Below are 54,745 nucleotides of genomic sequence, written 5' to 3'. Positions count from 1 at the left end.
CGTTGCGGACAATCCGGTCAACATCGCCATCCCGCAGAATATCGATGCGCGCCGCCGGGCGATGCTGGGCGCCCTCAACGGTTCGGGCGACCGGGAATTCGACAGCGTCTATGTCGGCCAACAGGCGGCGGCGCATCTGGAGGCCTTCAACCTGCAGAGCAGCTATGCCCGGCGGGGCGATTATCCCGTGCTGAAGAAGATGGCCGGGGAGATGGTCCCGGTGATCGCGGCGCATCGCAGGGAGGCGGAGGCGCTGGACGCCAGCTTCGGTCCGACCGCCAGGCCGGTTCCGGCCGGGCAATGACCTGCGGAAATGCCAGGATGGCACGGCCGGAATGCCGAGGGCCATCGCCTGTTTCTACCGGCGCGAACTGGATGCCGACCGGCGCCGCTGTACCCCCGGCGCCGGAAACGCAAAAGCATCATTGGCAGGCCGCCAGACCTGAATGTCGATTGGCTCTAGCGGTCGCCCTTTCCGCTGGCCGCTTTCCCGTCTTCCTTCTTCTTGCCGGAACTGGCGCTGCCGCTGCCGCGCGCGTTATTGCCGCCGCCGCGGCCCGTGCCGGTGCTTCCATGAGCGCCATCGCCGCCCTTCTTCGTGACCGCGCCCGGATTTCCGCCTGCACCTTTTTGCGCCATTCCTGCCTCCTGATATGATCGAAGGATCAACGGAGCGGCGCTTGCGGCGTTCCGGACGCCGGCCCCTTTCATGCGCTGGCGCTAACCCAGATGAACGACTTCGGGAAAGGACCGTCTGGGGTCTTTTCGCGCCCGCCTAGCCGGCCGTCCGCCGGAGGGGCATGGTCATGCAATGGATGCCGCCTCCACAGGCGGCGAATTGCGACACGTCCAGCGCGACGCCTTGAAATCCCGCCGCGCTGATCCGGGCGGCGACGTCGTCATGCCCAGCGCCCATCAGGATCGTCCGGCCGTCGATGGAGAGGATATTGCAGCCCAGGCCACGCGCCTCCTTGTAGGAAACGGGCAGCAGCGTGATGCCGCGCGCCTCGACGGCTGCGAGGAAGGCGTCGTCGAGAACGTCGACGCAGGCCAGTGCATGATGGGCGTCGAGCATGCAGAATTGCGTGTCGAGATGGAGGAAATGCGGATCGAAAGCGTAGCGGAGAATGTCCCAGCCATTGGCGGCAAAGGGCTCCGCAAAGGCATGGGCGCCCGCCTCGTCCGTCCGCTCGCCGGATATGCCCAGGATCAGCAGCCCGCGCCGCGCCAGGCAGATGTCGCCGCCCTCTATCCTGCCTTCGCAGATGCGACGGACGGGACGGGCGCCGAGGCGGGACAAGGCCTGCGCCACATGGTCCGCTTCCCGCGCGCGGTGCGGCATGGCGGGATTCAACGCGACAAGGCCCCAGGGCGTCGCCACGCCCGTATCGCGGGTGAAGCAGAGGTCCGGCAGATCGGCATGCGTCGGCAGAAGATGGCACCGCACCTGATGATCGGCCAATGCCCCGCGCAGGGCGCGATGTTGCCGTTCGGCCTTGTCGACCGAAACCGCCAGTCCCTTGCGCAGGCTTTCGCGCGTGACCGAACAGCAGGGAACCGGCTCCAGATGGGAAGGCGCGCAAAGCAGCACGTCGGTCAGCCTGTCGCTTTCCCCTTCCACGAAAAAATCGCGGATGATGGTGGCGCCCGCTCCGCCGTCTTCGCCGTGCCAGTCCAGTTTCATGCCTGCGCTCCGTGCCGCCTTGCTTCCTTCGCGTTCAACGCATCCGCCTTGCGACTGTATCCCGGCAATCTTCCCGCGACGGTCGAAGCATTGCGCCGCTCCTGCCCCGAAAACCGACGGCCCGCCGGCACTATCATAAGTTAATGTCCGCGGTTCGGTTCGCACCTATCCTTTCCGATGGGGGCCATATTGTCGCAGGCGCAAAATAATGGATCGAATTTTCACCAACATCGCCACCAGCAGTGCACGCCTCATGGGACAACCCCAGGCCTTCATCATATCCACCTTGCTGATCCTCCTCTGGGCTGTGTCGGGGCCCTTTCTCCATTTCTCCGATACCTGGCAGTTGATCGTGAACACCGCCACGACGGTGCTGACCTTCCTCGCCGTCTTCCTGATCCAGAACAGCCAGAACCGCGACGGCGCGGCCATGCAGGCGAAACTGGACGAGATCATCCGGGCCCTGGACAGGGCGCGCGTGGAATTTGTCGGCATCGAACATCTGACGGATGCGCAGATCGCGGCCATCCGCGACGCGTTGGAACGCGACATCAAGGACAAATCGGGCCGCGAAGGGTCGGCCGCCCCCACGGTCGAACGCTTGCTCAAGCGGTATTGAGCGCCGCTATTGGCTGAGACGGCTCAGCCTGAACCGGATCTCTATCGTCAGGCCGGCATCCTTCCACAACCGGACGAGGGTGCCGCCCGTTCCCCTGAGCGACGCCTGCTCCAGCGCCGTTCCGAAGCCTTCGCGATCCGGCGCCCGGTCCAGGGTGGGGCCGCCGCATTCCACCCACTGGATGAGCGCATCGTCATCCTGGATGCTGACGGTGACGTCCAGCCGGCCGTCCGGCGTCGAGAGCGCGCCATATTTGGCGGCATTGGTCGCCAGTTCGTGCAGCAGCAGCGCGACCGACGTCAACGCGCCGCCTCTGATGGCCAGGTCCGTGCCCTTCACGAATATGCGCTTGCGCTCATCCGCCAGTTCATGGGGCGCGACGATGGCCTCCAGCAGCGAGAACAGGGTCGTGGCGGTTCCCGCCGTCCCCTCATTGTCCACATCGGGCAAGGTAAGCTGGTGCGCGGCGGCGAGCGCCATCAGCCGCGCCGTCAGATCGCGCGTCAGTTCCCCGACATCCTTCGCTCCGCGCGCACTCAGCGCCACCAGCCCGGTGGCCAGCGCGAAGAGGTTCTTGACGCGGTGGCGCATCTCCTTGAGCAGCAGGGTCTGTTGCGCGGCTGCGCGCTTCTGCGCGGTGATGTCGCGCGCGATCTTGGATGCCCCCAATATCTGCCCAGCCGCATTGCGGACGGGGGAAACCGTCAGCGATATTGCGATGAGCGTCCCGTCCTTGCGCCGGCGAACCGTCTCGAAATGATCGATCCGCTCTCCCGCCCTCAGGCGCGCGAGGATATGATCCTCCTCATGCAGGCGGTCTTCGGGAATGACGATCGTCACCGGCCTGCCGATTGCTTCCTCGGCGGAATAGCCGAACAGGCGGCTGGCGCCCCCGTTCCATGTCGTGATGATGCCGTCCAGCGTCTTGCTCAGAATGGCGTCGTCGGAATTTTCAACGATGGCGGCCAGCCAGGCGCCGGCATCGATCTCTGATTTTCCGTCCGAACCGCCTGCCGCCCTGGCTGTAGCTGGTATATCCGACAATCCTGCTTCCTTGCGTGCCCCCATTCGGGGGCGATGGCGTTGACTGGCCGCTTATAGTGGCGCGAGGCCTCCATGCACTAAAGCAGGTTAAGCTCTCCGCCTGGAGGGCCTGTGATGCGGCTGGCCTTCAGCCTGTGAAATGGCCGTGCGGCTTTGCGTGGCCATGGGTTCGGAGGTAGCGATCGTCCAGTTCCGCGATCAGCGCATCCGCCTTCTCCCCGCCTTGCAGTTTCAGCAGCGCGTCGATCTTGGCCTCCATGCGGTCGTCATTCTCCTTCGACGCGGGGGAGCCGACATAGAGGAAATAGGCAAGGCCGACGACCTGCCAGATCAGTTGCAGAAATTCCGATTGCCAGTTCTCGAAAGTGTCGCGGCCCATTTCCACGGCATATTGCGTGAATTCGGCGGCCTGCCCATGTTGTCGCGCGTCGTCCACATAGGCGAGCCATCCGAACGCCCAGTGACCGACGATGGAAACCAGGAAGAATATCGCCGTGATCCATCCATAGGCATATCGTTTCATGAAGGCCGCTTCCCTGCATCATCTTCCACGTGGAAGATGAAACGCCCGGCAAGGGATTGGGATCACTAACATAAGTTGGCCCTTGCGCCTTTTGTCTCATGCGGTCGGGCCGGAAGGAATCGGGGGGGGGGGCGGGAGAGATGCTAACCCAGGTCATCGTCATGCGCGTTTCGGGGCGGCTTTCCGGAACAGCCCGCCACGCCAAAGCGATATGGGTCGTCTTCCCGAGCCGGAGAGCGCCGTCATGCCCCACCCCGCCGATCCGCCCGCCGCGCCGCCGGTCACGTCCACGCCCCGCTTCACCGGGCGATCCGCCCTGATCACCGGGGCGGGGCGCGGCATCGGGCGGGCCTTCGCCGTGGCGCTGGCGCGGGAAGGGTGCAGGCTGGTGATCTGCGACATTTGCGAGGGCTTGCCCGAAGGCACGCCCTATCCCCGGACGTCCCGCGCCGACCTGACGGAGACCCAGCGCATCTGCGAAGCGCTGGGTGCGGAGGTGGTCTGGAAGGTCGGCGATGCAGGCGATCCGGCCTTGGCGCGCGAACTGGTGGCGCTGGCCGAGCGGCACTTCGGTGGGCTGGATTTCCTGATCGCCAATGCCGCCCTGACGATCGAGGGCGAGATCGTCGACCTTTCCCCCGAGATATTCGAGACGGTGGTCCGCAACAATCTGTTGGGGGTGTTCAACATCCTCTCGCCCGCGCTGCGCAGCATGCGCCACGCCGGGCGCGGGCGCGTGATCGTCGTCGCTTCGGGCGATGCGCGCCATGCCGAGCCCAACGCCGCCCCCTATGTGGCGTCCAAATGGGGGCTGATCGGCCTTGCCAAGGTCGCCGCGCTGGAGGTGGCGAAGGCCGGCATCACCGTGAACGCGATCCTGCCGGGGCCTGTCGACACGCCGATGATGTCCAGCGAGCAACGCTTCCGTCAGGTGGTCCCCGACAAGGAGAATCCGACGCGCGACGATTATCTGGAGGCGCGCAGGGATGCGACGCCGATGGGCTATGCCTGGGTCAAGCCGGAGGACATTGCGGCCGGCGCGCTTTTCCTGCTCAGCGACGAGGCGCGCTTCGTCAGCGGCGGAACATTGAGCATCGACGCGGCCGACAGCGCCAACTGGACCTGATGCGCAGCGGCGAGCCCATCGTAGGATGGCCCGGCCCTGACGGCGTGCCGCCGCAGGTGGAGGCGGCGGCGGAAAGGCCCGCTTCGCCCTGGCGGCCGATCGGGATGATCCTGTGCGCGGTGTTCCTGTTTTCCATTTCGGACGTCTTTGCCAAGGGGCTGGGCAAGACGCTTCCCGGATTTCAGGTCGCCTGGCTGCGCTATCTGCTTTTCTTCATGCTTGCCGCCATGCTGGCCGTGCGGGCGGGCAGCGTGCCGTGGCGCAGCCGCCAACCGGGGTTGCAATCGCTGCGCGCCTTGTGCCTGTTGCTTTCCGCCAGCCTCTTCCTGCTGGGCCTGGGGCGGTTGCCGGTCGCGGAGGCGACGGCCATATCCTTCGCAACGCCCGCCTTCGTGACGATGCTGTCCGTCCCCCTGCTGGGCGAGGTCGTGCGGCGAAGGCGCTGGACCGCCATGTTGCTGGGTCTGGCCGGCGTGCTGATCGTCGTCCGGCCGGGGGCGGGCGCCTTCGCGCCCTCCGCCCTCCTGCCATTGGGTTCCGCGCTATGCGGCGCGCTGGGCATCATCGTGACACGCCGGATCGGGGACCGTGATCCGCTGTCGATCACATTGTTCTGGTCGTCGGGTCTGGGACTGCTGGTCCTGACTTCGGGCAGCCCCTTGTGGTTCACGGCCATGGACCGGTGGGAGGTGGCGGCCGCGGCGCTGATGGGCCTGCTCTATGCCGCCGCGCAATTGCTGCTGATCCTGGCCTACCGGCGGTGCGAGGCGTCGTTCCTGGCGCCCTTCTCCTATGCGCAGGTGCTGTTCGCCACGCTGGTCGGCTATCTGGCCTTCGGCGCCCTGCCGGACGGGGTTTCGCTGCTGGGCATTGCCCTGGTGGCGGCGGGCGGAGCCTATACGCTGCAGCGGGAAGGATTTCTCGGCCGGTTGCGGCTGCGCGGCGGGCGCCTGCTGCGGCGGCCGGGCTATGCCGGCAGGATCTGAGCGCGATCCTTGCCCTGTTCCGCGATCAGCCGCATCGGCCTTCCCCGCACCCAGAGGCGATCGACGGCGATGGAGGACCAGCCCGATGGCAGCGTCACGGGGCGGTGGGGCCATGCCTCCGGACTGTCGCCGCTGATGCGGAGGCCGGGCAGTCCCAACAGCATCGTCATCAGCATGCCGCCGATATTGGCGAGGAAGGGGCCGGCGGGCACGGCCGAGTCCGGATGGTCGACGCGATATTCCAGGCATTGGTGGAACCGTCCCGCATCATAGGCGGCATAGCCCTCCTCGAACAGGTCGAGCGCCAGCTTCCGGTCGCCCGCCATGGCCGCCCAGGCGGGATAGAAGGCGGCCAGCATGGGCGATCCCACATAATCGCGCCAGCGGGACAGGAAGAAGTCCAGCGTCGCCTGCCGCTCCCTTTCGCCTGCGGGATAGTCCATCGGGAACAGGCCCGCCAGCGGACTGGGCGTGGCGCCCTTGTCCTCGTCGATCCGGAAGTCTTCATGCGCGGGAATGACCCCGTCGCTCCGGCGCGGCAGATAGAGCGCGTCCAGCATGTCCTGCCAGGCCGCCGGGATGTCGGCGCCGATGCCGGCGCCGATCCGGATCGCGCGCTTCAGCAGGTCGGCGGCCGTCATCAGGGTGAAGCTGTCATTGTCCGGCGGATCCGGCACTTCGGCGGGGCCAGTGGCGCAGGGCAGCTCTGCGCCGCGCTGGGTGCGTTCCAGCCTCCCGGTCAGCCAGTCGGCAACGCCGGCGATGATCGGCCAACCCCGGTCCCGCAGGTAGCGCAGATCGCCCGTGCAATCGGCGTCCAGGGAAAAGGCGCGGGCGACGTGGAGGGACAGATGGGCGGCCAAGGCTGCCGCCGGGCCGTCGTCCGGAGCTGCCTCCTCCCCGCTCAGGGGCGCGGCCTGCCACGGGAAGCGCATGCCCGGCTTCCCATCCAGCCGGGCATGGCGCCGGGCAGCCTCGACATGGCGCGCCCGGAAGTCGATCAGGCTGCGGGCGGCGCCAGGTTGCAGGAGCAGAAGGGGAGGCACGCAAAAGGCGTCGATGTCCCACATCACATGGCCGTAATAATAATGATAGCCCGGCCAATGGGCGAGGCCGAACATGGATGTCGCGGCGGGTGAAGAGCGGTGGGCCGAGGCGTTGAGATAGTAGAAGCCGGCGTCGATCAGTTGCTGATGCCGGGGTTCCGCGCCTTGCGCAACGATGCGGCCCTTCCAGATTTCCGCCCAGCTTTCCCGATTGAGGGCGCGCAGACGCGCCAGCCCGCGCCGCGCGCCCAGGCTGGCGCGTCTGACCGCCTCCTCCCTTGGCCGGTGATGCACGATGGAGGGGATGAGGGCGGCGATCTGATGCAGCTCCACCGGCTGGCCGGCCCTCAGGTCGACGCGATATTCGGCGACCAGAGGGCCGGAGCCGAATTTCGGCGCGATCATGCTGTCATCCGTCAGCGAGCAGCGGCTGTGGAAGGCAATGCCGCAATGGCTGAGATCGCCCTCGGGCACCCAGAGCAGCGACCCTTCGCCCCCGCCGGCGGAGGGGCCGCCGGTGCGCCTTTCGGTCATGCGCCCCTGCGCCGGGCGGGAATCGACCAGCGTGCGCAGCCGGATCGAGCAGGCCTGCCCGGCGGTGATGCGGCTTTCCTGCAGGACGAGCGAGCAGTCGCTACGGCTGGCGAAGGTCGTGACCTCCACGGTCAGCGCCACGTCCCCGATGCGGAAGAGAAACTGGCTGAACAGTTCCCCTGTGCCGAAGTCATAGCTCTGCAGAAGGTCTTCGGCGGCCCAGGGCTGGTCCGACAGCCATGCCTCCCCAATCGCGATGTCGGCGGCGAGCGGGTAGGGGATGGGCACCGCCGCTTCGATCCCCTTGTCCGGATCGGGACCGACGACGCCGTTCAGGATCGCGGAACCCGCCAGCAGGGGGATTTCCCGCACCCGAAGGCCGATCGTGCCGTTGCCGACATAGGCCGGCAGGTCGCTGCCGCGGGCGCCACGACAGGGCGGCGGATTGAGGGGGGCGGAGGTCATCATCCCCGCCCCGGTCATCGCACCTGTCGCGCGGGCACCGGCGGCGCATGGTGAAACGCCATGTCGTCCGGCTCTATGGTGGTGGGGGACCCTTGGTTGTCGGCAGGCGGATCGGGGGGTGTGCGCGGCTTGCCGGGAGACAGCGGCAACATCTTCCCGGTCTTTCGGTCCAGTGCGCGCGCCACGATGATGTCCGCCACCGTGGCGCCCATGACGAAGGCCATCGGCCCCCAGAGCGGGCGGCGCCGGCTGGCCAGGGCGAGCGCCGCAAGATCGAGGGCATCGCCCGCCACGCGGTTCCAGACCCGCGTGGAATGCGCCGGCGCCGCGAGGATGCCTGCGCCGGCGAGCAGCTCGCGCGCTCCGAACAGCCTTATCGTCGCACGGGCGGCGGCATGGTCCTGCCCCAGCCGCCTCGCAATGGCGCGTGGCCGTGCGACTTCCGCCAGTCCCAGACCGATGGAGAAAAGACCGAGGCCAAGGCTCCAGTTCTTCGGTGTCATGTGCAGACAGCCTCCTCGGCGGAAGAACGGCGGCTCGCGCGGGCAGGTTCCCCGATGCCGGGGCAAGCCATATAATGCAGGTTAGAGCGGCCGCCTTATATTCCGGTGCAATCCTGTTCCCATCCGGAAGAGAAATATATCGGCATCGAAGATCAGGCGTTGACCTTGGCGGAGGATGCGACAGTCGGCATCCGCATCATCCAAGTGGAACACAGTCGCCATATGATTCGTTCTCGTGGCCTCAAGAAACGAATACAGGAGAGTATATGCGTGAGATCAGCTTTTCCATGCGTGCTTTCGCTGCTGCATCGGCCCTGTTCCTGGCAAGCACGCCCGCGCTGGCGGGCGATGAAGAACGCGCGCTTGCGGCGATTGCGCAGGCCCAGGGGAAAATCGATGCGGCGGGCAAGTTGAAGGCCGGCGACTTCGATCCGGCGGTGTTGGCGAAGGCCCAGGCGTCCCTGCGTCTGGCGCAGGAGCATCTCAAGAGCGGCAAGGAACAGGCCGCCATCCGGACGGCGGTGGAAGCGCAGCAATTCGCGGACACTGCCATCGGTGAAAGCCGGCTGCGCGCCGATGCCGACGCCCAGGTGCATGCATCGACGGCCGTGGCCGCGCAGCAGGATGCCGCGGCGGCCAATGCGCGCGCCGAAGCCGCCGAGCGCGCAGCGGCTTCCGCGGCCGCAGACGCCCGCGCCGCCCGCGCCGCCGCAGCGGTGCCCGCGCCCGCGACCACTACGGTGACCACGGAAACCGTGAAGACCACCCCTACTGCGACGCGCAAGGCCGCTCCGGTCAAGCGCAAGGTGGTGCAGCGCACGACGAGCCCGGCCCGCGCTTCCGTGGTGGAGAAGACGACCACGACCGTCACCCAGCGCTGACGGCCGACGCCGGACCCCGGACATGGCGGCTTCCTGAGCGGAGCCGCCATGTTTCATGCACGGGAATGGATCGCGTCGGAACAATCGCAGGCGGCGCGACTTATCCAGCCTGACTTAGCGACAGCGAGGCCGATCATGTTGTGGACCATCCTTATCATCCTCCTCATCCTCTGGGCATTGGGCGCATTCATCGTGCCGGTGGGCGGGGGACTGATCCACCTGCTGCTGGTATTGGCGTTGGTCGTCCTCGTCTATCAGCTTGTGGCGGGCCGACGGGTTCCCTGATCGTTTCACCAGGATGATTGTCGGCACCCGTCCGGCAGTCATCATGGTCGTTTCCTGCAGAGTTGATCCGGATCAGTAAGATTTTCAGGAACGCTCGCCTGTCCCGGGATTTTTAGCCATGATGAATGAGAGGTTTTATCGTGGCGACACAATGGGAATATCACGGGTCACAATTTCTGCAGCAGCCGTTTCAGGAGGAACTTACCTACTGGAATCGTGAACGGCTTTCGCCAGCATTTCCTTCGGACATGACGGCGGAGAGATTCGACCGCGATCGGCGGATGCTTCGTCTGGAGCATGGCTTTATCGAGGAGCTACGCGCGGAGGTTCGCGAGGAAGCGGCGCAGGCGCCGACCGACCCGGACGGGTTCATCGCCTGGTTCGAAGGACTGAAGGAAAGCGGACCCGGCCAGAAGGACGCGCTTTTCCCCTGGCTGGCGCAGGAGGCGAGCCGGGACGAGATTCGATGGTTCCTTTCGCAGGAAGCGGCGGGGGAAGCGGGTTTCGACGATCTGGTCGCCCTGACTCAGGTGAAGCTGCCGCCGCGCGCCAAGCTGGAACTGGCGCGCAACTATTGGGACGAGATGGGCCGCGGCAATGCCAAGGGCATGCACGGCCCGATGCTGGGCCAGCTGGTCGACATACTCCACCTCGACATCGGGGTCGAGAGCACGGTCTGGCAGAGCCTGGCCCTCGCCAATGCGATGACGGCGATGGCGACGTCGCGCTGTTATGCCTGGCACAGCGTCGGCGCGCTGGGCGTGATCGAACTGACCGCGCCCGGCCGTTCCGCCCATACCGCCCAGGGCCTGCGCCGCATCGGGCTCAGCGGCAGCGAAAGGCGCTATTTCGATCTGCATGCCGTGCTGGACGTCAAGCATAGCCGCGACTGGAACGACGAAGCCATAGTGCCGCTCGTCGCCGAAGACCCACGGCGGGCGACGGCGATGGCGGAAGGCGCGCTGATCCGCCTTCAATGCGGGGAGCGTTGTTTCGAGCGCTATCGCGCGCATTTCGGATTGGGATGAGGCGCCATGGCGGCAAATCCCAAAATCCTGCTGGTGGAGGACGATCCGGCGATAGCGGGCATCATCGCGGACCTGCTGGAAGACGCGGATTATGAGGTGGACGGTCCATATGCCAGCCTGGCGGACGGCATGGCGGCGGTCGCGGCGGACTTCCCGGCGGGCGCGGTGCTCGACGTGCGGGTGAGGGATGGGGATGTCGGTCTGCTCGCCGACGATCTGGACCGATATGACATCCCTTATCTGTTCTGCACCGGCGCCTTTGCGCATCCTGCCGTCAACGCTCATCCCGGCGCTCCGCTCGTGCCCAAATGGGCCTTGTCCCGCCAGTTGATCGATGCCCTGCGCCGGATCGTGCATTAGAATGAGGATGGCCCGCCATGAGCGCATCGGATGGGAAGGGCGATACGGCGGAAACCCTGTCGCCCATCATTCCCGAAGATATTGAGAATGCCGCCGCCGCGTTGCTGAAGGACTGTTGTTCCGCCGAACTGACACTGGCGACGGCGGAAAGCTGCACGGGCGGGCTGCTGGCGTCGCTGCTGACCGATGTGGAGGGCGCGAGCCATGCCTTCGAACGCGGCTTCGTCGTCTATAGCGAGGATGCCAAATGCGAATTGCTGGGCATCCGCAGCGAGCGGATCGCAGCCTGCGGTGCGGTCAGCCGGGAGGTCGCCATGGCGATGGCCGATGGCGCGATCGAACGGTCCCATGCGGACATCGCGCTTGCCATAACGGGCTATGCCGGCGCGGCCCCGCCCGGGGAAGAAGCGGGCCTGGTCCATTTCGCCTGCGCCGCACGAGGCGGGCCGACCGAGCATCGGGAAGAGCATTTCGGGGACATAGGGCGAGGACCCGTGCGGATCAGGTCCATCCGGGTCGCGCTCGAGATGATGAGGCATGCCCTTGAGCGAGGTTGAAAGGTTCGCGTCGATCCATAGCCACGGCCTTGTCCGTGTCGCGGCGGCGACGCCCAAGGGCAGCGTTGGCGATGTCGGAGCCAATGCACAGGCGATCCGGACGCTTGCGCGGCAGGCGGCGGGCGGCGCGGCCGACCTCCTGCTGTTTCCCGAGCTATGCCTGTCATCCTATGCGATCGACGACCTGCACCTGCAGGAAGCGCTGCTCGACCGGGTGGAACGGGAGGCGGCGGCGCTGATCGAGGCGAGCGCCGGCTGGCCGGTGTTGCTGATCGGTGCGCCGCTTCGGCGCGGCGGGCGGCTCTACAATTGCGCGCTGGTCATTGCGGACGGGCGGCTGCTGGGCGTGGTGCCGAAAAGCTATTTGCCCAATTACCGCGAATATTATGAAAAGCGCTGGTTCGCGTCCGGGGCCGGTCTTTCCGGGCTGGAAGTCGACGTCGGCGGCCATGTCGCGCCGTTCGGCACGGACCTGCTGTTCGCGGCGGACAGCTGTCCCGACTTCATCTTCCATGTCGAGATCTGCGAGGATTTCTGGGCGCCGCTGCCGCCCTCCACCATGGGGGCGATGGCGGGCGCGCTGATCCTGTGCAATCTTTCGGCCTCCAACATCACCATCGGCAAGGCGCGCGACCGGCATCTGCTATCCGCCTCCCAGTCGGTGCGCTGTCAGGCGGCCTATGCCTATTCGGCGGCGGGCACGGGCGAGAGCACCACGGACATGGCCTGGGATGGGCAGGCCATGGTGCATGAGCTGGGCGAACTGCTGGCGGAATCGGAGCGGTTCGGGGATGCGGCGGAACTGCTCTACGCCGATGTCGATGTGCAGAGGCTGCGGCTGGAGCGGATGCGCAACGGCACCTTCAACGACAATGCGGCCGCGGCCGGGCATCCGGAAACCCGCTTCCGTACCGTGCGTTTTCCGTTTTTGCGCGGCGGCAAGGATGTCGGCCTGCACCGGTCGCCCCGGCGCTTTCCCTTCGTCCCCGCCGATCCGGGGCAGCTTGCGGCGGATTGCTACGAAGCTTTCAATATCCAGGTCGAGGGGCTGGTCACGCGCTTTCGCGCGACCGCGGGCCGGCATTTCGTCATCGGCGTGTCGGGCGGCCTCGATTCCACCCATGCCCTGATCGTCGCCGCCAAGGCCTGCGACCGGCTGGGCCTGCCGCGCTCGGCCATATTGGGCTACACCATGCCGGGCTTCGCCACGGGCGAGTTGACCAAGGGCCATGCCTGGGCGCTGATGAACGCATTGGGGGTGAAGGGGGAGGAGATCGACATCCGCCCCGCCGCCCGCCAGATGCTGGGCGACATGGGGCATCCCTTCGCGCGGGGGGAGCCGGTCTATGACGTGACCTTCGAAAATGTGCAGGCGGGTTTGCGCACGGACTATCTGTTCCGGCTGGCCAACAGGCATGGCGGCTTCGTCGTGGGGACGGGCGACCTCAGCGAACTGGCGCTGGGCTGGTGCACCTATGGCGTGGGCGACCAGATGAGCCATTATGCGGTCAACAGCGCCATTCCCAAGACATTGATCCAGTTCCTGATCCGCTGGTGCATCGCGACCGGCCAGTTCGATGCGGCGACTGCGCGGATATTGGACGCGATATTGCATACCGAAATCTCGCCCGAACTGGTGCCGGCGGGGGAGGACGGCGCCTTGCAGAGCACGGAGGATCGGGTCGGCCCCTATGCGCTCAACGATTTCTTCCTGCATCATATCGTGCGCCTGGGCCTGCCGCCGTCGAAAGTCGCCTTTCTGGCATGGCACGCCTGGCGCGACGCCGGAAGCGGCGCATGGCCGACGGATTATCCGGAGAGCGCCAAACGCGCCTATGATCTGCCGACGATCCGGCACTGGCTGGAAAATTTCCTCTACCGCTTCTTCACGATCAGCCAGTTCAAGCGGTCCGCGCTGCCCAATGGCCCGAAAATCTCCTCCGGCGGCGCGCTGTCGCCCAGAGGCGACTGGCGGGCGCCGTCGGACGGGACCGCGACGGTGTGGCTCGACGAATTGGCGCGTGGCCTGGATGGCGACGACAACGGGGGCTGACCTCCGCCGAAGTCGTCGTGGGATCACGCGGCCTGACGCCGGAACAATGTTTCGAACACGGATTTTATCACCCATGCCGATATTCCACATTCACCTGTTCAACGACGACAATGTGATCGACGAAGCCGGTCAGCAATTTGCTGACGTGGCGGAGGCGCGGGCCGAAGCGATCCGCAGCGGGCGCGAAATCATCGCGGAACATGTCATCCACGGCCGGCCTGTCAATCTCGATCATCATCTGGTCTTGCAGGACGATCAGGGCCGCAAGCTGGAAACGATCTATTTTCGCGATGTCGTGACGTTCGGTGGCTGACCTGCGGCGATCCTGCAGGCCGCCCCCCTCGCGCATCATCGCCCTGCGGCCATTGCGCCCTCTTGTGGGGAGCGTCGGCTGATGCCGCATCCTGCCCTGCAATATTTCCTGAACCGGCTTCTGATCCGTTCCCCGCTGACGGAGGAGGAACGGCAGGCGATCCTGTCCATGCGCTTCCATTTGGCGCAGGTGTCGCCCAATGTCGACATCGTCCCTCCCGGTCATCTGGTGACCTATTCCTGCCTGGTGGCGGAAGGCCTTGCGGGGCGGTTCGGGCAGTTGCCCAACGGCATGCGGCAGATCACGGCGATGTATATTCCCGGCGACATGTGCGACCTGCATTCCGCCATGCTGCCGCGCGTGGAATGGGCGGTTCAGGCCCTTTCCGCGCCGCTGACCTACCTGAAGATCCCGCATGAGGAACTGCTGCGGGTCTCGCGCGCCCATCCGCGCGTGGCGGAGGCCTTCTGGCGCGACTGCGTGGTCGACGCTTCCATCATCGCCCAATGGGTGGTCAGCCTTGGCAGGCGGGATGCGGCGGCGCGCACCGCGCATCTGCTGTGCGAAATGGCGTTGCGGCTGGAATGCGCGGGCCAGGGTTCGCGCACGGCCTTCGAATTCAAGGCGACGCAGGCGCATATTGCCGACGCGCTCGGCATCACGCCGGTGCACATGAACCGCGTCGTTCGCTGGCTGAGGCAGCAGGGTGTCCTGTCCTGGACCGGGCGGACCATCCGCGTGCTGGACTGGGACGGCCTCGTCCGCATCGCGAGCTTCGACGGCGGCTATCTGGAAATGCGTCGGGAATAGGCTCATAGCAGCCAGCTCGCCGCCAGCGACAGGGCGCAGAGGAAGGTGACGCCGGTCGTCGTCCAGCCCAGCAGGTTAGTCCAGCGGCCATTGGTGCGCGCGCCGACCACGGCCGGGCGGTTGGTGAGCAGCATCATGAGCAGCAGCAGCGGCGGCACGGAAAAGCCCTGGACGATGCCCGACCAGACCAGCGCCTTCATGGGGTTGAAGCCCAGGAAGTTCATCGCCGCCGCCAGCGCCGTCACCGCCGCGATGATGGCATAGAACAGCCTGTTGTCCTGCGGCGCGTCATGCAGGCTGCCCGCGCGGCCCAGCCCCTGCACCACGTCATAGGCCGCGCCCGTGGTCATCACCGGCACCGCCAGGAAGCCCACCCCGACCACGCCGGCCGCGAACAGGAATTTCGCGGCCTGACCGGCGATGGGTTCCAGCGCGGCGGCGGCGTCGGCGGCGGTCTCGATCTCCGTCCGTCCGGCGGCGTGCAGGGTGATCCCGGTCGCGAGCAGGATGAAATAGAGGATGAGGTTGGAAAAGATCATGCCGGTCAGCACGTCGCGGCTCGTCCGCTTCATCTCCGACGCGGTCGCGCCCTTGCGCTGCCAGAGCCGGCGGCGGCCCAGGGCGATCTGCTCCTCCACCTCCTGATTGGATTGCCAGGTATAGATATAGGCGGAAAGCGAGGTGCCTATGCAGGCGACGATCAGCGACAGCGATTGCGCATCGATCCTGAGCGCGGGGATGAAGGTGGCGCGCAGCACCGCGATGGGATCGGGGCGGGCCATGACCGCCGCCGCCACATAGGCGAAGAGGATGAGCGCCAGCCAGCGGAACACGCGCCGGATGAGCATGTAGGAACCGAAATATTGCAGGGCGAAGATGATCGCAGCCGCGCCCACCACGATCAGCGGCACCGGGATCGGCACCAGCAGGTTGAGCGCCGCGCCGATGCCGCCCAGGTCCGCCGCCGCCTCTATGATGTTGCCGGCGAAGGCGAGCGTCACCAGCGGCAGCAGCAGCCAGCGCGGGAACTGATCGCGGATGCAGGCGAACAGGCCCTTGCCATAGACCTGCCCGATCTTCGCGGACAGATAGACGACGACATACATCATCGGCAGCAGGACCGGCGCGATCCACAGGAAGGCAAGGCCGTAGCGCGCGCCCGCGCTGGCATAGGTGCCGATCGCGGAAGGATCGTCGTCTGCGGCGCCCGTCACGATGCCGGCGGCGAGCATCTTCATGACGCCCCGGCGCGGCCTGTCCACCGGCCTGCGGGTTTTCAGCGGTTCACGGGATTGGGTAGTCAATTTCCACCTCGAACGGGCAAAGCCGTGGTTCAACACGGCAGGCATGGCGGGAGGTGCATGGCCGTTAACCCATGATAGCGGGCCGGTTTCCCGTACACGCCGATGCCGGAATTTCGATCACATAGGTTAGCGGATCGTCCGGGTCGCGCCGGCGGTCCGGAACGCGCTCCACCGGGCGGGAATTGGGGCAGGCATGGCGGATCACATGGCAGATTGGGCGGCTGCGATGCGCGCGGGGGACCATGCCGCCGCCTGGGCGATTTCGGATCGGGAACTCCAGCGGCGCGATCCCGCCCGCCGGGACGATCCGACGCTGCCCTATCATCAGCGCTGGGTATGGGACGGGCGGCCTTATGAAGGCAGGCATTGTCTGGTGCGCTGCTATCATGGCCTGGGCGACAGCATCCAGTTCGCGCGCTTCCTGCCGATGCTGGCGGCGCGCACGGCCTCGCTGACGGTGGAGATGCAGCCGCGGCTGATCGACCTCATCGCCGGACCGGGCGGAGGCATCCGCTTCGTCCCCTTTATCGACGCCCATCCGCTGCCGCAGTCGGAATGCGATCTGGAGATCACGGAACTGGACTTCGCTCTTCGGCTGACGCCCGCCGATGCGGCGATGCCCTATCTCGCGGCGGAAAGCGGCGTGCTGCCGCATGGTTGCGTCGGGCTTTGCCATGGCGCGGGACCGTGGGACCCCGCGCGGTCCATTCCGCCGCACCTGCTGGCGCCGATCTGCGCCATGGCGCCCTGCATCAGCCTGATGCCGGAGGCGACGACGCTGCCCGTGCTCAATCCGGACGGCTGCCCCTTCGACATGAAGGCGACGGCGGCCCTGATCGCCGCGACGGATCTGGTCATCACCGTCGACACGATGATCGCCCATCTGGCCGGCGCCATGGGCAAGCCGACCTGGCTGTTGCTGAAGTCCGATCCCGACTGGCGCTGGCCGGTCGGCGCGCGCGGCACGCCCTGGTATCCGTCGATGCGGATCTATGCCCAGCCCAGCGCCGGCGACTGGGAAACGCCATTGGCCGAACTGGCGCGCGACCTTGCCGCCTGTCCGGCGCTCGCAGCGGAAAGGTAGCTGAACATGGGATATATGCCGACCCCTTCCGTGCCGGTGTCCTGGGGGGAGCTGCTGGACAAGATGACGATCCTGCAGATCAAGCAGGAGCGGATCGCCACGCCCGCCGCGCGGGACAATGTGGGCAGGGAATATCGGTTGCTGAGCGCCATTGGCGAACAGGCCCTGCGCGACGGAGCCGTGGGCGGTTTGGTCGAAAGCCTGAAGCGGGTGAACGAGGCGCTGTGGGAAATCGAGGACGCGATCCGGGGGGAAGAGGCGGCAGCGCGGTTCGGCGCGTCCTTCATCGACCTTGCCCGGTCGGTCTACCGGATGAACGACCGGCGCGCCGCGATCAAGCGGGAGATCAACCGCCTGCTGGATTCCGAACTGGTGGAGGAAAAAAGCTATGCCGCCTGCGCAGCGGACTGAGATGCGGCGGCTGGGCGTCCTGACATTCCACCGTTGCATCAACTACGGTTCCTATTGGCAGGCGCGCTGTCTGGTCGAAGGGTTGCGGCGCATGGGTGTCGAGGCCGAATTGCTGGACCATGAGTCGCCGCGCGTCACCCGGGCGGAGCTTCGCTGCGCGCTCAGTCCCACCCTGCCGCAGCGGACGCCGCGCAGCGATTTTCCGGCCTATGCCCGCAAGACCCGGAAATTTCGCGAGGCGTTCGAGCGGTTGCCGCTGTCGCGCCGCTTTCCCATCGACCGGCCGGAAGAGATGGGCGATTATGACGCCGTCATCGTCGGCAGCGACGAGGTGTGGAACCTGCGCCACCCCTGGTATGGCGGATGTTCGGCCTTTTACGGAAAGGGGGTTCGCGGGACGCTGATCTCCTATGCAGCCAGTTTCGGCAATCAGAACGCGTCGGAAGGACTGTCCGACCATTGGGCAAGCCAGATCGGCAACTTCGCCTCCATTTCCGTGCGCGACCAGAACAGCCGCCGGATGATCAGAACCGCGCTGGGTCATGACCCCGACATCGTGCTGGACCCTTGCCTGCAATTTCCCGGACCGGCGGCGCGCAGGGGCGCGTCCGGCGAAGGCTATGTGGCGCTTTACGGTCATAATTTCCCGGAGTGGTTCTGTCTTTCCGTCCGCAACTGGGCAAGGGCGCGCGGGCTCCCGATCCGCAGCATAGGCTATCGCAACGACTGGGCGGACGAGCAATGGCTGGAGGCCGGACCGCTGGAATTCGCCGAGCTGATGGCGGGCGCCGACGCCGTGGTCACCAATTTCTTCCATGGCTGCGTCTTCGCCCTGCTGAATGGGCGTCCTTTCGTCACGGCGCCCTCCGCCTACCGCATGAACAAGGTGCGCGACCTCCTCTGGGAGCTGGGCGCGGAAGGGCATATGATCCTGCCGGAGGATGATGATCGGGTCGTCGCCCGGAGCCTCGACGAACCGCCGGCATCGGCCGTGCAGCAGCGCATCGATCAATTGCGGGCGCAGTCGGGCGATTTCCTGCGGCGGGCGCTGGCGATGCCGTCATGAGCGCGGCGGCGGTCAGCCCCCGCGACATGGTTTCGTCGGGCCTCTGCATCGGCTGCGGCGGCTGCGTCGCGCAGGCCCGGTCCGAGCAGGCCCGGCTGGAGTGGAACAGGGACGGCCAGCGAAACCCGGCCGGCGATCCGGATTGGTACCGGCGGCGGAGCGAGGGCTTTTCGGCATGCTGTCCTTTTTCCCCGCACGCCATGAATGAGGATGAGATCGCCGGACAGCGCTTTCCGGCAGCGGCGGCGCGGGACGATTATATCGGCCGGTTCGACGCCGCCTATGTCGGCCACGCCGCCGAAGCCGGCTATCGCGAAAGGGGCAGTTCGGGCGGCATGGTAAGCTGGGTCGCGGGTGAACTGTTGCGCCGGGGGATGGTGGATGGCGTGGCGCATGTGACGCGGGCCGATCCCGCGACCGAGGGGCGTCTGTTCCGCTATCGCATAGCGCGCGATCTTCCTGCTTTGTGGGAGGGCGCGCAGTCGCGCTATTATCCCGTCGACATGGCCGAGGTGCTGCGCGAGATCCGGGAGGTGCCGGGCCGTTATGCCGTCGTCGGCATTCCCTGTTTCATCAAGGCGGTGCATCTCGCCCGCGCCGCCGATCCGCTGCTGCGGGAACGTATTGTCTTCACGCTGGGCCTGGTGTGCGGGCATATGAAAAGCCGCCATATGGCGTCCAGCTTCGCTCGGCAGATGGGTTTCGATCCCGCCGCTGTCCGGGAGATCGACTATCGCGTCAAGGACCCGGAGCGGCCGGCCAACTGGTACAGGGCGCGGCTGACCGATCGTGCCGGCGAACAGCGTATGCGGGATTGGTGGCATCTGGTGGATGGTGACTGGGGGTCGGGATTCTTCCAGAACAGCGCCTGCGACTTTTGCGACGATGTGGTGGCGGAGACCGCCGACATCGCCTTTGGCGATGCCTGGGTGGAACCCTATTCCTCGGACGGGCGCGGCACCAATGTCGTGGTGGTGCGGTCGCCCGCGCTGCACGCGATGCTGCGCGAACGCATCGATGCGGGAAGGCTGGCCTTGCAACCCGTCGATGCCGGTTTCGTGCGGGAAACGCAGGCGGCGGGCTTTCGCCAGCGGCGGGAAGGACTGGCCTATCGGCTTTGCTGGCGCAAGGCGGGCGTCCGGCCGCGCAAGCGCGTGCGGCCGGGCAGCGCGGGCCTGCCGTGGCGGCGCAGGATGATCTATCGGCTGCGCCACGCGATCAGCAGGGGCAGCGGCAGGGTGTTCCGGCTGGCGGAGGCTCTGGGCAGGCCCGGCCTGTTCCTGCTCTGGGCGCGGGCCATGCTGAAGCTCTACCATGGCCTCGCTTATTCGCGCGGCTGGCTGGGGAAGCTGTTCGACCGTTTTGCGTGACCCTTGGCCGCAATGGTCAGGGGGCGCCTGCTGCGGGCTTACCCCTTGTCGCGTTCCACGAATTTGCTGAACCGGCTTTCCTTCCCGTCCTTCGTCTTGTCCTGATAGAGGAAGGCGAGATTGTTCTCATCGAAGATGCGGAAGAATTCATCCCACTCGATTTCGTCCAGCGCCTCATCCTTTTCGCGAAAGTCGATGCGCAGCAGGCCGCCGCCCTTGCCATTGTCTTCGGTCGCCTTGACGACTGCAGGGCGGCCGCCGCGATCCTCCACCCATTTGCGGATGGTGTCATGGTCGGTGGTCGTGTCCGATGTGCTCATGATGAAGTCCTTTCCTTATCCTGTCGCCGCGGCGTAGATGCCGTCCATGATGTCGGCCACATGCGCCAGTTCTTCGCATCCCGGATCGAAGCGAGGGGAGCGCGCCAGCTTTTCGGCCCATTCCGCCGCCATTCGGCCGCCCCATGGATCGCCGGGCTCCGACAGCGTCTCCCGCGCCGTGCCGCGGAACAGCTCTGCCCGGAAGTCGTAGAAGGAGCCGCCGATGTTGCGGAATGCGGCTCCCGCCCTGTCGCCGTAGAAATCGGCGGCGATCACCGCATCCTGCCCGGCGTGGAGGTTCCAGGAGCAGGCGATCCGGACCATGCGCCCGTCCGCCAGATGCAGCGTCGCCATGCCCAGATCCTCGACCTGCCGGCCGCGATCCTCCAGCGGGCGTCCTTTCGCGAAGAGGGCGGCATCTATCCGCTCCACCTCGGGGAAGTCGAGCACCCAGAGCGCCAGGTCGATCAGATGCACGCCAAGGTCCATCATGCAGCCGCCGCCCGACAGTGCGGGATCGTGGAACCATGGCTTGTCCGGGCCATAGGCATTGTGGAAGATGAGGTCGACGGCATGGACATGGCCCAGTTGGCCGGCGCGGACATGCTCCCGCAGGGCGCGCATTCCTGCGGTGCCGCGATAGGACAGGTCGACGCCCAGCAGCCGGTCGGCCGCGCGGGCGGCGTCGATCACGGCCCGGACCTCCGCCCCGGTGCGGCCCAGCGGCTTCTGGCAGAAGACCGGGACGCCCCGCTCCAGCGCGCGGATCGACTGTTCTGCGTGGAGTGCGCTGGGAGTGGCGATGACCATGCCGTCGAGCGGCTGTTCCAGCAGCGCGTCGAGCGAGTCCAGCCGCACCGCGTCGGGAGCGAGCAGCGCGGCCTCCGCGCCGTTGCCGGGCAGGGCGTCGGCAATGGCGACCGCCTCGATCCCGCCGGTCGCCAGCATGGCCTCCATCCGGTTGCGGCCGATCCAGCCCACGCCCAGAAAGCCGATGTGCGGGCGGGTGAGGAGGGTCGGTGCAGGGGCGATAGCGGCATTCATGGGACGATGATCGCCTTTACGAAACCGTCCGGCTTGTCGCGCGTGGCGTCCAGCGCCTCGCCCAGCCGGTCGAGCGGATAGCGGTGGGTGATGAGCGGCGCGGGATCGATGCGGCCGGAAGCGACCGCCGCCACCGCTTCCCTCATTCCCTCTGCATAGGCCGCGGGATCGCGCTCATGGGCGTTGACGACGTCGATGCCGCGCCAGTTCCACAGCCACATGTTCACCTGGCGCGGCCCGTCCTGATGATAGCCCGCGACGATCAGCTTGCCGCGCTCGGCGGTGAGTTCGCCCGCCAGGTCGAGCGGCCATTGCTTGCCCACCGCCTCTATCGTCCGTTCGCAGAAGCGTCCTTGGGTGAGCGCGCCGACCCGGTCGATGATCGCCTGATGATCGTCCATTGCGATCGTCTCCGCCGCGCCATGATCGCGGGCGAGGGCGAGCGAGGAGGGGCGCCGCGAAATGGCGACGACGCGGGCTCCCGCCTCCGTCGCGAGCCGGGTGAGCAGCGCCCCCAGAAAGCCGATGCCGATGATCGCGATGGTCTGGCCGGGATGGATGTCGGCGCGGCGGAAGATGTTGAACGCGCACCCCAGGGGCTCGCCGGGGAAGGGCAGCCCGTCCAGTTCGGACGGCAGCCGCACGATGGCGCTTTCGTCCGCGAGGTCATGGTCGGCATAGCTGGCATAGGAAAGCGCCGCCACGCGGTCCCCCACCGTTACGGAGGTCACGTCCTTCCCGATGGCATCGACAATGCCCCAGCCCTCATGGCCGAGCGCGCCCGGCTCCAGCGGGAAGCTTTGCCATTCCGGTCCCGCCCAGGGGGTGAGGTTGGAGGCGCAGACGCCGCATCCCTCCAGCCTGATGCGGACCTGACCGGGGCCGGGCCGCGGCATCGGAACCCGGTCGATCCGCACCGCGCCGGGGCCGGTGACAACCGCCGCGCGCATGGTCGCCGCCTTTTCGGCCGGTTCGCGCTCCGCCATCAGCAATGCGCTCATTCCGCCGCCAGCGCGATCGCGCCCTCCCCACGGATAAAGGCCTCCAGCGCTTCATGCGCCCGGTCATCCGTCATCTGCATCGGCGGATGCTTGCAGAAATAGGCGGCCGCCGGATGGATGGGGCCGCCCAGACCGCGATCCAGCGCGATCTTGGCGCAACGGATCATGTCGATGGCGACGCCCGCCGAATTGGGGCTGTCCTCCACCGACAGGCGCAGTTCCAGGTTCATCGGCACGCCGCCGAAGAGTTGGCCTTCCATGCGCAGGAAACAGACCTTGTTGTCATTCTGCCAGGCGACATAATCGGACGGGCCGATATGGATATTCTCATCCTCCAGCCGGGTTTCCGCGACCGACTGCACGGCTTCGGTCTTCGAAATCTTCTTCGACTTCAGCCGCGAACGGTTCGACATATTGAGGAAATCGGTATTGCCGCCGGTGTTGAGCTGGTAGGTGCGGTCCAGCTTCACGCCCCGCTTGGCGAACAGGTCGGTGAGAACCCGATGGACGATGGTCGCGCCCAGTTGCGCCTTGATGTCGTCCCCGATGATCGGCACGCCTGCCCGCTCGAACCGGTCCGCCCATGCGGGGTCGCTGGCGATGAAGACCGGAATGTTGTTGACGAAGGCAACGCCCGCCTCCAGCGCGCATTGCGCGTAGAATTCCGTCGCCTGCTGCGATCCCACGGGCAGATAGTTGAGCAGCACGTCCACCTTCGCCTCGCGCAGCCGTTCGATCACCTGCGCGCGGTCGGGTTCCGCGGCGTCGGCAGGCAGGAAGGTGCGCTCGTCGGGATGGTCCGCCATATGATCGGCGCAGCCGTCGAGCAGGCGGCCCATCTCCACCTTCACCCCGCTTGGGCGGACGTCGCCGCAGAAGGTCTGGGTGCAATTGGGCCGGGCGAAGATCGCTTCGGCAATGTCGCGGCCGACCTTCCGCCGGTCGATGTCCCAGGCCGCCGCCAGTCGGATGTCGCAGGGGCGATAGCCGCCTAGTTCCCAATGCATCAGGCCGCTATGGTCGTTGCTCTCGGCGCGATAGTGGGACAGGCCCTGCACCAGCGAACTGGCGCAATTGCCGACGCCGACGATGCCGATGTTGATAGGTTGCATGATGCGTCTCCGTCAGGCGGTGCGGGCGACCGGCAGGGCGGCCGATGCCGGCGCGTAGCGGTCGATCATCCAGGCGCAGAAATCCGCGAAGGCCTGCGGATCGTGGACCGCGCTGCTGTGATGGGGGGCGATGCCCAGATGTTCGGGCGTGAAGCAGAAGGTGACGGTGACGTCGAAATCGCTGAGCGCCTCCATCTGCCGGTCGAACCAGTCGACCGCATTGGGGCGGAAGCTGTCGGCCCAGCTCAGGCCGGTGCGCAACTGCCTGACGCCCAGCCGCTTCATCCAGTCGACGGCATCGTTCAGGCGCGGGTCCTCGAAATGAAACCATTGCATCAGCCCCATCTCGCCAGCGACCCTGGCATAGTCGTCCAGTGCGGGCTTGGGCGTGCCGTCGGCGCGGATCAGCCCCATGTAGAAATGGCGGTAATAGCTCGATCCTTCCGCTTCCCGATGGCGCGTGGTCGCGCCCCATTCCTGCGGCAGGTCGTAGAGGCTGTACCAATAGATGCGCGGCACCCGCCCGATCAGCAGTTCGGCGGTGCGGTTGAGGCCGAAGACCTGCACTTCCTCCGCGCCGAAGGAGCCGACGCCGACTTCCGTCACCCAGACCGGCTTGTCGGGCACCACCGCCTCGATCTCCGCGATCCGGGCGGGCCAGTCATTGAGCGGCCAGAGGTTCCAGTCGAGCGGGAAGCCGTGCACCGCCACGACATCCACCGCGTCCAGCGCGCCATGGTCGCGCATCCGGTTCACCCAATGCGGATCGATGGGCGACATGCCGCCCAGCACGCGGGTCACGGCGGGATTGGCGTCGGCGATGGCGGCGCCCGCGCGGATAACCATGTCGGCATAGAGCGACCAGTCGGGGTCGACCTCCGGGTCCCAATGCGACTTGTTATTGGGTTCGTTCCAGATCATCGCGGCTTCGATCATGCGTCGGTTCCCTCCTCTGGCCCTTGGGCTGGATAGACGGCCGGCCTGCCCATCAGCTCCCCGAAGGGGATCGGGGCGGCGCGGCAGAGATAGACTTCCTCCTCCGGCTCGGCCTCTATGGTGAAGCCGGCGGCGCGCAGCAGCGCCTGTGCGCCGGCCTTGTTCGGGGCCCACCAGTTGGTCCAGTCATGCGCGAATTTCCGTTCGATGAAGTGCAGGCGGGGATAGGCCGGATTGTCGAAGAAGCCGGGCGGGCGGCTGGTGCCGGGGACGTGGAAGGGATGATCCTCCGGCACCAGCAGCACGTCGGACGAACCCTGCTGCATCGTCTGGAACAGCATCATGTCGCCCGCCACATGCTCGCGGATCAGGTCGAGCGCGAGCAGGGGGTGCCGCAGATGGTAGAGCACGCCCATGAAGATCACGAGGTCGAAGCGGCGACCGAGCTTTCCGACGTCATAGACGGACAGGTTGCGGAACTCGATGCCGTCATGGCCCAGCGCTTCGGCGGCGAAACGGGCCTGGGCCAGATACCGGTCGTCGGAATCGATGCCCAGGACTTCGGCTGCGCCCCGGCGTTTCATCTCGAGCGAATAGAAACCGGCGTTGCAGCCGATGTCGAGTACGGATTTTCCGGAAAGGTCTTCGGGAACGGCATCCGCAAAGCGCGCGAATTTGAAAGCCGGATAATCGCCCAGGAAATGATCCGGCGCGGTTTCCACGCCGCCGATGCGAAGATTGTGGAACCATGGGCCCAATTCTTCGATCTGGCGGCGCAATGCGTCGGTCTTGCGGTCTGCGGCGAGATTCACTGTCTTCATGCGGGTACCTCGTTCAATCGGGTCACGCTACCGCCGCCTGGTCCCAGCAGGATCGTGCTGATCGAACCGGGATCGACTTCGAACCTCAGCAGATTGTCGAGGCTGAGGCCGAGATAATGCGCGATCGTCCCGCGGATGATGTCGCAATGGGTGACGCAGAGGATGGTCGCGCCCGCCTTTTCCCGCGCGACTGTTTCCAGATGCCGGACGGTTCGGGCGACTGCGCCGCCCATCGTCTCTCCGCCCGGCGTCGCGCTGGTGGAGCGGTTGCGGTTCCAATCGCGCCAGCGCGGATCTTCCTCCAGTTCCGGAAAGGACTGTCCGTTCCAGGAACCGAAATCGACCTCGTCCAGATCGGGGACGATGGCGACCTCCAGCTCCAGGGACCGGGCAATGATGGAGGCGGTTTCCACCGTGCGCCGGCGCGGGCTGGCGTGGACGGCGTCTATGTCGTGCAGGCCGCGCCATGCCGCGACCCCGGCTGCCTGCATGCGGCCCCGCGCAGTGAGGGGCGACGCGCCCGCCCGCCCGCTCAGCAGGCGGCCATATTCGCCATGCATCCCATGACGGATCAGGTGAAAGCAGGTGCGGGGCGGTTCGCGAGAGGAGGACAGCATCAACATAGATGCTGCTTAACAGGATTAAGAGAAGGAAAGTTCCATAGACGTAATTCTCAAACAGGTAAATGGAAATATCATGAATAACCTGTGTTTTTGCCGTATAACATGAGTTATTTTCATGAGTTTATATTGAGTAGAGATTCAACGGTTTTCTGAAATATTTCCGGAACCTGACGGTAGAAGAAGATGTTCATGATCCCGTTGCCACGGTTGCGGGGAATATCACATCCTCGCGGCCAATCCTTGGCAAATCATCATCAATGAAGGGGAGCGGCCGTGGAAAAGATTCTTGTCACGGGTGGCGCCGGTTTTATTGGCCGGACGGTTTGCCGGGAGTTGCTGGAGCGCGGCCATGCCGTTCGCGTGCTGGACAGCATGATCGAGCAGGTTCATGGAGACATCGAGCGGCCGGCCGATCTCGATCCGGAGGTTGAGCTGATCCGCGCCGATGTGCGCAACGGCCATGCGGTGGATCGCGCCTTGCAAGGCGTCGACGCCGTCATCCACCTCGCCGCGGAAGTCGGCGTGGGCCAGTCCATGTATGAAGTGGAGCGCTATACCTCCGTCAACGACGTCGGCACCGCCGTCCTCTTCGAACGGCTGATCGACCGTCCGGTGCGGCGTGTGGTGACGGCCTCCTCGATGAGCATCTATGGCGAGGGGCTGTACCGCGACGAGGACGGCCGGATCGTCCAGGACGCGGAGCGCGGGTCGATCCGCGACAATCAGAAGGTTTGGGACCCAGTCGACCGGCAGGGCCGCCCGCTCACCCCCATCGCCACGCCGGAATGGAAGCAGCCCAATCTCGCCTCTATCTACGCGCTCAACAAATATGTGCAGGAACGCACGACCCACATCATGACCGCGCCCTATGGCATGGAGGGCGTCTGCCTGCGCCTGTTCAACGTCTATGGGCCGGGGCAGGCGCTGTCCAATCCCTATACCGGCGTGCTGGCGATCTTCGCGTCGCGCCTGCTGAACGGGCAGAAGCCGATGATCTTCGAGGATGGTGGGCAGCGGCGCGACTTCGTCCATGTCGGCGACGTGGCGCGCGCCTTTGCCGATGCGCTGGAACTGCCGCAGGCGGCGGGCGGCACCTTCAACATCGGCTCCGGGCAGGACCGCTCCGTCACGGAGGTGGCGCAATCGCTTGCACTGGCGATGGGCCGGAACGACGGGGAACCGGAAATCGTCGGCAAAGCGCGCACCGGCGACATCCGCCATTGCTTCTGCGACACCGGCAAGGCGGAAGAGGTGCTGGGCTTCAGGGCCCGGCAGGACTTCCAGCAGGGCCTTGCCGTGCTGGCCGAATGGGTGGCGCGGCAGACCGCCGACGACCGCGTCAATCAGGCGCGGGCGGAGCTGGAAGCGCGGGGGCTGGTCGCGTGAAGCGCGCCGACGGAAGGCCCGTGCTGGTCACGGGCGGCGCCGGCTTCATCGGCTGCAACATCGCCGACCGGCTGGCGGGGGAGGGCGAGCAGGTCGTCGTCTATGACTCGCTGGCCCGGCCCGGCGTCGAGCGCAACCTTGCCTGGCTGGAGCAGCGCCATGGCGCCGCGATCACGCCGGTCATCGCCGATGTGCGGGACGATGCGGCGGTGGACCGGGCGGTCGCCGGCGCGAAGGCGGTCTTCCACATGGCCGCGCAGGTCGCCGTCACCACCAGCTTCACCGATCCGCGCGCCGATTTCGAGGTGAACGCGCTCGGCACGCTCAACGTGCTGGAGGCTGCGCGCCGCTGCGCCACGCCGCCCCCGGTGATCTTCGCCTCCACCAACAAGGTCTATGGCGGGCTGGAGGACCTGGACTTCCCGTTGATCGACGGCGCCTATCAGCCGGCCTCGGAGCATCTGCGCGCCAACGGCATAGACGAAAGCCGCCCGCTCGATTTCCATACGCCCTATGGCTGCTCCAAGGGGGCGGCGGACCAATATGTGCTGGACTATGCCCGCAGCTTCGATCTGCCCGCCGCAGTGCTGCGCATGAGCTGCATCTACGGCCAGCGGCAGATGGGGACGGAGGATCAGGGCTGGGTCGCGCATTTCCTGATCAGCGCCCTGGAAGGACAGCCGATCACCCTTTATGGCGACGGCCATCAGGTGCGCGACATATTGGACGTGCAGGATGCGGTGGACGCCTATCTGGCGGTCTGGCGGCAGATCGGACGGGTGGGCGGCCGCGCCTTCAACCTGGGCGGCGGGCCGGACAATGCCGTCAGCCTGCGGCAGATCCTGGCCTTCATCGGCGTCCATCTGGGCAAGTCCATCGTACCCGACTTCGCGCCCTGGCGGGCGGGCGACCAGCGCTATTTCGTCGCGGACACCGCCTCGGCGCGCACGGCGCTGAACCTGAAGGCGCGCAAGCCCTGGCGGCAGGGCGTCGCCGACCTGGCCCGCTGGCTGGCGGAGGAACGGGCGGAGCGCGCCGGGCCCAGGCTGATGACCGCGAGCGCGCTGTGAGGGGCGGCGGGCATCTGCTGCTGTCCGCCGACGCGGTGGGCGGCGTCTGGCAATATTCGACAGACCTGATCCGCGCGCTCCAGCCCCATGGCTATGAGGTGACGCTGGCCGTCATGGGCCCTGCGCTGAGCGAGGCGCAGCGGGCGGAGGCGGCGGCCATAGCCAATTGCCATCTGGTGGAAACCGGCCTCGAACTCGAATGGCTGGCGGCGGAAGCGGCGCCCATCGTGCAGGCCGAGGCGCGGCTGGCGGAAATGGCGGGCGACCTTCGCGCCGACGCGGTGCAACTGCATACGCCGGCGCTGGCCAGTGCCGGCCGTTATCCCTGCCCGGTGATCGCGCTGCTGCACAGTTGCGTCGCGACCTGGTGGGAAGCGGTGCGCGGCGGTCCCATGCCGGAGGATTTCAACTGGCGCACCGCGCTGGTCGCGGCCGGCCTTCGGCAGGCGAGCCGCATCGTCGCGCCCAGCATGGCCTTTGCGCAGGCGGCGCGCCGCCATTATGGCGTGCTCCCCATGGCGGTCCATAATGGCCGGTTCTTTCCGGTGAAGCCGCAGGCGATGCAGGACCATGTGTTCACCGCCGGCCGTCTCTGGGACGAGGGCAAGAATGTCCGGGTGCTGGACGAGGCGGCCGCCCGCATCGCCGTGCCGTTCAGGGCCGCGGGGCCGCTTGAGGGGCCGCAGGGAGGGGCGATCGGTCTGCGTTCGCTGCTGCCGCTCGGCCCGCTCGACAGCATGGCGCTGGCCCGGCATCTGGCCAGCCGACCGGTCTTCGCCTCGGCGGCGCTTTACGAACCCTTCGGCCTTGCGGTGCTGGAGGCGGCGCTGGCGGGTTGCGCGCTGGTGTTGTCCGACATTCCGACTTTCCGGGAGCTATGGGATGGCGCCGCCATCTTCGTCGATCCTCGCGACGCGCGGGGCTTCGCCTGGGCGATAGAGGAATTGCTGGGCGACGGCGCCGCTCGCGGGGAAATGGGCCAGCGCGCCCAAGCACGGGCGGGCGCCTATACCCCCGCCGCCACGGCCGCGCACATGGCCGCCCATTATCGCGCCGTCCAGCGGAAGGTCGCCGCATGAAGATCCTCTATTTCACCCATTCGCTGCTGTCCTGCTGGAACCATGGCAATGCTCATTTCCTGCGCGGCGTGCTGCGCGAACTCGCCGCCATGGGCCATGACGTGCTGGCGCTGGAGCCGGAGGGCAATTGGAGCCTCGCCAACCTCCTGTCCGACCATGGGGAGGAGGGGCTCGCCGCCTATCGTCAGGCCTATCCCGAACTCCGTGCCCAAGGCTATGGCATGAAGGACGATCTGGTCGCGCTGGTCGACGGCGCGGACCTCGTCATCGTCCATGAATGGAACGAGCCTTCGCTGGTCGGGGCGCTCGGCCTGATCCGGGCGGGGCGGAGCGATTTCACGCTGCTGTTCCATGACACCCATCATCGCGCCGTGTCCGATCCCGACGCGATCCGGGCGTTCGACCTGTCGGGCTATGACGGCGTGCTGGCGTTCGGCGAGGCCCTGTCGGAGGTCTATCGAAGCTGGGGCTGGGGCGAGCGCGTCTGGACCTGGCATGAAGCCGCCGACATAAGGCATTTCCGCCCCCTGCCCGGTGAGAAGAGCGGCCTCGTCTGGATCGGCAACTGGGGCGATGGGGAGCGTACCGCCGAACTGGAGGATTACCTCTTCCGCCCCGCGCGGCAGGCGAAGCTTCCGCTCGACATCTATGGCGTGCGCTATCCGCAGGAGGCGCTGGCGACGCTGGAACGCTATGGCGTCGCCTATCATGGCTGGGCGCCCAATGCCGCCGCGCCGGCTATCTTCGCCCGCCACCTTGCCACCGTCCATGTGCCGCGCCGCTATTATACGCAGCTTCTGCCCGGCATTCCGACGATCCGGGTGTTCGAGGCGCTGGCCTGCGGCATTCCGTTGCTGTCCGCCCCTTGGGACGACAGCGAAGGGTTGTTCCGGCCCGGCGAGGATTTCCTCTTCGCCCGGACCGGCGACGAAATGAAGGGCCATATGCGCGCCATCAGCGAGGATGCGGACCTTCGCGCCAGCCTCGTCCGCAACGGATTGGAGACGATCCGCAGCCGCCATAGCTGCGCCCATCGCGCGCAGCAGCTGATGGACATCACGGCGTCGCTCGACGCGCAGCCGATCAGGAGCGTTGCATGAAGATCGCCTTTTACGGCTCCAGCCTGCTCTCCTCCTACTGGAACGGCGCGGCCACCTATTATCGCGGGATATTGGAGCAGCTTGCCCGGCATGGCCATCACATCGCATTCTATGAACCGGATGCCTTCGACCGGCAGCAGCACCGTGACATCGACCCGCCCGACTGGGCGCGGGTGGTGGTCTATCCCGCCACGCCGGACGCGCTGAAGGGCGTGATGGACGAGGCCGCCGATGCCGACGTCGTCGTAAAGGCCAGCGGCGTGGGCGTGTTCGACGACGAGCTGCTGGACGGGGTCATGCGCCGCGCCGGGCCCCATGCGCTGCGCATCTTCTGGGATGTGGACGCCGCCGCGACGCTGGACGAGATGCGCGCCGATCCGGACCATGCCGTGCGCCGCGCCTTGCCCGGACTCGACATGGTGCTGACCTATGGCGGCGGCGATCCGGTGGTGAACGCCTATCGCGGCTTCGGCGCGGTGGAGTGCGTTCCCGTCTACAATGCGCTCGATCCGCAGAGCCACCATCCCGTGCCGCCCGATCCGCGCTTCACCGCCGATCTCGCCTTCCTTGGCAACCGCCTGCCCGACCGGGAGGCGCGGGTGGAGGAATTCTTCCTGAAACCCGCGGCCCTGTCGCCCGGCCGCCAGTTCCTGATCGGCGGCAATGGCTGGGACAGCAAGGCGATGCCCGGCAATGTCCGCCATCGCGGTCATGTCTACACCGCCGAGCACAACGCCTTCAATTGCAGCCCGCTGGCCGTGCTGAACGTCGCCCGCGACAGCATGGCGCATATCGGCTTTTCCCCCGCGACCCGCGTGTTCGAGGCAGCGGGGGCAGGGGCCTGCCTGATCACCGATGCGTGGGAGGGGATAGAGATGTTCCTGACCCCGGACGAGGAGGTGCTGGTCGCCCGCGACGGGCAGGATGTGGCGGATCATCTGGCGGCGCTGACGCCGGATCGGGCGCGGGCGATCGGACAGGCGGCGCTTGCCCGTGTCCGGGCCGAACACAGCTATGAACTACGCGGGCGCCAGGTCGACGAAATCCTGCGCGACCGGTCGGGGCGGCGCGCCGCCAGGCACCATCAGATGGAGGGAGCATGAAACTCGTCGTCCTCGGACTCAGCCTGTCTTCATCCTGGGGCAATGGTCATGCCACGACCTTCCGCGCCCTGCTCTCCGCCTTCGCCGGGCGCGGGCATGAGATACTCTTCCTGGAGCGGGACGTGCCCTGGTATGCCAGCCAGCGCGACCTCATCGATCCCGCTTTCTGCCGGCTGGAATTCTACGACAGCGTGGAAGCGCTGGAAGATTGGCGGCAGGAGATCGAGACGGCGGACGCGGTCATGGTCGGCTCCTATGTGCCCGACGGCATCGCGGTCGGCCATTATGTGCAGCGCACGGCGCGCGGGGTCACCGCCTTCTACGACATCGATACGCCCGTCACGCTGGCGGCGCTGCGCGAAGGGCGGTGCGACTATCTGTCGGCGGAACTGATCGCGGGCTATGACTGCTATTGCTCCTTCACCGGCGGCCCGACGCTCGACCTGCTGGAGCGGCATTATCGTTCCCCCATGGCGCGGGCGCTCTATTGCTCGGTGGATGCGTCGGCCTATCGGCCGATGGACGTGCCGAAGAAATGGGATCTCTCCTATCTCGGCACCTACAGCCCGGATCGCCAGCCCACCTTGGAGAAGTTGCTGATCGAACCGGCGCGGCTGCTGCCTGACAGGCGTTTCGTCGTCGCCGGGCCGCAATATCCGGACGACATGGACTGGCCCGCCAATGTCGAGCGGATCGAGCATCTCGCCCCGCGCGACCACGCCGCTTTCTATTCCGCCTCGCGCTACACGCTGAACGTCACGCGCGCCGACATGATCGAGGCGGGCTGGTCCCCCTCCGTCCGGCTGTTCGAGGCGGCGGCCTGCGGCACGCCTATCATCTCCGATGTCTGGCCGGGGCTCAATGAGCTGCTGGAGCCCAATCGCGAAATCATCTTCGCCTGGAATCCGGAGCAGGTGATCGTCGCCCTCCATGAGGATCGCGCCGATGTGGGCGAGGCCGCCCGCCGCCGCATCCTGGACCGGCATATATCGGGCAGCCGCGCCGCCGAGCTGGAAAACTGGCTGCAAGAGGCCGCCCGGATGCGCACGCGGGACATGGCGGCGGCCGAATGAAGAACGACAGGACAGAAAAGGACGGAGGGTCGATGAACGGAAAGCGTGAAACAGCCCTGGTGGCCGGAGGAGCCGGCTTCATCGGGTCGCATCTGTGCCGGGCGCTGCTGGACCGGGGGCATGAGGTGATCTGCCTCGACAACCTCCAGACCTCGCGGGAGGTCAACCTGCGGATGCTGGAGGGGCATCGCGCCTTCACCTTCGTGCGCGGCGACATCGTCGATCCCCTGCCCGATGCGGTCACGCGCCGGCGCGACATCAGCCGCATCTACAATCTCGCCTGCGCGGCTTCGCCGCCGCAATATCAGGCCGATCCCGAACATACGATGCTGACCAGCGTGGTCGGAACCGATCGCCTGCTGCGGCTGGCGGAGCAGGTCGGCGCGCGCTTCCTGCTCACCTCCACCAGCGAGGTCTATGGCGATCCGGAGGCGCATCCCCAGCGCGAGGACTATCGTGGCTGGGTGAACTGCACCGGCCCCCGCGCCTGCTATGACGAGGGGAAGCGCGCGGCGGAGGCCATGGCCTTCGACTTCGCCCGGCTGGGCCGCGCCGATGTGCGGGTGGCGCGGATCTTCAACACCTATGGCCCGAACATGCATCCCGACGATGGCCGGGTGATCTCCAACCTCGTCTGCCAGGCTTTGTCGGGCGATGCCATCACCATCTATGGCGACGGATCGCAGACGCGCAGCTTCTGCTTCGTGTCGGACATGGTGGACGGGCTGATCCGGTTGATGGAGGCGCCCTTGTCCGACATGGCGCCGGTCAACCTGGGGAATCCTGAGGAATATACCATCCTGCAACTGCTGGATCAGGTCGTGGCCGCCACCGGCACGCAGTCCCAGGTCGTGTTCCAGCCGCTGCCGGTCGACGATCCGCGCCGGCGCAGGCCGGACATCCGCAGGGCGCGCCAGTTGCTCGGCTGGGAACCGCACGTTCCCTTGAGCGAGGGGCTGGCGATCACCTGCGCCTTTTTCGAGAAGGAGCTTTACGATCGCATGCCGGGCTTTGCATGCAGTCCTGCGTTGAGCGGCGCCTCCTTCGTGGGGGGCGCGGGCATCGCGGCCGAATGAGTCCGGGCGTCAGGCGCTGCCCTGGCGGCGCCTGGCGAGCGAGGCGACGATCTCCCTGGGGGCGACCGGCTTTTGCAGCCGCAATGTATCGCCGAGATCGGGCGGTATGATTTCCTCGTCATAGCCGGTCAGGAACAGGAACGGCACGCCCCGTTCCTTCAGCAACCGCGCAAGGTCGAAGGAGGGACCGTTTCCCAGGTTGATGTCCAGCACGGCGGCGGTGGGGCGTTCCTGGCGGATCGCAGCCATCGCCTTCTCCTCGGTCGGGAAAGGCCCCATGATCCCGGCTCCCGCGCCTCGCAGCGCTTCCGCCGTATCGAAGGCGAGATAATAGTCGTCCTCGACGATCAACACCGTCTGTGCCGCAAGGTCGGTCTGGCCCATCATGCCGGGACTCAGCCTCCGTTCGCTTCGGCCGGGCTGGCCATGTGCGATCCGTCGGCGCCCGTTTCGGCAGTGCTGAAGAAGCCGCCCGCCAGAAGGATGGCGAAGGCGATCACGACCAGTAAGAGGCTGATGCCCAGAACATAGCGGGTGACATGGGTGGAAGCGCCGCTTCGCGCCTCCTGCCGTGAGACATGGGTGACGATGCGGCCGTCTTCCTCTTCCTTGTGCATCGAAAACTCTCCTTTCGTTGAGGAGAGAACAGGCGCGCCGACGGGCTGGTTCCCGGAAAGGCGCGGCCCTGGTCGATCTTTTATCCGGGTGCAACAAGGGTCTGGCCGTCACGCCCGCCGTCAGCCGCTGTGGTGGAGGAACTCCGCTATGGCGCTGACATTATGGCCGACCTGCTCGACCGCCTGCTCCAGCCGGGCACGCGATGTGCTGAAACGCTGCTGCCAGTAGCGCGCATCGCTTTCCCGATCCAGCGAGACATGCTTCAGGTCCGCCGGAGCGGCAGGGGCGGCGAGGCTATGGACGTCCGTCATCGGCCTGCGTTCAGAAGGTCGAGATGATGTTTCACCACAGGCACGATCTTCGCCGCCGCGTCCTTGAGCGACCGGTCAGAACCATGGGCGGCATAATCCTGATGCAGTTGCAGCGCCTGGCTGTGAGCCGCCTTCTGCTGCTGCCAGTAGAGGGTGTCGCGGGCAGCGCCCTTCGCCTGCTTCAGCGCCCTGACCTTCGCCTGCTGATCGGGCGTCAGACTGGGCGGCGGCGCCTTGACGCCCGATGCCGCAGCCGCGCTTTTCAGCATGGCGGTGCTCTTGCCGTGATCCCCCACCATCATGGTGGCGAAGCTCTTGACCCTGGCATCCCTGGTCGTTTCCAGCACGATCTTGCTGGATGTCTGTTCGTACAGGTCGCCCGCGCCCGCTTTCCCCAGATAGGCGGTGGGGGATTCCGCCGCGGCGGCGGGCATCGCCACGGCGATCAGCGGCATCAGCAAGAGCATTTTGGACATGGTCGTTCCTCCTGCAAAGCCAGCGGTTTTCGGGGTTAGGAGGTTCCACGGCCCCACGCCCGCGCGATAACCTGCATTAGGCTGTGTGGGGATTCAGCCCATGGCGGGCTGCAAATGGCGGCTTTCTGCGCTTCCAGTGCTCACGTACTTTGAGTACGCTGCGCGCTGGTTCTCGAAAGCCACCATTTTCGCTCCACCCTGAACTGAATCCCCACACACCCTAGACGAACGGCAATTTTCCGGAGGCCGCCGGAGGGCGTGCCGCGTTCATCGGCTCTTTTTCTCGCTCCATCCCAATTATTTGCTGCGAGGAAACATAGGTGAATCCAGCATGAACCAGAAACGCTATGGTGGGGGCAGGTTCAATCGATATTGGTCCAGGGGGGCTTAACAAGGAGTAGTCCATGTTAAGCCAGGTTGCCGAAGGCGAAAACCAGGTTCATTTCCGAATGCATCAGTTTCTGGCCCGGGAAAATGAAAAACCCGACGCCATGCTTTATGTTCAGGAAGGGTGGGCGTGCCGATACCGGCTGCTGTCGGATGGCCGCCGCCAGATTACGGCGCTCTATCTGCCGGGCGATTATTGCGATCCGCAATGGGCGCTGGGCGGGGTGGCGTCCCAGCCCGTGGTGGCGATCACCAACGTCAGGGCGCTCCGGCTGCCCTGTCGCATACCCTCGCACGCCGGTTTCGACGGGCATAACGGCTTCTGGCAGGCGCTGTCCGGCATGATCGAGCGGCAGGCCAACTGGCTTGTCACCCTGGGCCGCAAGACGGCGCTCGAACGGGTGGCGCATCTGCTGCTGGAATTGTTCGAACGCATGCGGCAGGCGGGTCTCGCCTATGGCCAGCAATGCGCCATGCCGCTGACGCAGATGGAGATCGCGGACATGACCGGGCTGACCCCGGTCCATGTGAATCGCACGCTGCAATCCATGCGGGCGCGCGGTCTGGTCGAACTGCAATCCAAATGGCTGCGCATACCGGAGCTTCAGGCCCTGCGCGAAGTGGCCGCCCTCACCGGCCAGGACATGGCGGCCTGATCGGGCGGGCGCGAACTTCTTGATGTCGCGCAACTTCTGCAACCGTCCAGCCCCGGAAAATGAGGCCCAACGGCAAAAATTACACCTGCATTAGCATATGTTAGCGAGCGTCGGCGGGCGGCTGGAGCAAGGTGAATCCTTCTTCGTTCGAACGCCGGCGCCGGCCGGTCGACCGAAGGAGAATGAGCAGCGCCACCAAGACGACGAGTCATGACACGATCCGGGATGAATTCCTCCACCCTTATAATGAGTCCCATGCCGCACTGCTCCGTCGTTCTTCCCGCCGGGGGGAGAGCGCCGCGTCGCGACGGCCCGGTCCTGCATGCGGCAGGCCGGCATTCCGCCATGGACAGCCGGACGGCCAGCGGCGAGCATCGCGGCCGCGGCGGAGATGAAGACGGCATCCCATCCCGCTCATGAAAATGCCATCATCGATCCTGTTGCCGCTGCTGGCGCGCCTTGGCGGGCGCACGGCTCTCTCGAAGGAAGACGGCGCCGCTCTGCTATCCCTGCCGCACAGCCTGCGTCATTGCGAACCGGGGGACTATATCATCCGGGAGGGCGACCGGCCGCAATCCTGCCTGATCCTGCTGTCGGGCTTTGCCCATCGCCACCGCATATCGTCCAATGGCGGCCGCCATATCGTGGGAATACATGGCCGGGGCGACATATTGACGCTGCCGCCGGTGCAGCTCTTTCCATCGGAGGATTTCGTCCAGGCGCTGACCGATCTGCGCGTCGCCGCCATCCCGCTGGAGGACGTGCTGGCGCTGATGCGCGAGCGGGCGAACATCGCCGATGCGCTGTGGGCGGAGATGACGGCCGAAACATCGGTCTTCCGCGCCTGGATCAGCAATATGGGCCGGCGGGACGCCAGGGGAAGGATAGCCTATCTGCTTTGCGAGCTGGTGATGCGCAGCTATCCGGAAGGGGGATCGGACGGGTGCCGGCTGATCCTGCCCCTGTCCCAGGTGGAGCTGGCCGACGCCACCGGCATGACCACCGTGCATGTCAACCGGACGCTGAAGGCGCTGGAAAAGGCGGGGGTGATCGAACGCGACCGGCGGCGGATCACCATCCCCAACTGGCGCCGCCTGACAGAACTGTCCGATTTCCGCCCCCAGGCCTGGCTCGGCCGGATGGACCGGCATGTCGAGTTGGAGGAAGAACAGGGCTAGAGCCAATCGACATTCAGCCCTGACGGCCTGCAAATGACGCTTTTCCGTGCTTCCGGTGCTCACCTACTTTGAGTAGGCTGCGCTCCGGGTCACGGAAAACCGACATTTTACCTTCGGTGGCCTTCGGCTCGGCTCGTCATCTTCTGAATGTCGATTGGCTCTGGAGCATCCACGCGCCGCATGGCGCCGCTTCAGCGCTTTTCGTTCGGCGTCAGGCCCTCATGGTCGTCGGCCCTGTTCTCGCCCGTCTGCTGGTCTTCCTTCAGCACGTCATGATGCCAGAAGTTGCGCCCGATGAAGACGACGGCGATCACCAGCAGGACGATTCCCACCGCCCAGATCGCCGCCAGCCCGAGACGCCGATCGCTGGGACGTTCCGGTTCGTGCATGTCGGCGGTTCCTCTGGTTTCATGGTCTTGAGGGGAAGCATATGGCCATGCCTCCCAGCACATAGAACGGCGGCGGACGTTCCCCCGTTCCTGGCCGGCCCATAACCTGGATCATGGCCGGCGCGCTTCTTCGCCCTTCCGCCGGCTAGAGCCAATCGACATTCAGAAGATGACGAGCCGAAAATGATGGTTTTCCGTGACCCGGAGCGCAGCCTACTCAAAGTAGGTGAGCACCGGAAGCACGGAAAACGTCATTTGCAGGCCGTCAGGGCTGAATGTCGATTGGCTCTAGTCGCTGGGGTGCAGCAGCCTCTTGGTCATGGGCAGGCTGATGTGCACCTTGAACGCGCCGGGCGTCCAGTCGATGGTGCCCGAACCGTCCAGTTCGAACGGGATCGTCTTGGTCAGCATCTCCGTGCCGAAGCCGGACCGGCGGGCGGCTGTCGGGCTGTCGCCGCCCTTTTCCTCCCAAAGGATGCGCAGCACCGGACCGGCCGGTTCGCGATCGCTCCACCATCGGACCCAGACACGGCCGCCGTCCGACCCGAGCGCGCCATATTTGATGGAATTATTGCCCAGTTCATGAAAGGCGAGGGCCAATGTCGTCGCGGCGGAGGTGCGCAGCCGGACATCCGGCCCCTCCAGAAAGGCCTGTTCCCCCGCACGGACGGCGAACGCCGCCAGCTCGTCCATGATCAGGTCGTGCAGTTCAAGTCCATGGCGTTCCGCCAGGGCCAGATTGGATTCGATCCGGGCGATGGCGTCCAGCCGCCCCAGGAAATGGCTGGTGAGATGGTCGACGGAATCGCTGGTCGCGGCAGTCCGCCGGAAGATGGAGCGGACGGAGGCGATCAGGTTGCGCAGCCGATGCTGCACGTCGCGCAGCAGATATTGCCGCGCCGCCGCCTCCAGGGCGTCGACATTGCCGAACTGCAAGACGCAGACGCGATAGTCGGGCGTCGTCACCAGCACGGCGGCGAACAGCCGCGCCTCGCATTTGCCGTCGTCCCAGCTCAGCCGTGCCGCCGACTCGCCCGATGCCGGCACGACCAGCCGCCCGCCGATCAGCCGGTCCGGCCGAATGCCCAGCAATTCCGTCAATGCCGCATTGGCGCGCAATATATTGTCGTTGGGCCCGACCTGGATCTGGGGCAGGGGAGAGGCATCGAAGAGGGCGAGGAAGTCGCGCCAGCCGTCGGTCGGGGATGGTGTCGTCACGATGCCTCTTGCGCCGCCGGATGCAGATAGGAAGGGTCGAAGGCGCAGACGCGCTCCAGCGCTGCGAGATCCGGCACGACAAGATGGCGCCGGTGCAATTCTATCAGCCTTTGGCGACGCATTTCCTGCAATATTCTGTTGGTGTGCACCATCGTCAATCCCGTTGCGTCCGCCAGTTCGAGCTGCGTGACGGGAAAGTGGAAGCCGTTGCCGCTGACCAAGCCCACTTTCAGCAGCCGGTGATAGAGTTCGCAGAAGAGATGGCTGAACCGTTCCAGCGCGGTGCGGCGGCCCAGATTGACGCACCACTCCCGCTGGATGGACGCGGTGATCAGGGCGTTGATCCACATCGCCTTGGTGATTTCGGGATGGGCCAGCGCGATCTCCTCGAACTGGCTGCGTCCGACTTCGGCGACCCTGACCGGCGTGAGCGCGGTGACGCCATGGTCGGCGCGATGCAGCAGGAAGCAGAAGGGATCGCACAAATCGCCCGGCAGCAGCAGGCTGACGATCTGGCGGCGGCCGTCCTCCAGCATCTTGTACCGGGCCGCCCATCCCTCCAGCAGGAAGAAGATGGAGGTCAGCCGGTCCCCCTGGGTGAACAGGTCCGTGCCGGTGCGCAGCGGTTGAAGCGCCCGACCGGCCAGGCCGTTGATCACATCCCGGTCGCGCCGGCCGAGCGGCCAGTGCGCCGCCAGTTTCTGGGCAGTGATGCTATCCTTCATCGCAACCTGCGGGATATCGAGCGATGACATGGCGCGTTTCCACCTATGTTATTTTCTGCCGCCCATTCCCGTGCGACGGCTGGCGGGAGAGGAGAGATGAATGATGGAAGGGGTGACCCCCGGCGCGGTTCGCGTGCTGGTGGTGGAGGATGATTATTTTCTCGCGAGCGACCTTGGCGCCTTGCTGGCCGAAGAGGGGTTTTCGGTGATGGGCCCGCATGGCAGCCTGTTCGGCGCGCTCAAGGCCATTGCAGAACACTTGCCTGACATCGTCATGCTCGACGTCAATCTTCAGGGGGAGATGAGCTATCCCCTGATCGACGAACTGGTCGCGCGTGCCGTGCCGGTGATCATCGTGACGGGCTATGACGAACAAAGCCTGCCGTCGGCCTATGAAAGCTGCAGGCGGGTGATCAAGCCCTATTCCCGCACGGACATATTGGGGGCGATCGGCATGGTTCTGGCCGGCACGGACCACAGGCTCTGACATCGGGCTCTCCCTTTCTTTCCGAACCGGTCGTGCGCTGGACGTTCCGCCCGACCGGGGCGTCTGTCATTCACACCGATGGTCTGCCCTTGCTCATATCGGTGGGGCGGGGAAGGGACAAGGCCATGCATCCTGCGTGACAATGGCAGTGGACCGGCCGCCGCCCGGACGATCGGCGAGGATAGGGCGAGTGGCATGGCAGAGCAACCAGCGGCAGGTCTTCCTGTTCCCCGGCGGATATTGATCTGAGTTAATAATCGCCTGCTTTCCGGCGGGATGGTATATCGGCGTCGCCGCGCCATGGCGGGACGAAAGCTCAACCCCGGCCGCGGATCGAAAATTCCGACATCATCTGAACCAGCGCTTCGAACCCTTCGTCGCCCTTTTCCAGCGCATCGTTCAAGGCGCGTTCGATGATGTCGGAAACGAAATGGGAAGGGCCGGCATAGGCGAGGGACCAGGTGACGAAATGGCGATGCGGCGCTTCGCCCGATGCGATCGTCTGAACCTCCCTGTGGCGCCGGTCGCGCAGGATGCTCGCCTTGAGGTTTTCGATGGCGGCCGGCGCGCCTTCCAGATATTGGGCGAAGCGGTTGCCCGTGAACAGCAGCGCGCCCGTCACTTCCAGCGAGCGGTTGCGCGGAATGGAGACCTGGACGATCTCTTCCATGTGTTTTTCGGCTTGGGTTGCATCCAACTGGCTGGTGCTAATATAGGACCATCGAGCAAGCATGCGACGATGATGCCATTTGTCTGAGGAAAGTAAAGGCGAGGCGCATGATGGGACTGAAAATGCGCCCCGCCGGTTCCAGGCCGGCCTCAGCGGAGGAAACGGCCCCCGGCTGTCTAGGAGATGAAGGTTAATGCAACCGCTCCGGGCGATACCGTAAAAATACCTATTTCCCCGCTAATCGGCGTGCAAGTCCAATCATTTATGGGATTCCGCGAATCTGTGGGAACCCGTATGACCGAGCCGCTAGAAAAGCCGTCCGACGACCGGAGCGCGATGATGGAGAAACGCCGGCACCCCCGGCAGACCGTCTTCAAGACGGCATTGCTCTATCCGGTCGTCGAGGAAGCGAACCTGTCTGTCGAAAATGTGTCCCATGCGGGACTGAGCGGACGGTGCGCCCTGTCGCTGAGCTTGCACCAGCAGGTGCATGTGAGCTTCGACGACGCCAGCTTCCGTACGGCGGAGGTCCGCTGGATCAACGGGCCCAAATGCGGTCTTCTGCTTGAAGAGACATTGCCCTGGATTCCGGGCGAGGAGCCTGATGCGAACCCCGCGCCCCAGACCTACGAGCCGCGCAGCCGCCGACTGGCGGTCGATTTCTCCGCAACGCTGGTGACTTCCACGCCCGTGTTGATCGGGACGATCCGCAACCTGTCGGCCGAAGGGATGATGATCGAAGTGGGCGGCCTTGGCGAAGGTACGCGGCTGCTTGTGAAAACCCGCGGCCTGGATGTACGGATGGGGCGGGTGCAGTGGTCGAGCGGCGGGATGATCGGGGTCTTCTTCGAACCCCGCCGGACGGCTGCGAACTGACGCGATAAAAAAGAAAGGATCGGAGCCGAAACCATTGGCGGCTTCGCGCGTTGGCGCGGGAATGATGGTCTAGGCAATTGGCTATGAACCCAGGATGTCCAGTCTATATCGTGGACCACGACAGCAGGATGCGCCAGGAACTGGTGCGAATCCTGCGCCGGGAAGGGTTCGGACCCGTCCCCTTTTCCTGCGGTTCCGACTTTATCGAGGCGCTTGATTTCCTAGCGCCCGGCATTGCGGTGATGGAACTGCATCTGGCCGACATGGCCGGGCCGGCGGTTCAGCAGGAACTGTCCGCGCGGCGGGTGGACATCCCCCTGATCGTCATGACGGCGTCGCGCGATATTCCGACGGCGGTCGACGTCATAAAGCGGGGCGCCATCGACTTTCTGGAAAAGCCCTTTGCCGACGGCCTGCTGCTCAAGGTGCTCGCCAATGCCTGGCCCATGCTGGAACGGAACATCGAGATCCAGCGCCGGCGGGAAGCCGCCGCAGCCTATTTCGGCAGCCTCACCAAAAGGGAGCTGGATGTCGTGCGCGCGCTGAGTTCCAGCGGCAGCAACAGGGATGTGGCTGACGCGCTGCAGATCAGCATCAGAACGGTGGAAATGCACCGCGCCAGCATCATGAAGAAGTTCGGCGTCAAGAAATTCTCCGAAATCATCCGGTTCTTGCCCGATTCAGGATTACCCTGACCTGTTGAATATGTGAAATCGTCGCCATCATTCCCAATATACAGGATTGGAAATGACAAAGATGGATGTTCCCGGCCCCATATTCGGGGGCGGGATTGTCAGAAAGAAATGGACCGATCTCAGGCAGGCATCTGATTGTGAAACATCGTCTGCGTTTACGCCATGGTTAATGGTGAAAAAACCGAAGCAGGACAGAATCCCCGGTGACGATGATTTCGGATATTTCAAGTCGCAGGAAGAATGCAGGCGAATAATAGGCAGATATAAGAAGGTGGCGGACGCCATGATTGCCGACGAAGAGGAATCGGGTGTCGACTGCCTTTGCTGAGCCTGTCGACTTTTCCATGAAGCGCTTTTGCGATTCGCCGGTTTCCTCAGCTTCGCGCCTGGCGGCAGCGCAGGGCGGCCATTGAGGCGAGCAGCATGACGCCCGCTGCAAAGGCCATGGTCCAGATCGGCTCCGTCGGGAAAAAATGCCGCATGATCGTGCCCATGACGGTGGCCACCAGCAATTGCGGGATGACCACGAAGGCGTTGAACAGCCCCATATAGATGCCGAGCTTCGCCTGCGGCACGCTGGAGGCGAGCATCGCATAGGGCATGGCGAGCGTGGATGCCCAGGCGATGCCGATGGCGACTTCCGACAGCAGCAGCATGCGGGCGTCGCGCAGGAACAGGAAGGAAAGGAAGCCCAACGCGCCCAGCATCAGCGCCAGGGCATGGGTCTGCGCCTGGCCGATCCGGCGGGCGAGCGGTTGCAGCAGGAAGGGTGCGGCCAGGGCGGCGACGCCATTATAGGTGGCGAAGAGGATGCCGACCCAGTTGCCGCCCGCATTATAGGCGGCGCTGGCGGGATCGGCGGACCCGAAGACATATTGGGCGACGACCGGGGTGGTGTAGATCCACATGATGAACAACGCGGACCAGGTGAAGAACTGGACGAGCGCAAGGCGCTTCATCATCGCGGGCATGGCCGCGAAATTGCCGACCACATGGGTGAGCAGATTGTCGGTGCGACCGCCCCAGTGCAGCCGGCGCGCCAGCATCCGCGCCGCGCCATAGCCGGCCAGCAGCGCGCCGAGCAGGTACAGTTCCTTCTCCAGCGACCGGATGCGGACGATCGCGACGACGGCCAGCCCGGCGACGATCCAGAGCGTGCCGCCGGGCGGGATGGCCGGGACAGCGTCCCTTTCAGCGACCGGCTTGCCCTCCGAAGGTTCGAAGCGCGTCATCTGCTCGGGCGAATATTCGCGGGTGGTGAGCACGGTCCACAACACCGCCAGGAACAGGGCCGCGCCGCCGATATAGAAGCTGATCCGCACCGTGTCGGGAATGCCGGACCCGCTGGCGACATTGGCGACCCCCAGCCGGTCCAGCAGCCACGGGGTGGACGACCCGATCACCGCGCCCGCGCCGATGAAGGCGGTCTGGAGCGCGTAGCCCGCCATATGCTGCTCCTTCGCCAGCATATCCCCGACAAAGGCCCGGAAGGGCTCCATGGAAACATTGAGCGAGGCGTCGAGCACCCACAGCATCATCGCCGCGGCGAGCAGGCCTGGCGCATTGGGCATGCCGACCAACGCCAGCGCCGCGAACAGCGCGCCCGCGAAGAAATAAGGCCGCCGCCGCCCGAAACGGCACCATGTCCGGTCGCTATAATGGCCGATGATCGGCTGGACCAGCAGGCCGGTGAGCGGCGCCGCGATCCACAGCAGCGCCAGATCGTCCAGGCTTTCGCCCAGCGACTGGAAGATGCGGCTCATATTGGCGTTCTGCAGCGCAAAGCCGATCTGGATGCCGAAAAAGCCGAAGCTGATGTTCCACAGGCCCCAAAAGCCCTGGCGAGGGCGGGACTGCGGTTCCAGATTATCTTGCGCCTGATCCATGCGTCCCCAACCTTTGCTTTATACTTATTCCTATCGCCGTTCAGGCTCAGGGCGAACGGTGCGGGGTATCTTATCGTATTGAGCGCTTGCCCTTGCCCCCGCCCGCCACGAAGCGGATCGCTTCCCCCCCACCCGGCGCGAGGTCAATGCTCAACACATCCCCCCTCTTCACCGCCTTCTTCTCGATCACGATCGCATGACGCGCCTCGGTGCGATAGTCCGCCCCCGGCCCATCCCGATAAATCTCCGCCACATAGGACCGCCCGGCCTCCAGAAAGTCGAGCTTCACCTGAGTGGAGCGCGCCTCTTCATCCCCGACCGCGCCCAGATACCAGTCATTGCTGCCCTTGGCCTTGCGCGCGATGGTCACATAGTCGCCCACCTCGCCATTCAGGACGCGGGTATCGGACCAGTCGGTCGGCACATCCTTGATGAACTGGAACGGCCCCGGATATTTCGCGTAATTTTCGGGCGTATCCGCGGCCATCACGAAGGGCGAGTACAGCACGACATAAAGCGCCAACTGCTTGGCGATGGTCGACTGGATCGCGCTCCCCTCCGACCCGGAAAGGCTGAGAACGCCCGGCGTGAAGTCCATCGGCCCACCCAGCAACTGGGTAAAGACGAGATTGGCCTCATGCTCAGGCGGATTCTTGCCGCCGACCCAGGCATTATATTCCATGCCGCGCCCGCCTTCGCGCGCCACCCAATTGGGATAAGTGCGGCGCAGGCCCGTATCCTTCACCGGCTCGTGACTATCGATGCTGACCTTATATTTCGCCGCTGCCTGCACCACGCGGAGATAGTGGTTCACCATCCACTGCCCCTCATGCCATTCGCGATGCTGCGAGCCGTCGGGATCGACCCGCTCGATCTGCCCGGCATCGGTGACATAGCCGGTCTTCACCACCCGCTCGCCATGGTCGGCGGCCCATTTGAACGCACTGTCGAGCTGCCCGTCATAATGGCTGGCCGAACCGCCCGTCTCATGATGGCCGATCAGCGTCACGCCCTTGGACCTGGCATAGGCGGCCAGCCCATCGGCGTCGAAATCCTCGGTGGACTGGGAGAAGTTCATGCCGTTGCCATTGCCGAACCAATTGCCGTCCCAGCCGACATTCCATCCCTCGACCAGCACGGCGGGGATGCCGTTGGCGGCGGCGAAGTCGATAGTGCGGCGGACATTGGCGGTGGTCGCGCCATGCTTCGGCCCGCGCGCCCACGTCCACTCGCCCTTGATCATGTTCCACCACACGCCGACGAACTTGCCCGGTTTGATCCAGCCCGACACGTCGCCCAGCTTGTTGGGTTCGTTCAGGTTCAGGATCATATGGTTCATGTACAGCCCCGCCGCATCGTCCGCGATGGCGATGGTGCGCCATGGCGTCGAGAAACCGGCGTCCCGCGAAACCTTGGGCGCCCCGGAACCCGGCGTCAGCGCGGCGCGGAATATATTGCCCTGCGCCCGCGCCAGGTTCATCCCCGCATAGTCCACCAAAGCCGCCTCATGCAGCGCGACATGGGTGCCGCTGGCGAGCTTCACCGTCATCACCGTCTGCGCGGTCCCGACCGCATCGAGCGGCGTCCTGTTATAGAGATATTCCTCCCGGTTCCATTCGAAGGCGGGCTTCCACCAGGCGGTGCCGCCCTCCGCAAAGGCGAACTGGGTCAGTTCCTCCGCGATATTGGCGTGGTGCAGATGGGCCTGATCGGGCAGCGTGTAGCGGAAGGCCACGCCGTCGTCGAACAGGCGGAAGGTCACGTCCATCTCGCGCTGAAGGTCGCTTTTCTCGCGAAAGGCGAGGCGGATCTCATTGTGATGGTCGCGGATGCTGGACCATTCGCCCCAGGGCTGGGTCCATGTCGTGTCGCTCTTGCCGGTCCTGCTGTCGGCCAGCGTCAGATTGCGCTCGATCTTCGGTGCGTCGGTGAACATGAAACCAAGGCGGCTGTCCGCGATCAGCGCCTTGCCGTCGCGCTGCACGGCGTAGCTGGGGCGGCCTTCATTATCGAGGCTGACGGTCAGCGTGATGCGGCCATCGGGGGAGGCGGCCTTGGCTACCACATCGGCGCGGGCAGCCACCGGGGCCAGCGAAAGCGCGAAAAGCGGCAGGGTGAGCGCGGTCGGTTTCTTCATGATAATTCCTTTTGAGTCTGCCCTGACGAGATCAAAGCGCGACGTGCTGCCGCGGAGGCAGGAGCCCAGTTCAGGTGGTGGGACTGGTTGCCTGCCTACGCAGGAACATTGTACGATGCCTTTAAACGCGCGCGACAAGACCGGAAGCTGCGGGGAAATGCCATCCTTCGACTCCGCCGGTCGACAGCAACGGCTGCCAATGACCCGCCGGCGTCCATGTCACAGGCTCGTCCCCAAGGTTGAAGACACAGAGCATCCTCTCGCCCTCATGCTCCCGCTCGAACGCCAGCAATTCCTCCGGCGCCTCCAGGAAATCGATCGCCCCCACGCGCAGCGCGGGCGACCCGTTGCGCAACGCCAGCACCCGCCGCGTCCAGTGCAGCAGCGAATCCGCATCCGCCTCCTGCACATCCACGGCGAGCGCGCGATGCGTTTCCCCGACCGGCAGCCAGGGCTTGGCCTCCGAAAATCCCAGATAGGGCGCATCCGCCCGCCACGGCATCGGCGTTCGCGCGCCGTCGCGGGAAAGCGTCAGCGGCCAGTTGGCGATGGCCTCGGGGTCCCGCAGATCCTCGAACGCGATGTCGACCTGCGGCAGCCCCAGTTCCTCGCCATAATAAAGGAAGATATTGCCGCGCAGGCAGGCGAGCAGCAGGATCTTCATCCGGCAATAGGCGTCCGGGTCCACCCCCTTGGCCCAGCGCGACACCGCACGGGGCGCGTCATGATTTTCGAACGCCCAGCTCGGCCAGCCCGTATGGGTTTCGCAGGGCCATTTGACGAGCGCCGTCTTGAGGAATTCGGCGGTCAGTTTCGGCGCATAGAGAAAGTCGAATCCATAGGCGGTATTCAGCCTGCCGTCGCCCTGCGTGAAGGCCTTCATCTCTATGTCGCTGTCCGCTCCGCCGACTTCGGCCACGGTGAAGCGATCCCGATATTCATCGAATACTTGCCGGACTTTTTCCAGGAACAGCGGAATGTCCGGATGGCTCTGGCTGTACTTCTTGATCTGGAAGTCGAACGGCCGCGTCCGCACCTTGCCATCCTCCGGCGCGGGCGGATTGTCGCGCAACTCCGGATCGTGCATCGAATGGTTGATGGCATCGATGCGGAACCCGTCCACCCCCCGGTCCAGCCAGAAACGGATGATGTCGAAGACGCTCTCCTGCACCTGCGGATGATGCAAATGCAGTTGCGGCTGCTGCGCCAGAAACTGGTGCATATAATATTGGCCGCGCCGCGCATCCCAGGTCCAGGCCGGCCCGCCGAACACCGACTGCCAGTTGTTGGGCGGGGAACCGTCCGGCTTGGGATCGGCCCAGACATACCAGTCCGCCTTGGGATTGTCGCGGCTGGAGCGGCTTTCGACGAACCAGTGATGCTCCTCCGACGTATGCGCCCAGACCTGATCGACGATGATGCGCAGCCCCAGTTCATGCGCCCGCGCCGCCAGCGCGTCGAAATCCTCCAGCGTGCCGAAGATCGGATCGACGTCGCAATAATCCGACACGTCATAGCCGAAATCGCGCATCGGGCTCTTGAAGAAGGGCGACAGCCAGATCGCATCCACCCCCAGCGACGCCACATAGGGCAGATGGGCGGTGATGCCTTTGAGGTCGCCGATGCCATCCCCATTGGAGTCGGCAAAGCTGCGCGGATAAATCTGGTAGATGGCGGCGCCGCGCCACCAGGGGAGGGTCGTGTCGGTCATTGGGGTACGGCACTCCGGACAGCGCAGACGCTGTAGCTGAGAGGGGGGAGGGAGACGGCGATGCTGCCGGGGGCGGAAGCGCTTGCGGCGCATTCGGCTCCGGCCAATGTGGTGAACTGGTCGGACCGCGCATCCACCTCGACCTGCGCCCTGATCGGCGCGGTGGACGTGTTGAAGGCGATCAATGTTTCCGCGCCGCTGTCGGGATCGAAGCGGGATAGGGCGAACAGGCCCGGCTGGTCGCCCCGCGCCCGGATGACCTCCCGGCCGCGCCGCAACGCCGGATGGGTAGTGCGCAGACGGGCCAGCGCGGCGATCTCCCGATAAAGCGGATGGCCGGTGTCGAAGCGCGGCGTCGCCGTGGTGGCGTTGGTCCCCAGCAGGCGATTGTCGTTATAGCTCGCCACCCGGCTGCCGAACATATCCTCCCGCGCATCCTGATCGCCGCCGTCCCCGACAAAGCCCTGTTCATCGCCATAATAGAGTGTCGGCACGCCGCGCATCGTCAGCAGCATGGCGTTGGCCAGCATCACCCGGCGCAACACTTCCTCATCGCTCGCCTGCGGGAAAGCCTTGCGCACGAAGGTGGCGAAGCGCCCCGCATCATGATTGCTGACGAAGGTCGGCAAGGTCCGCGCCGTCGCCTCGCCATCGCGATAGAGCGCATCTCCCGCCAGCATCCGCTCCCAGACCGCCGTCGCGCCGCTGCCCGCGACCGTCTCCAGCGCCGCCTGCCGGAAGGCGAAGTCCAGCACGGCTGGAAAGCCGCCTTCCTTCGTATGCCAGGCGAGCGGCCCGGCATCGACCGTCTCGACATAGACTTCCCCGAAAATATGGAAATTGGGGATGCCTTTCGCTTTGGCGCGGGCCTGCATGGCAGGAACGAACATCTGCCAGAAATGCGGATCGACATGCTTCGCCGTATCCACCCGGAAGCCATCCACGCCGAAACGGTCGATCCAGCCGCCGAAAATATCGATCATCCCCGCGATCACGCGCGGATTCTCGGTCATCAGGTCGTCCAGCCCCGCAAAGTCCCCCATGGTCGCGCTCTCGCCCGAATAGGTCGTTTCCCCGCGATTATGATAATAAAGCGGATCGTTGAGCCAAGCCGGAACTTTCGCCCGTTCCTCGCCCTTGGGCACATAAGGCGTGTAGGCGAAGGACGGATCGGTCAGTCTGGCGAAATTCGCCTCGCCATGGTCCTGATCGCCCGCGAAACCGGCGTTGATCGCCTTGCCGCCTATGCCGCCCCGCCGCTGATAGGGATAGTCGGCCCGCGAACGATAGGGGCATGTCGTGTCCGCATTTGTACTTGGGCATTCCCGGTAACGGATCACATCCGCCGTATGATTGGCGATGATGTCCATATAGACCTTCATCCCCCGGCGATGCGCGGCCTCCACCAAAGCGGCGAAATCGGCGTCGGTGCCGAAATGTGGATCGACATGGGTGAAGTCAGTGATCCAGTAACCGTGATAGCCCGCGCTTTCCTGCCCCTTCGGCCCCTGCACCGGCTTGTTGCGGAAGATCGGCCCGACCCAGATGGCGGTCGCGCCCAGCCCCTGAATATAGTCCAGCCGCCTGATCAGCCCTTTCAGGTCGCCGCCATGATAGAAACCCTTGGAGGCGGGGTCATGGCCGGTGACGAGCCGATCGCCCTTCAGCCCGCCCTTGTCATTGGCCGGGTCGCCATTGTCGAACCGGTCGGGCAGCAGGAAATAGATGACCTCATCCTCCGGCAGCCGCGCCCGGAAATCGCATGGCTCGGCTGCCAGCGACAGGGCAGGGCGGGCCAGGGCAGCCAGCGCGGCAAACAGCATCGCCTTCCTTCCACGCATGGCGTTCCTCCCTTGGCCTTCTGGCTTGATCGCAGCGGCTTTCATAGGGGTCTTAATCGGTTCGCACCCGCCGGGCCAAGCAGCCGACATACGTATTCAAAAGCTTATCTTTCCAATATCCGGGGCAGGGCGTAGGATCGCGCGATGGCCGTGAACGAAAAACCGACGTCCTTCGACATCGCGACGCTTGCGGGGGTTTCCCAGCCGACCGTGTCCCGGGCCCTGCGCGGCGACCGCACCGTCAGCGAAGCCACCCGCAAGCGGATCGAGGCCATCGCCCGCCAGCTCAACTATACGGTGGACAAGAACGCTTCCTCCCTCCGCCGGGGCAAGAGCAACACGCTGGCGCTGCTCTTCTTCGAAGATCTGCTGCCCGATGAAAGCTATATCAATCCCTTCTTCCTCTCGATGCTGGGGCCGATCCTGCAAACCTGCGCCAAGCGGGGCTACGACCTGCTGACCTCCTTCCAGCAGCTTTCGACCGACTGGCATGTCGATTATGAGGACAGCCGCAAGGCCGACGGCATCATCCTGCTGGGCTATGGCGATTATGAAAGCTATCGCGCCCGGCTGGAGCAACTGGTGGCGCAGGGCACCCATTTCGTGCGCTGGGGATCGGTCGACCCCAATGCGCTGGGCATGACCATCGGCTGCGACAACCGGCGGGGCGGACGCGAAGCGGGACAGCATCTGATCGAGCGGGGGCGCCGGACCATCGCCTTCCTGGGCGATGCGTCGAGCCGCTATCCCGAATTCCGCGACCGCTATGCCGGACTGACCGAGGCGATGCGGGAGGCCGGATTGCTGGTCGACATCGGCCTGCATGTCGACGCCCTCTCGACCGAACAGTCGGGGCATGAGGCGGCCAGCCGCCTGATCGCGCGCGGCCTGCCCTTCGACGCGATTTTCGCCGGGTCGGATCTGATCGCCATCGGTGCGATGCGGGCGCTGGACGAAGCGGGCATGCGCGTGCCGCAGGATGTGGCGCTGATCGGCTTCGACGACATCCCCGCCGCCAGCCTGACGCGCCCGCCGCTGACCACCGTCGCCCAGGACTATCTGCGCGCGGGCGAGGTGCTGGTGGACGCGCTGATCGGCCAGATCGACCGCAAGCCGGTGGAGCCCACGCTGCTCGCGCCAAGACTGGTCACAAGAATGACCGCCTGACTTCTCCCCTCCCGCAAGCGGGAGGGGCCGGGGGTGGGCAAGCCGCGCAGCGGCGTTCCTCCCTAACCGATAGTGAAGAAGCTCGCTCCGCTCGCACCCACCCCTAACCCCTCCCGTCTACGGGAGGGGAACATAAAAAGGGAGGACCGCCACCCCTGAAAGGGGCGGCGGTCCGGGGGAGAACTGCCTGCGTGCAGTCAGGCAGTCGGGGGACGTTAAAACTTGTAAGTCAGACCCAGATAATAATCCCGGCCATAGCGCTGATAGTCGATCACCTGCCGCGGATCGTCATTCTGATAGGTGACGAAGGGCTGATCGGTCAGGTTCTTGCCCTGCAACAGGATCGAAAGCCCCTGAAGCGGCCCGGACTGGAACTCATAGCCGATCTGCGCATCGAGAATGCCCTCGGCCTTCGCCGTGCGGAAGGTCGGCGCCGCCGAAAGCCCCGCCACCTCGCCCAGGAATGAGGAGCGGTAACGATAGCTCACCCGCGCCTGGAAACCCGCCTTCTCGAAATAGGCGGTGCCGCTGGCGACCCATTTCGACAGGCCGGGCAGGGTGACGCTTTCGGTCGGATTGCTGCCATATTCGACCTCGCTATGCGTATAGGACCCGCTGGCGAAGATGCCGAAGCCGTCGAGCGCCGGGCTGAACAGCTTGAACGGCAGCGACGCGGTCGCCTCTACGCCCATGATCGTGCCCTTGCCGGTATTGGCGGGCGACTTCACCAGCCCGATATAGCTTCCGTCGGCCAGAATGGCGTCGCGCTGATCGGCCGGCAATGTCGGCAGAACGGCGGAAAAGTCGTAAGCGATATTGTTGTTGGGATCGACGAAGTCGGTCAGGTTCTTGAAGAAGCCGGAGACCGATACATAACCGCCGCCCCGGAAATATTTCTCCAGCGACAGGTCGATATTGGTCGACTGATAAGGACGCAGGAAGATGTTGCCGCCCTCTGACTTGAACGGACTGAACTGCGGATCGGAAGATCCGATTCCGACATAGCTCAAATTATATTTGAACTCCTGGTTGATCCGCTCCTGGTCCAGACGCGGACGCACCATGGTCTGCGCCGCGCCCAGCTTCACGAAGAAGCTCGGCTCCAGTTCCACCGAAATCTGCGCGCTTGGCAGGACGTTGGTGTAGCTGTCCTTGCCCGACACCGGCAGTATCGTCACCACGCCGTTGGCGAAGTTGGAAATCGTGCCGGTCGATGCCTGCCGCGAATGGATCACCTGCACGCCGATCGCGCCCTTCAGCGGCTTTCCGCCCAGTTCCCCGTCCATGCTGAGCTTCGCATAGCCGGTGAACACGTCTTCCTTCACCACATTGTCGCGAACCAGCGAGCCGGGGCGGTTATCATACACCGCATCCAGCACATTGTCGTACAGATAGAGCGGGTTCAGCGTCAGCATCGCCGGCACGCCCAGATAATCGAGCGAGACGTTCGATCCCAGCAGCGCTTCGTTCGGCACCGCCACCGATCCCGGCGTCCCGCCGGCGATGGTGCAGTCCGTGCCGCCCGGCGGACAGAGGAAATAGGATGTATAGGCGCTGGTCTTCTTGCGCCGGCTATAATTGCCGCCGATTTCCCATTGGGAGAAGAGACTGCCTGAAATGTCCCCGACCAGGTTCGCGCGGAACGACTTCATGTCGTCGATGAATTTCGGCCGGTTGAGGAAACCCGCCTGCACCACCGCGGTCGTGCCGTTATAGCCCCAGCCATTGGGATCGGTCAGGCTGATGATGCCGGTATCGGTATAGTCGAGCGTCGGGGCGATGTGGAACAATCCGTTCGACTGGCGTTCCACCCGCACGGTGTCCGGCACGCCGGAACGCAGATAGCCGGTGCCCGAATAGGTCTCCAGCAGGAAGTCGGTGCGCTTGGCCCGCGACCAGCTCGCATCGACATTGAGTTTCAGCGCATCGTTCAGGCGGATGTCATTGTTCCACCCCAGCGAGATCATGTCGGCCTTGCGCTTGTTATAGTCGTTGCGCTGCACGCCATAGACATTGCTGAAGGTCGCAGCGGTGACGAAGCCGTTTTCGACCGTCACGTCGCTGACGCCGACATCGGTGCCCCAGACCAGCGGGAATTCGATGCCGCGCAGCCGCTGTTCTTCCTCGAAATGCGACGCCAGCACATCGAAGGTCGAATGGAAATCGTCGCTGGGCTGCCATTCCAGCGTGCCCACCGCGCCATAGCGCTTCAGCAGGTTCGATTGCACATAGGGCTTCGCGCCGCCGATGATGAGCGTGCCGTCGGGAGCGGAAGGATAGCCCCAGGAATTGAACCGTTCGTTCTGGGAGGGCGTTTGCGAGGCGGAAAAGCCCAGCGACAGGCCCAGCGTGTCGTCCGCGAACTGGTCGATATAGGTGGCCGAAGCGCGATAGCCGTAGCGCTTGCCGTCGGGATTGAGCTTGTCCATCCCGTTCATCTGCCCGCGCAGCGACACCGCCATCACGCGGTCCTTCTTGTCCAGCGGGCGCAGCATGCGCAGGTCGACCGTGCCGGAAATCCCCGCCGCGATCAGCGCCGCGTCGGCGCTCTTGTACACATTGACGTTCTGGAAGAATTCGGACGGATATTGGTCATATTCGACGCCGCGATTGTCGCCCACCGTCACCTGCTCGCGCCCGTTGAGCAGCGTGGTGGAGAAATCGGGACCAAGTCCACGGATCGACAGACGCTGGTCGCGCCCCTCCAGCCGCTGCGCCGTCACGCCGGGCAGGCGGGCGAGCGAATCCGCGATGGACACGTCGGGCAGCTTGCCGACATCCTCGGCGGAGATGGAATCCACGATCAGCACAGAATCCCGCTTCAGCTTCGCGGCGGAGGCGAGCGATGCGCGGATGCCGGTGACGACGATGGCCTCTCCCTGCGGCTCGGCGGGGGCGGTGGTCTCAGCCGCGGTCTGAGCGGAGGCTGCCGCCGCGACCGACAGCGAAGCGCCGGCCAGAAGGGCCGCGCGCAGGATGGAATGATGGGACATGTGCATTTGTGGACCCTCCCCAAGACGCATTGCTTGTGTTTCTTGCCGTCACCGATAGCCGCGCCGCCCATGGTCTGCACAGAATCCCACATACGTATTCAGTATGATCCGCTATCTATTTGAAAAACCATGACTATCGTGAAATTACATCCGTCCGGCGGCCAGTGGCGCGCCGCTTTCCTCTACGGTTTCGGGGAATTTCGCTGCATGGAAGACGCCTCTTGAAACTGCTGGCGCTGCTGGCATTTTCATCGTCGGCCGATGGATTTCCATGTCATATGGCCATGATGCGGATGGACGGGGGGGAGGGCCAATGCACCCGATGCAGTTGTTCGAACTGGTGATCGTCATGCTGCTGGCGATCATCGTCCTGCATTATGCCGCGAACAGGCTGGGCCTGCCGCCCGCCGTCGCGCTGCTGGCGGGGGGCGCGCTGTTCGCTTTCCTGCCCGGCCTGCCGGTGATCTCGCTCGATCCGCAACTGGTGCTGGTGATCTTCCTGCCGCCGCTGCTGATGGACGGCGCCTG

58 protein-coding genes (2 of these 58 running past the window's edge) are annotated in these 54,745 nt (G+C 65.3%); 31 read left to right on the top strand and 27 right to left on the bottom strand.

Annotated elements, in window-relative coordinates:
* Nucleotides 1-304, top strand: partial view of a DUF4142 domain-containing protein gene (locus TZ53_RS21710; RefSeq protein WP_044662685.1) — the end only. It extends 338 nt beyond the left edge of the window; the window shows 304 of its 642 coding nt (coding positions 339-642); the start codon falls outside the window, past its left edge; it ends in the stop codon at nt 302-304.
* Nucleotides 305-459: 155 nt separating this feature from the next.
* Here TZ53_RS21710 and TZ53_RS21705 read toward each other — a convergent pair whose 3' ends face one another.
* Both TZ53_RS21705 and TZ53_RS21700 read right to left on the bottom strand, forming a co-directional pair.
* Nucleotides 460-639: a hypothetical protein gene (locus TZ53_RS21705; RefSeq protein ID WP_044662684.1), complete on the bottom strand. Its 180-nt coding sequence runs from the start codon at nt 637-639 to the stop codon at nt 460-462.
* 136 nt (nt 640-775) lie between these two features.
* Nucleotides 776-1,684, bottom strand: coding sequence for a dimethylarginine dimethylaminohydrolase family protein (locus TZ53_RS21700; protein ID WP_044662683.1), 909 nt, complete (start codon nt 1,682-1,684; stop codon nt 776-778).
* 208 nt (nt 1,685-1,892) lie between these two features.
* Here TZ53_RS21700 and TZ53_RS21695 point away from each other — a divergent pair, with 208 nt between their 5' ends.
* Nucleotides 1,893-2,303: a low affinity iron permease family protein gene (locus TZ53_RS21695; RefSeq protein WP_025550123.1), complete on the top strand. Its 411-nt coding sequence runs from the start codon at nt 1,893-1,895 to the stop codon at nt 2,301-2,303.
* A 6-nt stretch (nt 2,304-2,309) separates the two neighbouring features.
* Here TZ53_RS21695 and TZ53_RS21690 read toward each other — a convergent pair whose 3' ends face one another.
* Both TZ53_RS21690 and TZ53_RS21685 read right to left on the bottom strand, forming a co-directional pair.
* Nucleotides 2,310-3,347, bottom strand: coding sequence for a PAS domain S-box protein (locus tag TZ53_RS21690; RefSeq protein ID WP_044662682.1), 1,038 nt, complete (start codon nt 3,345-3,347; stop codon nt 2,310-2,312).
* A gap of 127 nt (nt 3,348-3,474) precedes the next feature.
* Complete coding sequence (locus tag TZ53_RS21685) at nt 3,475-3,870, bottom strand: DUF6766 family protein (protein ID WP_044662681.1); 396 nt, start codon at nt 3,868-3,870, stop codon at nt 3,475-3,477.
* A 211-nt stretch (nt 3,871-4,081) separates the two neighbouring features.
* On the opposite strand from TZ53_RS21685, the gene TZ53_RS21680 reads away from it, so the two are divergent.
* Entirely contained in the window at nt 4,082-4,996 is a 915-nt protein-coding gene (locus TZ53_RS21680) for an SDR family oxidoreductase (RefSeq protein WP_052628239.1), read from the top strand.
* A complete protein-coding gene (locus tag TZ53_RS21675; protein ID WP_052628238.1) occupies nt 4,996-5,982 on the top strand; it encodes a DMT family transporter in 987 nt (328 codons plus the stop codon). Before TZ53_RS21680 ends, TZ53_RS21675 begins: the two co-directional genes overlap by 1 nt.
* Here the strand turns inward: TZ53_RS21675 and TZ53_RS21670 are convergent.
* Entirely contained in the window at nt 5,964-8,045 is a 2,082-nt protein-coding gene (locus tag TZ53_RS21670; RefSeq protein WP_044662680.1) for a glycoside hydrolase family 65 protein, read from the bottom strand. The genes TZ53_RS21675 and TZ53_RS21670 overlap by 19 nt on opposite strands.
* A complete protein-coding gene (locus TZ53_RS21665) occupies nt 8,042-8,530 on the bottom strand; it encodes a hypothetical protein (RefSeq protein WP_044662679.1) in 489 nt (162 codons plus the stop codon). The genes TZ53_RS21670 and TZ53_RS21665 overlap by 4 nt, the downstream gene beginning before the upstream one ends.
* Nucleotides 8,531-8,796: 266 nt before the next feature.
* On the opposite strand from TZ53_RS21665, the gene TZ53_RS21660 reads away from it, so the two are divergent.
* The 8 genes from TZ53_RS21660 to TZ53_RS21625 all read left to right on the top strand — a co-directional run bounded on the left by TZ53_RS21660 (nt 8,797) and on the right by TZ53_RS21625 (nt 14,817).
* Nucleotides 8,797-9,411 (top strand): hypothetical protein, encoded by a 615-nt coding sequence (locus TZ53_RS21660; protein WP_044662678.1) that lies wholly within the window; start codon nt 8,797-8,799, stop codon nt 9,409-9,411.
* A 135-nt stretch (nt 9,412-9,546) separates the two neighbouring features.
* Nucleotides 9,547-9,696: a lmo0937 family membrane protein gene (locus TZ53_RS26920; protein WP_130029753.1), complete on the top strand. Its 150-nt coding sequence runs from the start codon at nt 9,547-9,549 to the stop codon at nt 9,694-9,696.
* Between the two features lie 125 nt (nt 9,697-9,821).
* Nucleotides 9,822-10,724 carry an iron-containing redox enzyme family protein gene (locus tag TZ53_RS21650; protein ID WP_044662676.1) on the top strand — a complete coding sequence of 301 codons (903 nt, stop codon included), beginning with the start codon at nt 9,822-9,824 and terminating at the stop codon, nt 10,722-10,724.
* A 6-nt stretch (nt 10,725-10,730) separates the two neighbouring features.
* Nucleotides 10,731-11,084 carry a response regulator gene (locus tag TZ53_RS21645; protein WP_025550112.1) on the top strand — a complete coding sequence of 118 codons (354 nt, stop codon included), beginning with the start codon at nt 10,731-10,733 and terminating at the stop codon, nt 11,082-11,084.
* A 17-nt stretch (nt 11,085-11,101) separates the two neighbouring features.
* A complete protein-coding gene (locus tag TZ53_RS21640) occupies nt 11,102-11,641 on the top strand; it encodes a CinA family protein (RefSeq protein ID WP_044662675.1) in 540 nt (179 codons plus the stop codon).
* The gene (locus TZ53_RS21635; protein WP_044662674.1) at nt 11,622-13,694 is read left to right on the top strand and encodes an NAD(+) synthase; all 2,073 of its coding nucleotides are present in this window, start codon (nt 11,622-11,624) and stop codon (nt 13,692-13,694) included. The genes TZ53_RS21640 and TZ53_RS21635 overlap by 20 nt, the downstream gene beginning before the upstream one ends.
* 73 nt (nt 13,695-13,767) lie before the next feature.
* On the top strand, nt 13,768-14,007 hold the full coding sequence (locus TZ53_RS21630) for a DUF6894 family protein (RefSeq protein ID WP_025550110.1): 240 nt from the start codon (nt 13,768-13,770) through the stop codon (nt 14,005-14,007).
* Nucleotides 14,008-14,088: 81 nt separating this feature from the next.
* Nucleotides 14,089-14,817, top strand: coding sequence for a Crp/Fnr family transcriptional regulator (locus TZ53_RS21625; RefSeq protein ID WP_044662673.1), 729 nt, complete (start codon nt 14,089-14,091; stop codon nt 14,815-14,817).
* A gap of 2 nt (nt 14,818-14,819) precedes the next feature.
* On the opposite strand, the gene TZ53_RS21620 is transcribed toward TZ53_RS21625, so the two are convergent.
* Complete coding sequence (locus TZ53_RS21620) at nt 14,820-16,121, bottom strand: NRAMP family divalent metal transporter (RefSeq protein WP_238320082.1); 1,302 nt, start codon at nt 16,119-16,121, stop codon at nt 14,820-14,822.
* 205 nt (nt 16,122-16,326) lie between these two features.
* Between TZ53_RS21620 and TZ53_RS21615 the strand changes: the two genes are divergently transcribed.
* From TZ53_RS21615 to TZ53_RS21600, 4 genes are read left to right on the top strand one after another with little or no spacing between them, the layout of a single operon-like run.
* Nucleotides 16,327-17,205, top strand: a complete 879-nt coding sequence (locus TZ53_RS21615) for a glycosyltransferase family 9 protein (protein WP_229742416.1) — start codon at nt 16,327-16,329, stop codon at nt 17,203-17,205.
* A gap of 6 nt (nt 17,206-17,211) precedes the next feature.
* Nucleotides 17,212-17,616 (top strand): DUF6165 family protein, encoded by a 405-nt coding sequence (locus TZ53_RS21610; RefSeq protein ID WP_238320081.1) that lies wholly within the window; start codon nt 17,212-17,214, stop codon nt 17,614-17,616.
* Nucleotides 17,594-18,682: a polysaccharide pyruvyl transferase family protein gene (locus tag TZ53_RS21605; protein ID WP_044662670.1), complete on the top strand. Its 1,089-nt coding sequence runs from the start codon at nt 17,594-17,596 to the stop codon at nt 18,680-18,682. The genes TZ53_RS21610 and TZ53_RS21605 overlap by 23 nt, the downstream gene beginning before the upstream one ends.
* Nucleotides 18,679-20,052 carry a Coenzyme F420 hydrogenase/dehydrogenase, beta subunit C-terminal domain gene (locus TZ53_RS21600; RefSeq protein ID WP_044662669.1) on the top strand — a complete coding sequence of 458 codons (1,374 nt, stop codon included), beginning with the start codon at nt 18,679-18,681 and terminating at the stop codon, nt 20,050-20,052. The genes TZ53_RS21605 and TZ53_RS21600 overlap by 4 nt, the downstream gene beginning before the upstream one ends.
* A gap of 38 nt (nt 20,053-20,090) precedes the next feature.
* On the opposite strand, the gene TZ53_RS21595 is transcribed toward TZ53_RS21600, so the two are convergent.
* The 7 genes from TZ53_RS21595 to TZ53_RS21565 are packed head-to-tail and all read right to left on the bottom strand — an operon-like array spanning nt 20,091 to nt 25,909.
* Complete coding sequence (locus TZ53_RS21595) at nt 20,091-20,372, bottom strand: hypothetical protein (protein ID WP_025550104.1); 282 nt, start codon at nt 20,370-20,372, stop codon at nt 20,091-20,093.
* 15 nt (nt 20,373-20,387) lie between these two features.
* Nucleotides 20,388-21,416, bottom strand: coding sequence for a Gfo/Idh/MocA family protein (locus TZ53_RS21590; RefSeq protein WP_044662668.1), 1,029 nt, complete (start codon nt 21,414-21,416; stop codon nt 20,388-20,390).
* On the bottom strand, nt 21,413-22,417 hold the full coding sequence (locus tag TZ53_RS21585) for an MDR/zinc-dependent alcohol dehydrogenase-like family protein (protein ID WP_083199121.1): 1,005 nt from the start codon (nt 22,415-22,417) through the stop codon (nt 21,413-21,415). The genes TZ53_RS21590 and TZ53_RS21585 overlap by 4 nt, the downstream gene beginning before the upstream one ends.
* Nucleotides 22,414-23,529, bottom strand: a complete 1,116-nt coding sequence (locus TZ53_RS21580) for an inositol-3-phosphate synthase (RefSeq protein ID WP_044662667.1) — start codon at nt 23,527-23,529, stop codon at nt 22,414-22,416. Before TZ53_RS21580 ends, TZ53_RS21585 begins: the two co-directional genes overlap by 4 nt.
* Nucleotides 23,530-23,541: 12 nt before the next feature.
* On the bottom strand, nt 23,542-24,465 hold the full coding sequence (locus TZ53_RS21575) for a glycosyl hydrolase (RefSeq protein ID WP_044662666.1): 924 nt from the start codon (nt 24,463-24,465) through the stop codon (nt 23,542-23,544).
* Nucleotides 24,462-25,286 carry a TIGR04290 family methyltransferase gene (locus TZ53_RS21570; protein WP_044662665.1) on the bottom strand — a complete coding sequence of 275 codons (825 nt, stop codon included), beginning with the start codon at nt 25,284-25,286 and terminating at the stop codon, nt 24,462-24,464. The genes TZ53_RS21575 and TZ53_RS21570 overlap by 4 nt, the downstream gene beginning before the upstream one ends.
* Complete coding sequence (locus TZ53_RS21565) at nt 25,283-25,909, bottom strand: histidine phosphatase family protein (protein WP_044662664.1); 627 nt, start codon at nt 25,907-25,909, stop codon at nt 25,283-25,285. Before TZ53_RS21565 ends, TZ53_RS21570 begins: the two co-directional genes overlap by 4 nt.
* Before the next feature lie 273 nt (nt 25,910-26,182).
* Between TZ53_RS21565 and TZ53_RS21560 the strand changes: the two genes are divergently transcribed.
* From TZ53_RS21560 to TZ53_RS21530, 7 genes are read left to right on the top strand one after another with little or no spacing between them, the layout of a single operon-like run.
* A complete protein-coding gene (locus TZ53_RS21560) occupies nt 26,183-27,295 on the top strand; it encodes an NAD-dependent epimerase/dehydratase family protein (RefSeq protein WP_025551718.1) in 1,113 nt (370 codons plus the stop codon).
* Nucleotides 27,292-28,365, top strand: coding sequence for an SDR family NAD(P)-dependent oxidoreductase (locus tag TZ53_RS21555; RefSeq protein ID WP_044662663.1), 1,074 nt, complete (start codon nt 27,292-27,294; stop codon nt 28,363-28,365). The genes TZ53_RS21560 and TZ53_RS21555 overlap by 4 nt, the downstream gene beginning before the upstream one ends.
* Nucleotides 28,362-29,444: a glycosyltransferase family 4 protein gene (locus TZ53_RS21550; RefSeq protein ID WP_044662662.1), complete on the top strand. Its 1,083-nt coding sequence runs from the start codon at nt 28,362-28,364 to the stop codon at nt 29,442-29,444. The genes TZ53_RS21555 and TZ53_RS21550 overlap by 4 nt, the downstream gene beginning before the upstream one ends.
* The gene (locus TZ53_RS21545; RefSeq protein ID WP_044662661.1) at nt 29,441-30,544 is read left to right on the top strand and encodes a CgeB family protein; all 1,104 of its coding nucleotides are present in this window, start codon (nt 29,441-29,443) and stop codon (nt 30,542-30,544) included. The genes TZ53_RS21550 and TZ53_RS21545 overlap by 4 nt, the downstream gene beginning before the upstream one ends.
* Nucleotides 30,541-31,647, top strand: coding sequence for a CgeB family protein (locus TZ53_RS21540; protein ID WP_044662660.1), 1,107 nt, complete (start codon nt 30,541-30,543; stop codon nt 31,645-31,647). The genes TZ53_RS21545 and TZ53_RS21540 overlap by 4 nt, the downstream gene beginning before the upstream one ends.
* Complete coding sequence (locus TZ53_RS21535; RefSeq protein ID WP_044662659.1) at nt 31,644-32,720, top strand: CgeB family protein; 1,077 nt, start codon at nt 31,644-31,646, stop codon at nt 32,718-32,720. The genes TZ53_RS21540 and TZ53_RS21535 overlap by 4 nt, the downstream gene beginning before the upstream one ends.
* Nucleotides 32,721-32,752: 32 nt before the next feature.
* Entirely contained in the window at nt 32,753-33,796 is a 1,044-nt protein-coding gene (locus tag TZ53_RS21530; protein ID WP_226869859.1) for an NAD-dependent epimerase/dehydratase family protein, read from the top strand.
* A 9-nt stretch (nt 33,797-33,805) separates the two neighbouring features.
* Here the strand turns inward: TZ53_RS21530 and TZ53_RS21525 are convergent, their stop codons facing one another.
* From TZ53_RS21525 to TZ53_RS21510, 4 genes are all read right to left on the bottom strand, one after another.
* Nucleotides 33,806-34,183, bottom strand: a complete 378-nt coding sequence (locus TZ53_RS21525; protein WP_226869863.1) for a response regulator — start codon at nt 34,181-34,183, stop codon at nt 33,806-33,808.
* A gap of 8 nt (nt 34,184-34,191) precedes the next feature.
* On the bottom strand, nt 34,192-34,413 hold the full coding sequence (locus TZ53_RS21520; RefSeq protein ID WP_025551728.1) for a hypothetical protein: 222 nt from the start codon (nt 34,411-34,413) through the stop codon (nt 34,192-34,194).
* Nucleotides 34,414-34,533: 120 nt separating this feature from the next.
* The gene (locus TZ53_RS21515) at nt 34,534-34,725 is read right to left on the bottom strand and encodes a DUF3606 domain-containing protein (RefSeq protein ID WP_044662657.1); all 192 of its coding nucleotides are present in this window, start codon (nt 34,723-34,725) and stop codon (nt 34,534-34,536) included.
* Nucleotides 34,722-35,201: a DUF4142 domain-containing protein gene (locus TZ53_RS21510; protein ID WP_229742417.1), complete on the bottom strand. Its 480-nt coding sequence runs from the start codon at nt 35,199-35,201 to the stop codon at nt 34,722-34,724. Before TZ53_RS21510 ends, TZ53_RS21515 begins: the two co-directional genes overlap by 4 nt.
* A gap of 491 nt (nt 35,202-35,692) precedes the next feature.
* Between TZ53_RS21510 and TZ53_RS21505 the strand changes: the two genes are divergently transcribed.
* Together TZ53_RS21505 and TZ53_RS21500 are read left to right on the top strand one after the other, a co-directional pair.
* Nucleotides 35,693-36,244: a Crp/Fnr family transcriptional regulator gene (locus TZ53_RS21505; RefSeq protein ID WP_229742419.1), complete on the top strand. Its 552-nt coding sequence runs from the start codon at nt 35,693-35,695 to the stop codon at nt 36,242-36,244.
* A 416-nt stretch (nt 36,245-36,660) separates the two neighbouring features.
* Nucleotides 36,661-37,422 (top strand): Crp/Fnr family transcriptional regulator, encoded by a 762-nt coding sequence (locus tag TZ53_RS21500; protein WP_052628237.1) that lies wholly within the window; start codon nt 36,661-36,663, stop codon nt 37,420-37,422.
* 191 nt (nt 37,423-37,613) lie between these two features.
* Here the strand turns inward: TZ53_RS21500 and TZ53_RS21495 are convergent, their stop codons facing one another.
* The 3 genes from TZ53_RS21495 to TZ53_RS21485 form a co-directional block, all read right to left on the bottom strand.
* Nucleotides 37,614-37,811: a hypothetical protein gene (locus TZ53_RS21495; protein WP_044662656.1), complete on the bottom strand. Its 198-nt coding sequence runs from the start codon at nt 37,809-37,811 to the stop codon at nt 37,614-37,616.
* A gap of 288 nt (nt 37,812-38,099) precedes the next feature.
* Nucleotides 38,100-39,029 (bottom strand): HWE histidine kinase domain-containing protein, encoded by a 930-nt coding sequence (locus tag TZ53_RS21490; RefSeq protein ID WP_044662655.1) that lies wholly within the window; start codon nt 39,027-39,029, stop codon nt 38,100-38,102.
* On the bottom strand, nt 39,026-39,784 hold the full coding sequence (locus tag TZ53_RS21485) for a Crp/Fnr family transcriptional regulator (RefSeq protein ID WP_044662654.1): 759 nt from the start codon (nt 39,782-39,784) through the stop codon (nt 39,026-39,028). Before TZ53_RS21485 ends, TZ53_RS21490 begins: the two co-directional genes overlap by 4 nt.
* Nucleotides 39,785-39,854: 70 nt before the next feature.
* On the opposite strand from TZ53_RS21485, the gene TZ53_RS21480 reads away from it, so the two are divergent.
* Nucleotides 39,855-40,241, top strand: coding sequence for a response regulator (locus tag TZ53_RS21480; protein ID WP_044662653.1), 387 nt, complete (start codon nt 39,855-39,857; stop codon nt 40,239-40,241).
* A gap of 316 nt (nt 40,242-40,557) precedes the next feature.
* Here TZ53_RS21480 and TZ53_RS21475 read toward each other — a convergent pair whose 3' ends face one another.
* Nucleotides 40,558-40,911, bottom strand: a complete 354-nt coding sequence (locus TZ53_RS21475; RefSeq protein ID WP_229742421.1) for a BLUF domain-containing protein — start codon at nt 40,909-40,911, stop codon at nt 40,558-40,560.
* Nucleotides 40,912-41,205: 294 nt separating this feature from the next.
* Here TZ53_RS21475 and TZ53_RS21470 point away from each other — a divergent pair, with 294 nt between their 5' ends.
* From TZ53_RS21470 to TZ53_RS21460, 3 genes are all read left to right on the top strand, one after another.
* The gene (locus tag TZ53_RS21470; protein WP_044662652.1) at nt 41,206-41,787 is read left to right on the top strand and encodes a PilZ domain-containing protein; all 582 of its coding nucleotides are present in this window, start codon (nt 41,206-41,208) and stop codon (nt 41,785-41,787) included.
* Between the two features lie 110 nt (nt 41,788-41,897).
* Nucleotides 41,898-42,482: a response regulator transcription factor gene (locus TZ53_RS21465; protein ID WP_238320080.1), complete on the top strand. Its 585-nt coding sequence runs from the start codon at nt 41,898-41,900 to the stop codon at nt 42,480-42,482.
* A 52-nt stretch (nt 42,483-42,534) separates the two neighbouring features.
* On the top strand, nt 42,535-42,810 hold the full coding sequence (locus TZ53_RS21460) for a hypothetical protein (RefSeq protein WP_044662651.1): 276 nt from the start codon (nt 42,535-42,537) through the stop codon (nt 42,808-42,810).
* Between the two features lie 46 nt (nt 42,811-42,856).
* Here the strand turns inward: TZ53_RS21460 and TZ53_RS21455 are convergent, their stop codons facing one another.
* From TZ53_RS21455 to TZ53_RS21440, 4 genes are all read right to left on the bottom strand, one after another.
* Complete coding sequence (locus tag TZ53_RS21455; RefSeq protein WP_044662650.1) at nt 42,857-44,368, bottom strand: MFS transporter; 1,512 nt, start codon at nt 44,366-44,368, stop codon at nt 42,857-42,859.
* Between the two features lie 70 nt (nt 44,369-44,438).
* Entirely contained in the window at nt 44,439-46,505 is a 2,067-nt protein-coding gene (locus TZ53_RS21450; protein ID WP_044662649.1) for a glycoside hydrolase family 97 protein, read from the bottom strand.
* Between the two features lie 121 nt (nt 46,506-46,626).
* Complete coding sequence (locus tag TZ53_RS21445; protein WP_044662648.1) at nt 46,627-48,216, bottom strand: alpha-glucosidase family protein; 1,590 nt, start codon at nt 48,214-48,216, stop codon at nt 46,627-46,629.
* A complete protein-coding gene (locus tag TZ53_RS21440; RefSeq protein WP_084694386.1) occupies nt 48,213-50,057 on the bottom strand; it encodes an alpha-amylase family glycosyl hydrolase in 1,845 nt (614 codons plus the stop codon). Before TZ53_RS21440 ends, TZ53_RS21445 begins: the two co-directional genes overlap by 4 nt.
* Before the next feature lie 144 nt (nt 50,058-50,201).
* Between TZ53_RS21440 and TZ53_RS21435 the strand changes: the two genes are divergently transcribed.
* Nucleotides 50,202-51,224 carry a LacI family DNA-binding transcriptional regulator gene (locus TZ53_RS21435; RefSeq protein WP_044662646.1) on the top strand — a complete coding sequence of 341 codons (1,023 nt, stop codon included), beginning with the start codon at nt 50,202-50,204 and terminating at the stop codon, nt 51,222-51,224.
* A gap of 215 nt (nt 51,225-51,439) precedes the next feature.
* Here TZ53_RS21435 and TZ53_RS21430 read toward each other — a convergent pair whose 3' ends face one another.
* Nucleotides 51,440-54,217 (bottom strand): TonB-dependent receptor, encoded by a 2,778-nt coding sequence (locus tag TZ53_RS21430; protein ID WP_371873073.1) that lies wholly within the window; start codon nt 54,215-54,217, stop codon nt 51,440-51,442.
* A 313-nt stretch (nt 54,218-54,530) separates the two neighbouring features.
* On the opposite strand from TZ53_RS21430, the gene TZ53_RS21425 reads away from it, so the two are divergent.
* Nucleotides 54,531-54,745, top strand: the start of a protein-coding gene (locus TZ53_RS21425; RefSeq protein ID WP_044662644.1) for a Na+/H+ antiporter. It continues 1,369 nt past the right edge of the window; 215 of the gene's 1,584 nt are visible here — the first part of the coding sequence; it begins with the start codon at nt 54,531-54,533; the stop codon falls past the right edge of the window.

Origin of the sequence: Sphingobium sp. YBL2 (assembly GCF_000943805.1) — a bacterium.
GTDB lineage: Bacteria > Pseudomonadota > Alphaproteobacteria > Sphingomonadales > Sphingomonadaceae > Sphingobium > Sphingobium fuliginis.
This window is presented reverse-complemented; position numbering and strand designations above follow the sequence as displayed.

Bases quoted from the DNA above. Each gene is read 5' to 3' on its own strand.
- TZ53_RS21625 (WP_044662673.1), top strand. From the start codon at position 14,089: ATGCCGCATCCTGCCCTGCAATATTTCCTGAACCGGCTTCTGATCCGT.
- TZ53_RS21525 (WP_226869863.1), bottom strand. From the start codon at position 34,183: ATGATGGGCCAGACCGACCTTGCGGCACAGACGGTGTTGATCGTCGAG.
- TZ53_RS21580 (WP_044662667.1), bottom strand. From the start codon at position 23,529: ATGCAACCTATCAACATCGGCATCGTCGGCGTCGGCAATTGCGCCAGT.
- TZ53_RS21475 (WP_229742421.1), bottom strand. From the start codon at position 40,911: ATGGAAGAGATCGTCCAGGTCTCCATTCCGCGCAACCGCTCGCTGGAA.
- TZ53_RS21455 (WP_044662650.1), bottom strand. From the start codon at position 44,368: ATGGATCAGGCGCAAGATAATCTGGAACCGCAGTCCCGCCCTCGCCAG.
- TZ53_RS21570 (WP_044662665.1), bottom strand. From the start codon at position 25,286: ATGAAGACAGTGAATCTCGCCGCAGACCGCAAGACCGACGCATTGCGC.
- TZ53_RS21685 (WP_044662681.1), bottom strand. From the start codon at position 3,870: ATGAAACGATATGCCTATGGATGGATCACGGCGATATTCTTCCTGGTT.
- TZ53_RS21535 (WP_044662659.1), top strand. From the start codon at position 31,644: ATGAAACTCGTCGTCCTCGGACTCAGCCTGTCTTCATCCTGGGGCAAT.
- TZ53_RS21665 (WP_044662679.1), bottom strand. From the start codon at position 8,530: ATGACACCGAAGAACTGGAGCCTTGGCCTCGGTCTTTTCTCCATCGGT.
- TZ53_RS21575 (WP_044662666.1), bottom strand. From the start codon at position 24,465: ATGATCGAAGCCGCGATGATCTGGAACGAACCCAATAACAAGTCGCAT.
- TZ53_RS21660 (WP_044662678.1), top strand. From the start codon at position 8,797: ATGCGTGAGATCAGCTTTTCCATGCGTGCTTTCGCTGCTGCATCGGCC.
- TZ53_RS21700 (WP_044662683.1), bottom strand. From the start codon at position 1,684: ATGAAACTGGACTGGCACGGCGAAGACGGCGGAGCGGGCGCCACCATC.
- TZ53_RS21520 (WP_025551728.1), bottom strand. From the start codon at position 34,413: ATGCACAAGGAAGAGGAAGACGGCCGCATCGTCACCCATGTCTCACGG.
- TZ53_RS21565 (WP_044662664.1), bottom strand. From the start codon at position 25,909: ATGTTGATGCTGTCCTCCTCTCGCGAACCGCCCCGCACCTGCTTTCAC.
- TZ53_RS21675 (WP_052628238.1), top strand. From the start codon at position 4,996: ATGCGCAGCGGCGAGCCCATCGTAGGATGGCCCGGCCCTGACGGCGTG.
- TZ53_RS21645 (WP_025550112.1), top strand. From the start codon at position 10,731: ATGGCGGCAAATCCCAAAATCCTGCTGGTGGAGGACGATCCGGCGATA.
- TZ53_RS21605 (WP_044662670.1), top strand. From the start codon at position 17,594: ATGCCGCCTGCGCAGCGGACTGAGATGCGGCGGCTGGGCGTCCTGACA.
- TZ53_RS21435 (WP_044662646.1), top strand. From the start codon at position 50,202: ATGGCCGTGAACGAAAAACCGACGTCCTTCGACATCGCGACGCTTGCG.
- TZ53_RS21530 (WP_226869859.1), top strand. From the start codon at position 32,753: ATGAACGGAAAGCGTGAAACAGCCCTGGTGGCCGGAGGAGCCGGCTTC.
- TZ53_RS26920 (WP_130029753.1), top strand. From the start codon at position 9,547: ATGTTGTGGACCATCCTTATCATCCTCCTCATCCTCTGGGCATTGGGC.
- TZ53_RS21480 (WP_044662653.1), top strand. From the start codon at position 39,855: ATGATGGAAGGGGTGACCCCCGGCGCGGTTCGCGTGCTGGTGGTGGAG.
- TZ53_RS21505 (WP_229742419.1), top strand. From the start codon at position 35,693: ATGCTTTATGTTCAGGAAGGGTGGGCGTGCCGATACCGGCTGCTGTCG.
- TZ53_RS21495 (WP_044662656.1), bottom strand. From the start codon at position 37,811: ATGCACGAACCGGAACGTCCCAGCGATCGGCGTCTCGGGCTGGCGGCG.
- TZ53_RS21615 (WP_229742416.1), top strand. From the start codon at position 16,327: ATGGCAGATTGGGCGGCTGCGATGCGCGCGGGGGACCATGCCGCCGCC.
- TZ53_RS21640 (WP_044662675.1), top strand. From the start codon at position 11,102: ATGAGCGCATCGGATGGGAAGGGCGATACGGCGGAAACCCTGTCGCCC.
- TZ53_RS21445 (WP_044662648.1), bottom strand. From the start codon at position 48,216: ATGACCGACACGACCCTCCCCTGGTGGCGCGGCGCCGCCATCTACCAG.
- TZ53_RS21595 (WP_025550104.1), bottom strand. From the start codon at position 20,372: ATGAGCACATCGGACACGACCACCGACCATGACACCATCCGCAAATGG.
- TZ53_RS21680 (WP_052628239.1), top strand. From the start codon at position 4,082: ATGGGTCGTCTTCCCGAGCCGGAGAGCGCCGTCATGCCCCACCCCGCC.
- TZ53_RS21705 (WP_044662684.1), bottom strand. From the start codon at position 639: ATGGCGCAAAAAGGTGCAGGCGGAAATCCGGGCGCGGTCACGAAGAAG.
- TZ53_RS21460 (WP_044662651.1), top strand. From the start codon at position 42,535: ATGACAAAGATGGATGTTCCCGGCCCCATATTCGGGGGCGGGATTGTC.
- TZ53_RS21695 (WP_025550123.1), top strand. From the start codon at position 1,893: ATGGATCGAATTTTCACCAACATCGCCACCAGCAGTGCACGCCTCATG.
- TZ53_RS21515 (WP_044662657.1), bottom strand. From the start codon at position 34,725: ATGACGGACGTCCATAGCCTCGCCGCCCCTGCCGCTCCGGCGGACCTG.
- TZ53_RS21440 (WP_084694386.1), bottom strand. From the start codon at position 50,057: ATGCGTGGAAGGAAGGCGATGCTGTTTGCCGCGCTGGCTGCCCTGGCC.
- TZ53_RS21585 (WP_083199121.1), bottom strand. From the start codon at position 22,417: ATGAGCGCATTGCTGATGGCGGAGCGCGAACCGGCCGAAAAGGCGGCG.
- TZ53_RS21650 (WP_044662676.1), top strand. From the start codon at position 9,822: ATGAGAGGTTTTATCGTGGCGACACAATGGGAATATCACGGGTCACAA.
- TZ53_RS21630 (WP_025550110.1), top strand. From the start codon at position 13,768: ATGCCGATATTCCACATTCACCTGTTCAACGACGACAATGTGATCGAC.
- TZ53_RS21670 (WP_044662680.1), bottom strand. From the start codon at position 8,045: ATGACCGGGGCGGGGATGATGACCTCCGCCCCCCTCAATCCGCCGCCC.
- TZ53_RS21485 (WP_044662654.1), bottom strand. From the start codon at position 39,784: ATGTCATCGCTCGATATCCCGCAGGTTGCGATGAAGGATAGCATCACT.
- TZ53_RS21470 (WP_044662652.1), top strand. From the start codon at position 41,206: ATGACCGAGCCGCTAGAAAAGCCGTCCGACGACCGGAGCGCGATGATG.
- TZ53_RS21450 (WP_044662649.1), bottom strand. From the start codon at position 46,505: ATGAAGAAACCGACCGCGCTCACCCTGCCGCTTTTCGCGCTTTCGCTG.
- TZ53_RS21545 (WP_044662661.1), top strand. From the start codon at position 29,441: ATGAAGATCCTCTATTTCACCCATTCGCTGCTGTCCTGCTGGAACCAT.
- TZ53_RS21540 (WP_044662660.1), top strand. From the start codon at position 30,541: ATGAAGATCGCCTTTTACGGCTCCAGCCTGCTCTCCTCCTACTGGAAC.
- TZ53_RS21600 (WP_044662669.1), top strand. From the start codon at position 18,679: ATGAGCGCGGCGGCGGTCAGCCCCCGCGACATGGTTTCGTCGGGCCTC.
- TZ53_RS21510 (WP_229742417.1), bottom strand. From the start codon at position 35,201: ATGTCCAAAATGCTCTTGCTGATGCCGCTGATCGCCGTGGCGATGCCC.
- TZ53_RS21500 (WP_052628237.1), top strand. From the start codon at position 36,661: ATGAAAATGCCATCATCGATCCTGTTGCCGCTGCTGGCGCGCCTTGGC.
- TZ53_RS21590 (WP_044662668.1), bottom strand. From the start codon at position 21,416: ATGAATGCCGCTATCGCCCCTGCACCGACCCTCCTCACCCGCCCGCAC.
- TZ53_RS21635 (WP_044662674.1), top strand. From the start codon at position 11,622: ATGCCCTTGAGCGAGGTTGAAAGGTTCGCGTCGATCCATAGCCACGGC.
- TZ53_RS21610 (WP_238320081.1), top strand. From the start codon at position 17,212: ATGGGATATATGCCGACCCCTTCCGTGCCGGTGTCCTGGGGGGAGCTG.
- TZ53_RS21430 (WP_371873073.1), bottom strand. From the start codon at position 54,217: ATGTCCCATCATTCCATCCTGCGCGCGGCCCTTCTGGCCGGCGCTTCG.